This is a genomic window from Streptococcus sp. DD13 (genome assembly GCF_001578875.1).
Lineage (GTDB): Bacteria > Bacillota > Bacilli > Lactobacillales > Streptococcaceae > Streptococcus.
This window is the reverse complement of the sequence record NZ_KQ969506.1, coordinates 754,502-802,044: the sequence shown is the minus strand read 5'-3', so window position 1 is coordinate 802,044 and position 47,543 is coordinate 754,502. Positions and strand designations below refer to the sequence as shown.

The following is a 47,543-nucleotide window of genomic DNA, read 5'->3' as shown; positions in this document are numbered from 1 at the left end:
CTGGATAAGTCCTATCTAGATGTATCACGCCTTGATTTTGACAATGTTTCTGATATGAAGCGCTACACCGAAAATTATACCGGTGGCCTTGCAGACTCATGTTGGGCTTACGCAGTTGGGTCAGTGAGTCCAGAAGTCCAACAGCTTATGAAAGTGACCAAAGAGTGTTTGTACAAGGGGATTGAACAAGCAGTTGTGGGCAATCGCATCGGAGACATCGGAGCAGCGATCCAAGAACATGCGGAAAGCTATGGATATGGGGTTGTGAAAGATTTAGTGGGTCACGGGGTTGGTCCAACCATGCATGAGGAGCCGATGGTTCCCCACTATGGTCGTGCTGGCCGTGGGCTACGTTTGCGAGAAGGAATGGTCCTCACTATTGAGCCGATGATTAACACAGGAACCTGGGAGATCGATACCGATCTAAAAACTGGTTGGGCCCATAAGACCTTGGACGGTGGCCTATCTTGTCAATATGAACATCAATTTGTCATCACTAAAGATGGACCGGTCATCTTAACCAGCCAAGGCGAAGAAGGAACCTATTAATCGTTTCAACTGTCTCTGGTACCATTGGAGAAAGGAGGAGGATATGAAAAAACGTTGGAATCAGATTCGTTCCAGTCGTCCTGTCTCCTCTTTTTTGTACTTTTTAGGCTCTGCCGAACTGGATATCACACCCGTCGCGGTCGCCTATTATTTACTGATTTCAGTTTTTCCTATCTTGATGGTGATTACGAGTCTTTTGCCATATTGGCGAATCGATATCAATCAGTTGATGGTCTTTCTAAAGACCATCTTTCCAGCTAGACTCTATCCAACAGTTCAAGAATTACTGGTCCCTGTCTTTACCCAAGCCTCCACACCTTGGTTAGGGGTTTCGATTTTTTCGGTCCTGTATACCTTTACAAGAGCGATGAATGCTCTTCAAAAAGCCTTTAATAAGGCGTACGGAGTTGCAAAACATCGAGGGGTCTTCTTGAGTCATGTGATCGGCATTTTGATCGGATTGGCTCTCCAAGTCATCTTGATTTTTAGTGTAACGGTTTTTACTGCAGGAGACAGGATTCTTCATTTTCTTAGTCAGCGTGGCTGGATCAACCAGCATTGGACGAATTTATTGGAATATCGAACCTTACCGGTCGTCTTTCTCGCTATGACCCTGGCCCTCATTTTGCTTTATCTTTTATTGCCCAATGTCAAAATTCGCAAGTTTCGCTATGTGCTACCTGGGACTATCTTTGTCATCTTAGTGATGACATCGGTCGGTCGCATCTTTCGCTTTTATATGGAACGGTATGCCAACCGCCTCTTAGATTTTCGGCTTGTAACAGCTGTGGTTATGCTGATCCTGGTTCTTTGGTTTATGTTTATCGCAACCGTCCTCATCATCGGGGCAGCCTTGAATGCGACCTTTCAAAGCCTGGAAATGGATTGTTGGGAGACTCGAAAAGGAGAGCAAGTTCCGATACGAAAACGAATTGAAGTGTATTTAAGACGGAATTCCTCGTCTATCAAGGACTCCTAACCTAACTCATCAAGGAGAGCTTTTCATAACGGCAGGATTCGAACCCTCCTTTTATGGAAAGATTGGATAGGGAGCCATTATCGTGACAAAAATAGACCTGCAACCTAAGATGCGGGTCTTTCTCTTTTGTCTTTAAAAACGAACAATTTGCTCAAGAGATAATTGAGAATAATAATAAGGACCTGTGCGATGACCGTTTCGATGAGATTGACCAGCTGTAGATTTTGGTCCACAAATTGACCGATGATTCCTGGGAATTGATCCACAAAGAGATAAGCTAATAGAGAGTCGAGAGCCAGTGTCACCAGACGAGCACCGATAAAGTTGATCAGACGCTTGGGCCAGCCTTTTGGGGTCTGTTTAAAGACCCAGCGGTCATTTGTTACAAAGGCAAAAAGAATCCCAACGATGTTGCCAATAATACTAGCCCACAAGGCTTGAGAGAGGTAGGCGTAGACCAGTGTCCGTGTCAAGAGGGAGACGACGGATGTCAGAACTCCAAAGACCAGATAAAGAAAAGCTTCGCTTCTTATGAGTTGTTTCCATATTTTCATACCCTCAGTTTATCATTTTTTGACGGACTTTCCTACCGTTAGGGGAATTTAATTGAAAAATATCTTGAGGATTCTAGCGTTTTCTGCTATACTTAACAACGTTGCATCTGCAACCCTTGACCCTTCCCTTCTTTGGTCAAGCATATTAGAAGCGAAACAATCGCTAAAGGAGATTTTTACATGAAACATTCCCGCTTTACAGCCCTCGATCTGGTTCAGATTGCACTTGTGGCCGCTTTATACGTCTTGTTGACAGCCCTTCCAGTGTTAAGCAATTTTTCCTACGGAGCCGTGCAGTTTCGAATTTCAGAGATGCTTAATTTTTTAGCCTTTTACAATCCCAAGTATATCCTTTCTGTCACGATTGGCTGTATGATTGCCAATTTTATCAGTCCTCAAAGTTTGGGACTCATTGATGTCGTTGTGGGAGGAGGCTCAACCTTCATCTTTGTCAGCTTAGGTGTATACCTTTTCAAGCGATTTGATCAGGTTGAAGTACTTGGAGGTCTCTTCCGATTAGACCATCTTTTCTTCTCTGTTCTTTTTTCCATCAGTATGATTACCATCGCGTGGGAGTTGAACTTTGTATTGAAGGACCCGTTCTTCTTGACTTGGTTTACAACAGCTATCGGAGAATTCACCTCCCTCCTCTTAGGTGCCTTTTTGGTCAAACGATTGGATAAGGTGATTGATTTTACCAAATAAAATAGACAATGTAAAAAAAGACAATCTCGCAGTTGGGAGAGGGATTGTCTTTTTCTATTTGTCTAAAGAGAGTGCAGATTCTGGTTTCTGTTCATTTCTTTGGAATGTCTCTTTCAACTGCGGTCATAAAGGTCGTTCAGCGTTGATGTGTCAAATTGAAAGAAGCACTGATTCCCTTGACTTTTGAAAGTAGCCAAAAGACTGATCTAGAAATGAACGATCATTGAATCCATGTGAGTGAATTCGAGGCTGGGACAAAAGTCCTAGCCTCTTTTTTGTTTTTGGATGGTCGAGCAAGACGCCGTGGTTGAGTGGGCTCTACTAGGCTGATTTTATCCGCTTTTACAGCTCGACTCAACTGTTCGGAGGTGGGACGACGAAATCGAATTCGAACGAATGACCGATTTCTGTCCCACTCTCCTTTTAATTAGAAAAAGGTTAAAAGAGGATTGTCTTGTGAAATTATTTATTTTTCCGCCTTCACCCCATTGCCCTAGAGTAAAAAATAGAGTCAAGCCAAGCAAAATGGCCTTGGATGTGAGATTTGAAAATGGAGTGCTCATTTCGGGCATATTCCTATCAGGTTATGCTCACCTATATTACGGCGTTTCCATTCTGAAAGTCAATCATTTATAGGTGAAACTTTTTCCGTCAATTTTAAAAGGAAAGCAAAAGGAGCGTAGAAGTGATAAAAGGCTTTGTGATATAATAGAGGTATGGTAAACGAAAAATATACAAAAATCTCCCAAGATTTGGGTGTGACTTTTAAACAGATTGAGACGGTCTTATCGCTAACAGCAGAAGGAAATACGATTCCTTTCATTGCTCGCTATCGAAAGGAAGCGACGGGAAACCTAGATGAGGTTGTGATTAAGAGTATTATTGATCAGGAAAAGAGCTTGACTGCTTTAGAAGATCGAAAGAAGACCGTATTAGCTAAGATTGCAGAACAAGGGAAGCTGACGACTGAGTTAGAGGCCACTATTTTAGCAGCAGAAAAACTAGCAGATGTGGAAGAATTATATCTCCCTTATAAAGAAAAACGGCGGACGAAGGCCACCATTGCCAAGGAAGCTGGTCTCTTGCCCTTGGCTCGCTTGATTATCCAGGACCACCCTGCTCTCTTACAAGAGGCAGCAAATTTTGTGACCCAAGGGTTTGACACCCCACAAGCTTGTCTAGCTGGAGCAGTAGATATCTTGGTAGAAGCTCTTTCTGAAGATAGCAAGTTACGTTCCTGGACCTACCATGAGATTCGTCACCATTCGACCCTTTGCTCCCAGCTAAAGGATGCAGAGGCAGACGACAAGCATGTCTATCAAATTTACTATGATTTTTCTGAAAAAGTTGAAAAGATGCAAGGATACCGTGTTCTCGCAATTAATCGTGGGGAAAAGCAGGGTGTTTTGAAGGTTTACTTTGAGCACCATCTCGACAAGATGCTTCGTTTTTACCAACTGCGGTTTCCAAAGCTCAATCCTTATATTGAAGAAGTCGTACAACAAGCCCTGAAAAAGAAGATTTTACCAGCCATGGAAAGACGGGTTCGCACAGAGTTGACGGAGGCTGCAGAAGAAGGAGCGATTGCCCTCTTTTCCGAAAATCTACGCCATCTCCTTTTGGTTCCTCCTTTAAAAGGGAAGACTGTATTAGGGTTTGACCCAGCCTTTCGGACAGGAGCTAAGCTAGCAGTTGTAGATTCCACTGGTAAGCTGCTAACGACTCAGGTCATTCATCCTGTCAAACCAGCGAGTCAAGCCCAGATTGCCCAAGCTAAGGAGAGCCTAAAAGCGATTCTTGGCCAATATCAAGTCGAAATCATTGCGATTGGAAACGGAACCGCAAGCCGGGAGTCTGAGGCCTTTGTAGCAGACATCCTACATGAAGTGGAAGGTGTCCGCTACGTGATCGTTAGTGAATCTGGGGCATCTGTTTATTCTGCTTCTGAGCTTGCTCGTCGTGAGTTCCCTGATTTGACAGTCGAGAAACGCTCAGCCATTTCGATCGCCCGACGCTTGCAAGACCCCTTGGCAGAGCTCGTGAAGATTGATCCAAAATCCATCGGCGTCGGCCAATACCAGCATGACGTCAATCAGAAAAAACTCTCAGAAGGCCTCGACTTTGTTGTCGATACAGTGGTCAATCAGGTGGGTGTCAATGTCAACACTGCTAGTCCAGCTCTCTTGTCTCATGTTGCGGGATTGAATAAAACCATCTCTGAAAACATTGTGCAGTATCGGGAGGAAAATGGTGCCTTACGGAGTCGGGCAGAGTTGAAGAAAGTGCCTCGTTTAGGGGAAAAGGCCTTTGAGCAGGCAGCAGGCTTCTTACGTATACCGGATGCTCCCAACTTTTTGGACAACACAGGGGTTCACCCTGAGTCTTATGCCGCAGTGGATCAGTTGCTTTCAGACTTGTCTATTCAACAATTGGATAAAGAAGCCTTGCAAAAATTAAAGAGTCTCCCTCTCCAAGAAACGGCTGAACGCTTAGGGATTGGTGTAGAGACGTTAGAGGATATCGTGTCAGATTTGATCAAGCCTGGTCGTGATTTGCGGGATAATTTTGCAGCACCCGTCCTACGTCAAGATGTGCTCGATTTCAAGGACCTTGTTGTTGGTCAGCGTCTGGAAGGAGTGGTGCGCAATATCGTTGACTTTGGAGCCTTTGTAGATATTGGAATTCACGAAGATGGCTTGATTCATATTTCGAATCTTTCTCAGCAGTTTGTCAAGCACCCTAGTCAGGTTCTTTCTGTAGGAGACTTGGTAACTGTTTGGGTCTATAAACTAGATACGGATCGTGAAAAAGTCAATCTTAGTTTGGTGGCTCCTCGTGAATCTGACTGATTACGTTCGTCAAGTTTCCCGAGAGGATTTTGGCAAGGAATTTCACCATGAGGCAGTTTGGAATAAACGGTTGCGGACGACGGGAGGCCGTTTTTTTCCACGAGATGGTCATTTGGATTTCAATCCGACGCTTTTTGAGGAATTTGGAGAAGAGGTGTTCCGAGGGATCGTGCGGCATGAACTTTGTCATTATCACCTTTTCTTTGAGCGGAAAGGCTACAAACATAGAGATCGAGACTTTCAGAACCTTTTGAAGCAGGTGGGAGGACTTCGCTATACCCCGAAGAGTTTGAAGGCACCGAGTCCTTATCTTTATCAGTGTGTGCACTGTGGACTAACCTATCAACGGAAACGAAAGATAAAGACGGATCAATACCGTTGTGGTCGTTGTCACGCTCGAATTCAGCTTCTAAGCTCACCGTCTTAAATCAGCCCTACGGCTGATTTTTTTTGATGAATTATTTGGTATACTAACATTATCCTAGATTCCTGATGATAGAGGATGAGTCGACGGTATCAGGGATTGGATTGAGGTAAGAAGATGACAGGTAGAGACGAAAGACGGATTTTAGAACTATATGAGAAAGGATTTCTTACAAAAGAAGAGGCTATTTCCTGTTACTCTAATCTAGGTAGCGAAGGCTGTCCGCTCTCAACGGAGGACGAGCAGAATTCGCGTTGGAATCGGCGTTTTCTTCCAAACTTTAAAATATTTTCATCACAAAAATGGATGGAATATTACGATCTTCCACTTTTAAGTTCCTTCTTTCTGACCATAAGGGATGGACAAGTTTATTTCAAACGAGGGGATCAAGAAGGGATCCAACTGGAAATTCTATCTTGGGATGGACAAGAGCCCCAACAACTGCCAAATGTGGAGGTTGATGAGAACCAACTACGGGTCCACTTGTTTGGAAAAAGTCAGGTGACGGTCTATCTACCAGAATGTTGGTTATCGATTTTGGAGCTGAAGGTAGGACAGGCCAGTGTGAACTTAGAATACGCGCCTTTTGAGGACATTACGATTGAGAGTTCGTCCGATAAAAACAACAGGATATCGTGATACGGACTTTTGGGAATCACCCTCAACATGTGTATCTTCAGCTGAAAAAGGCCGATCTTTTTCTAAAAATGGCCGAAGAGCAGGGAATAAAGGCCCACATTGAAGGGGGAGCTTCCCAGATTAGTTACAATTTCCGAAAAATAAGGCTTCCTTATCGATTTGAAAAGGAGGGGAAGGCCCCTGTGAGACTTCAAATTCGGACACTAGAGAGTCGGATACGGATTAAAGAGGTGAGAGATGCAAAAATTATATAGATCAAGAAAAGACCAGTGGTTTCGAGGAGTTTTGTCAGGCATTGCCTCTTCATGGAATTGGAACCTCAACGTAATGAGGACTGTTTTTCTAGAGAGTGGGACAGAAATCGGCATTCGTTAGAATTCGATTTCGTCGTCCCACCTCCGCACAGTTGAGTAGGGCTGTAAAAGCTGATGAAATCAGCGTAGTAGAGCCCACTCAACCACTGCGTCTTGCTCGACAATCCAAAAACAATTGAGAGGCTAGGACTTTTGTTCCAGCCTCTTTTCGCTTTACCCTTGTTGTCCTTTATCTGGCACTTTCCTGGTTCCTTCCCTACAAAGAAGATGACGTACGGGTTTATCATAACGGCCCTCGCAAGCGCAAGGATGCAGAGCCACTTTAACAGAAAGAGACCTCAGATAGTGGGACAGAAATCGGGAATTCCTTAGAATTCGATTTCGTCGTCCCACCTCCGCACAGTTGAGTCGAGCTGGAAAAGCTGATGAAATCAGCCTAGTAGAGCCCACTCCACCACTAGGTCTTGCTCGACAATCCAAAAACAATTGAGAGGCTAGGACTTTTGTCCCAGCCTCTTTTTTCACTTATGAAACGACCTTTTTCTTGTATGGACTTTCTTTATTTGAAACTTTCAAAGAAAGGGCTTTGTGGTATAATGGGAGATAGAATAGTAGAAAAAGGAGTGACGCATGGCTGTACTTGTCAAGGACTTGGTCGAGAAGATTCGATTAGAGCCCATTTATTCTTCAGATGCTCTTTTACTAAAAGAGATTACAACATCTGATATCTCGAGACCCGGGCTTGAAATGACGGGTTATTTTGATTATTACTCTCCAGAACGGATCCAGCTAATAGGGATGAAGGAATGGAGCTACATGCAAGCGATGACGAGTCACAATCGTTATCAGGTTTTATTGGGGATTTTCCAGGATTCGACTCCAATCGTCATTGTGGCACGAGGGCTTGAAGTTCCAGAAGAAATGATCCGAGCAGCGAAAGCCAATCATGTTCCTGTCTATCAGAGTGGAACAGCGACGAGTCGCTTATCTGGGGAGATTTCCTCCTTTCTGGATACCCAGCTGGCTACGCGGACCAGTGTTCATGGTGTCTTGATGGATATTTATGGGATGGGGGTTCTCATTCAAGGAGATTCCGGTATCGGAAAAAGCGAGACCGGTTTGGAGCTGGTAAAACGGGGTCATCGTTTGGTGGCCGATGACCGGGTCGATGTTTTTGCCAAGGATGATGTCACTCTATGGGGGGAGCCTGCTGAAATCCTCCGTCACCTGATTGAGATTCGAGGAGTTGGAATTATCGATGTGATGAGTCTCTACGGTGCGAGTGCGGTCAAAGGATCTTCAGAAGTGCAACTCGCCGTTTATCTGGAAAACTATGAGACCGGTAAAGTCTTTGACCGATTGGGAAATGGGGGAGATGTGATTGAAATTGCAGGAATTACGATTCCCCAAATTCGTATACCGGTAAAAACAGGTCGGAATATTTCTGTAGTGATTGAAGCAGCTGCCATGAATTATCGCTCCAAACTAATGGGATTTGATGCGACTAAGACATTCGAGGAACGTCTGTCTAAGCTGATTGAAACCAATAAGGAGGAAAATGAATGAGTCCAATTGCCATCCATTTAGGACCACTTGAAATTCGCTGGTATGCGATTTGTATCGTAGCGGGCACTGTGTTAGCGGTCTATCTCGCAATGAAAGAAGCACCGAGGAAGAAGATTAAAGCAGACGACATCTTGGACTTCATTCTCATCGCCTTTCCATTGTCCATTATCGGTGCGCGCCTCTATTATGTCATTTTTGAATGGGGTCAATACCGGAATAATCTAGCCAGTATTTTTGCCATCTGGAATGGGGGTCTTGCCATCTATGGAGGGCTGATTACCGGGTTTATCATTCTCTTGTGGTTTTGTTATAACCGCATCATCAATACTTGGGATTTTTTGGATATTGCCGCACCGTCTGTCATGATTGCACAAAGTATCGGTCGTTGGGGGAACTTTTTCAACCAAGAAGCCTATGGGGCTAAGGTAGACCAGTTAAACTACCTACCTGGCTTTATTCGAGACCAAATGTATATTGATGGGGCCTATCGACAACCGACTTTCCTTTATGAATCGTTGTGGAATTTACTCGGTTTTCTGCTCATCATTTTTTTAAGAAGACGAAAGAACCTGCTCAAGCGTGGAGAAATCACCTTCTTTTACTTGATTTGGTATGGAATCGGTCGCTTCTTTATCGAAGGCATGCGAACCGATAGTCTTTGGTTCCTTGGATTACGGGTATCGCAGTGGCTGTCTGCTGTGCTTGCCATCCTTGGTCTAGTCCTTTTAGTGTATCGTCGTCGTAAGGATACAATCCCTTATTATCTATAATGAAAGGAGAAACAGATGATTCTTGAAATTGCTGTTTTGATTATTGCCCTAGCGTTTGCTCTGATTGCTGTGTATATTGCTCTTGTGTTGAAAAAGGTTGCAGGTATCGCTGAGGAGGCTGAAAAGTCCCTTAAAACGTTAACCAGTGATGTGAATGTCACACTTTATCAAACCAATGAGCTCTTGGCAAAGACAAATGTCTTGGTAGAAGATGTTAATGGAAAAGTCGCTACCCTTGATCCTCTCTTTGTAGCTGTGGCGGATCTATCAGAGTCTGTGTCTGATATGAACACGGCTGCGCGTGATTGGACGATCAAAGCTAAATCAGCAGGAAAAAATACGGTTCGTGCGAGCGGTGTTTTAGCATCGGTACGATTGTTATCCTCTTTATTTGGTAAAAAAGGAGAAAAGTAATGGCTAAATCAATGAAACTATTGAAAACAGCAGTCCTTAGTGCAACGGCTGCTGCTGCACTCACAGCTTTTCTACGATCAGACGCTGGAAAAAAAGCTCGAAAATCTGTTGTGAAATTTTCCAAAGAATACCGTGAAGATCCTCAAGCAAAGCATGAAGAATTCCTGAAAAAAGCTCAAGAGTATAGTGCTCAGACTTATGAAAAATGGGCAAACTTGAAGGAGCAGTTTCAGACGGGAGAAGTGACGGTCACGGATGTAGTAGAAGCAGGAAAAGCCAAAGCAGATTACCTACGTGGTCAGTCTGTAGATGCCTTTGATAAAGTGAAGGAAAAAATAGCCAGTCAAAATCTGTCTACTAAAGATTTACTGGCTTCGATCAAAGAAAAACGAAAGTCTTAACTGGCCAACCGGACTCCCTTTCTCCTTTCGACCAGGGGACCTTGGAAGAATTAGAAGAATCCGAAGAAATTACGATCGATTTTCCGGACCTAGGGGACAAGGTGGAGGACTCCTCGACAGGAGACCAAGATTCTTCTTTAAAAGAAGAAAATGAAGAAGCTTAAACGGAAAAAAACCTTTTTACAAAAAAACAAGAGTTGAATTATTCAACTCTTGCTTTTTTTTGTTGAAGCCGAAACTCCCATTTTTTTCCGTTTTAATCGTTTATATTGGTGTCTGATCAATAGTTGAGTGGCTTTTAGTCCAAAAAGGCCAGAAATCATCCCAGCAACAAAGGCCAACAAGGTATGTAGACCAAGAGAAAGGAAGATATAGGTCGCCAAGACAGATAGAATCGAAAAGATGGTAATATTTAAGAAAAATAGGACATCTTTTAGTCGATTGCTTGCTGAAGATGGGACTTGGTAGCGTTGGTATGTAACGCGTGACTCTTTCGGGTGTGACTCTTCATAGTGATCAGGCTGATAGTGTCTTAAAGCCATGCAGCCTCCTTTATTGACAAATAGCAAAATGGTTGCTACTTGGTCTACTCCTTTTAGGAATCCTATCAAGAAGTAATAACTACATTAGTATACCATAGGTAATACGATTCTTCAAGCTATTTTATAAAAAAACCTATAGAAAGGGAGTTTTCGTTCCTTCCCCTTAACTCTTTCAGCAGTCGGGGAATGGATGAAATGGTGTCTTTCTATCCGAAATCGGCAAATCTTGATAGATTGTATTTGAATGACTTGTAAAAATAGAAGGATAAGAAATTTTTATCGAGAAGAGAAAGAACGAAAACGCTTGCATAAACGATAAGAATTGTGTATACTACAATCGTAAAATGTTCAATTAGAAAGGAATACCTAACGGTTATGAAAAAAGAACAGCATCCTCTATTGGAATCGTAAATAGACGTCAAATTTTCGGTATTCGAAAGTTAAAAGTCGGGGTGGCTTCTGTCACACTTGCAGTCGCTTTCTTTTTGTCATGCGGAAATGGAAGCGTTTTAGCAGATCAAATGGAAGTCCCTGCAGCCCCTATTGAGCTGCAAAAGGATGGTACCGAGGGAGCTTCTGCAGATGAGTTAGCAGCTACAGGAGACGAGGATAGAACGGTCGATAAGGATCCAGTGTCTGCGACGACCGACACGGAAGAACCTGTCTCTACGACATCTACAAGGTTGATAGAGGCAGCTACTTCTAGCCATCTGGAAGAGGGTCAAGAGGAGCCTTCTCCTCAAGAAGCCAAAGGTGTCCTACAAAATGATTCTGCTGAAACAAGCGCCAAGACTCCTGTGGTGCGGCAATTGGCAGAAACCCCAACATCCAAAGAAGATCCGATCGCAGAGCAGACTGTTCGGATGCATTTTAAAGGGCTCAATGAGCAAGAAATAGATCAGTACGGGCTCTGGCTTTGGGGGGCTGTTGCGAATCCTTCTGATGGAGCTAAATGGCCAACAGCGGCCCAGCCTTTCAGTGCCCGGCAAAAGGATGATTATGGCTACTATATTGATGTTAAAAAGGGGGCAGAGACTGGAGATATTGGCTTTCTCCTTTTGAAAAACGGGGAAAAGGTCACCCCAACGGATCAATCTCTTTCCTTGATCTCACCCAGTGTCCAACAGGTTTGGATTGATCAAGATTTTCAGTTGTATTACTATCGGCCACAAGAACCAGGGACGCTTCGCATCAATTACTACCGAGCAGACGGTCAGTACAAGAAGAAATCACTCTGGCTTTGGGGAAGTGCTGACAAGTCAATCACTAGTCAACTAGGTTCATGGCCAGATGGTGTCGATTTTCAACAGATAGGGCCTTACGGTGCATATATGGATATCCCTCTATCTAGTACTGAGGAACTAGGATTTTTGCTTCTGGATGAAAATAAGTCAGGAGATGAGGTGAAAATTCAACCGAATGATTATAAGTTTAACGATCTAAAACACCATAGCCAAATTTTTCTAAGAGAGGACGATGCGACGATTTATACCAATCCTTATTTTATTTCTGAGACAAGACTGACCAGTGCGCAACAAACCAGTCCAACCACTATTGTCGTGGGTGTGACTTCGCTTGAACAGATCCATCAGGAATCCCTATTAAAAGACCTTGTGTTGACAAATGTACATCAGCAACGAATCACGATCGAAGGAGTTCATATGGATCAGGCTTCCAATAAGATCATTCTAACAGGTGATTTTAAGGCTGAGGAGGGCCCTTATACCCTCGTCTACAAAGGAAATGAGTGGACAGTAAAGACGAACTGGCAATATAAAGATGCCCTTTACGCCTATGATGGTGAGTTAGGTGCCCGGGTTCACAAGGAGGGAAGGATTGTAGACCTGACCGTGTGGTCGCCAAGTGCGGACCATGTCTCTCTCGTCTTGTATGATAAAAATAATCAAGAAAAGGTAGTGGCCAAACTAGCTATGAAGCAGGGGAATAAGGGAGAATGGTCCCTTCAACTGACTGAAAAAACGCTAGCCAACATCGAAGATTACCGCGGTTATTTTTATCATTATGAAATTAGCCGGAATGGTCAGTCTAAGTTGGTATTGGATCCTTATGCCAAGTCTCTTGCTTCTTGGAATAGTCAGTTAGCAGATACAGATCCATCCTACAAAGTCGCAAAAGCAGCGATTGTCGATGTGGAGAATATCGGTGAGAAAAATCGAAGTTTTGCGAATATTCCTGGATTTACCAGTCGGGAAAAGGCAGTCATTTACGAAGCGCATGTGCGTGATTTTACTTCAGATCCTGCTCTTGAGGGAACATTAAGACGCCAATTTGGCACTTTTGCATCCTTTGTCGAAAAATTGGACTATCTCCAACAATTGGGAGTGACCCATATCCAGCTCTTACCAATCATGAGTTATTATTTCGTTGACGAATCGAAAAATGGAGAGCGTTTACTGGCCTATGCATCAAAAGATAGCAACTACAACTGGGGTTATGACCCACAATCTTACTTTGCTCTGACGGGGATGTACTCTTCTGATCCATCGGATCCTGGCAAACGAATAGCGGAATTTAAGAACTTGGTGGATGAAATCCATAAGAGAGGAATGGGGGTCATCTTAGATGTGGTTTATAATCACACAGCTAAGGTCGAACTTTTTGAAGACTTAGAACCCAATTATTACCACTTTATGGATGCGAATGGGCAAGCCAAGACCAGCTTTGGAGGTGGTCGTTTAGGAACGACCCATTATATGACCCGTCGTTTATTGGTGGACTCCATTCGTTATTTGACGAATGAGTACAAGGTAGATGGTTTTCGTTTTGATATGATGGGCGATCATGATGCTGCAGCGATTGAGGCTGCATTTGAGGCCGCTAAGGCCCTTAATCCAAATATCCTGATGTTGGGTGAAGGATGGGTGACCTTTGTAGGAGATGACAACATGCCTGAACAGCCTGCTGACCAAAGCTGGATGTCCCAAACGGATACCGTTGCATCCTTCTCAGATGACTTTCGAAATAACCTGAAGTCTGGTTATCCAAACGAAGGGGCTCCTGCCTTCCTAACGGGTGGTGCGAAGAATATCTGGACGATTTTCCAAAATATAAAGGCTCAGCCGACGAACTTTCTAGCCGATGATCCAGGAGATGTCATCCAATACATCGCTGCTCATGACAATCTCACCTTGTTTGATATCATCGCTCAGTCTATTCATAAAGATCCAGCGGATGCTCAAAACCTCCGTGAGATTCATCGCCGGTTACGCTTGGGCAACACGCTCGTACTGACTTCTCAAGGAACACCATTCCTTCATTCGGGGCAAGAGTATGGTCGAACGAAGCAATTCAAGGATGAAAACTATCGCTATCCAGTATCAGATGAGCGGGTTCCAAACAAGTCTCATTTGTTGACGAAGGAAGATGGGACTCCATTTGATTATCCTTACTTTATCCATGATTCCTATGACTCGTCGGATGCGGTCAATCACTTTGATTGGGCAAAAGCGACCGATGTCGAACGCTATCCAGAACACACCCGTAGTAAAGCCTACACACAAGGCTTGATCGCCCTTCGCCGGTCGACGGATGCTTTTTCTCTGACTAGTAAAGAAGAGATAGAGGCGCGCGTGAAGCTGTTGGTGCAACCTGGTCAAGATGGTGTGAAGACAGAAGATACGGTCATTGCTTATGAGACGAGAGCGAGCAATGGCGATCGCTATGCTGTCTTCGTCAATGCAGATCATCGTGCGCGAACCTTTAGTCTCAAAGGAGATGCGAAGGAATGGTTACGGGCAGATGTGGTGGTAGATGGTCTTCGTGCTGGCACGATTTCTTTAAAAGATCCTTCTGGAGTGACATTTGGAACAGAGGGACTGACTTTAGATCCATTGACTGCACTTGTCTTGCGCTTGTCTACGGAATCATCTGATGAGACAGAGCGTCGATTGCAAGATTTAGCGACTAAGGTAACTCTTGTCTTAGCCAAGAAGGAAGACCAGCAGATTACCTCCCTTACGGTCAAAGAAGTGGTTGGAGAAGACTTGTCCAAACTGGATGTTCTCAGTGGACAAGATGTCGATTTGTATGATATCGAATTGGTAGATCAGTATGGACAAAAGCTCTCTAATCGTGAACCAGTTCAAGTCTATCTTCCGATTGAGGATGGGAAGGTTGTAGCTGGTGTCTTCTATCTGGCAGAAGATGGGCGTCTTCAGGAACTGGAATTTGAGGAAGTGATACAAGCGGTGGATGGGAAGAATCAGCGATTTGTCCACTTCACTGCTGAGCACTTTAGCCGATATGGTGTTCGCTACTTCATGGATAAGCGAAGGACCGAAGATATCCATGAAACCGAAGAAAGGAGGGACAAAGGCGTCATCTGGTCTCCTTCTGCGGACAAGGACAAAGAGAGGCCAGTGGTAGCAGACTCAGCTAAAACGACAGAGCAACTTCCTCAGACTGGTGATACCAGACAGGTTTGGTTGAGTCTGGTGGGACTACTCGGGCTAGGTAGCTTTGCTCTTCTAAAACGAAAACAGGAGAAAGAAAGCGATGCCGAAAAGAATTGAAACTTCTCTGTTCTGAAAAGCAACTATGATTGACTCCCAAGTCGGCGCTCAAGGGGGTAACATCTTACAAGCCATCACCGACCGAGAATTACAAGGAATCGCTGATTTCTTTGGTGTGACTCCCTATACAGCCTTCCTAGACGCATAACAAAAGACGAGTTTGGTTTTGAAGCCAGCTCGTTTTTTCTGTCGAAAGCTTTCCTCCACAAAACGGAGGAATATTCGGAAATTGTTCAAAAATGAAAAACTTTTTTGTGATTCTACTGAAATGGTCTATACAAATGAAAAAGAAAGCGATATGATTTAAGTAGTTGATTGGAACGTAGGAAAGAGTCTTTCTGATTTTTTAGGTTTAAAGCCAAGAAAGGAACGTTAGACATTTCGTCCTTTCGAATACCTAGATGATGTGAGGACTCCTACGTGAAAAATATGATCTTAAGGAGATGACTGATGAGCATACAACCACATATTCGTTGTAGCGAAGAGCATGGAGCTGTCTATGCTATTCTGCCTGGAGATCCGATGAGGGTCGACCGTGTGGCGGAGTTCTTAGATGACGTCGAATGGATTGCCTTTAACCGAGAACATAAAAGTATCCGTGGGACCTACAAAGGAATCCCGGTTTTATCCGTTTCGACTGGGATGGGTGGGGCATCGACTGGAATTGCGGTCGAAGAGCTAAAGGCCATTGGAGTTCAGTATATGATCCGGATCGGATCTTGTGGCGCCCTGCAGTCTCATCTTCAGATGGGAGATTTGGTCTTTTACAACGGAGCAGTTCGGGATGATGGAGCCTCCAAGGCCTATGTTCGCTCCATTTTTCCTGCTATCCCAGATACGGACGTCCTGTCAGCTCTCATCACTGCTGCCAAGCAATTAACTGTCCCTTATCATGTAGGGATTGGCCGGAGTTCGGATAGTTTTTATACGGATAATGAGGAAGAAATCCGTCGCTACTGGGCTCAGAAAGGAGTCTTAGCGAGCGATATGGAAGCGGCAGCCCTATTTACGATAGGTAGTCTACGAGGCATCAAAACGGGGGCTGTGCTAAATACGGTTGCTCTGTATGGTGGCGATATCAAAGAAGAAATTAACCATTATGTAGATGGGGCAGAGCAGGTCGCAAGAGGTGAACGAGATGAAATCCGAACAGCCTTAGAAGCCATCTACCTATTAGCGCAACAAGCAAAGGAGAGCAGAGATGATGAAAAGCAATAATCCATTTCGTTACCATCTGACTACCGCAACGCTGGTCCTAATTCCTGCTGGAGTTGCCATCAACTATATCGGGAAATTATTTGTGAGCGTTTTAAAACTCCCTTTGTGGCTAGACTCTATTGGCACCTGTTTATCTGCTTGTCTAGCAGGACCTGTCGTAGGCGCTATTGTAGGAGTCATGAACAACTTCCTTTATGGGATGACGGTGGATCCGATCTCAACGATTTATGCCCTGACCAATGCTGCCTTAGGGATTACAGTTGGGCTCATGGCTTATTATGGACGGATGCAAAAGGTAGGAGGGGCAATCGTGACAGGGCTTTTGGCAGGATTGGCAGCAGTCTGTGTATCAACGCCCTTAAACCTTATTTTCTGGGGAGGAACCACTGGAAATCTCTGGGGAGATCTTGTTTTTGCTTGGTCTCTCGCACAAGGATCCCCACTTTGGTTTGCCTCATTTCTAGATGAATTGGTCGTAGACTTGCCTGATAAATTAGTCGTCGTCCTCCTTGTCCTAAGCCTTTACAAGCACCTTCCCAGAACCTTATTATCTCTGTACCAAAGTAATAGGGTCATCGAAAGCTTAGATTGAGGAGGAAAATATGGCATCACTCAGTTTATATGAAAACAAACAGTCCTTTTTAAACAGTCTCTCCCCCATCAGTAAGATGGTCTATGTGCTGGCGATCATTGTGATTCCGCTATTAGTGGATCAACTAGCCTTGTTTGGCGTTACAATTTTGCTGAGCGCTTCTTTATTAGCCCATTCTCGTGTCTTGCGAAAAGCACTACCGATGCTGGGAATTTCTGGTTTTATTATTTTTACCGTAGCGATTGTCCAAGGGATTTTTAATCCCAACAATGCGAGGGCCCTTTTTTCCCTTGGAGGTATTACGTTTTATCAAGAAGGCTTGTTATTTGCTTTAGGCGTCACTCTAAACGTTTGCAATATTATCTTGGCTTTTTGTGTATTGGTCCTCACTACCAAGTCATCAGATATGATTGAAGACTTAGTGAGAATGGGCTTTTCACCACGGTTTGGCTATGTTTTTGTCTCCTTGTTTCAGTTGATTCCGCAAATGACTAGTCGGATCTCAACGATTACCGATGCACAACGAAGCAGGGGGATGGAGACGGAGGGCTCTCTTTTCGTTCGGATGAAAGCCTTTCTGCCACTCATTTCTCCTGTGATTATGAGTTCTTTTATCGATACCAAGGAACGTGCTCTAGCACTGGAAGTTCGTGGCTTTAATGCTCGAAATCCCAAAACATTTCTGAATGCACCCATTCGTTCCAAACATGATGGCTGGATTCAACTTCTGTGTGTGCTGGGCTTACTTGGAGCGCTTATTTGGAGGTTTATCTAATGACTACATTGATAGTTGAGCAGTTAAAATACAAATACCATATAGAAGATGAAAGCCTCGCGCTAGATAACATTTCCTGTGAAATCAAACCAGGTGAATTTATCGGAGTCATTGGACGTAATGGCGCTGGAAAGAGTACATTTTGCCAGGCACTGACAGCCCTCGTTCCCAATTTCTATCGTGGAGCATATGGTGGTCATGTATGGATTGATGGTGTCGATGTCAAAACAGTGACGACCGATGAGCTCTGTCGTACAGTAGGCAGCGTCTTTCAAAATCCTTTTAACCAAGTGACAGGTTCTAAATCGACTGTCTATGAGGAAGTAGCTTTTGGCTTAGAAAATCTAGGGATCCCTCAGATTGAAATGAAAGAGCGGATCGAAGAAAGCTTGCGCCTCTTAGGACTTTGGGAATACCGAGATCAGGCGCCTTTTGATTTGTCAGGTGGACAGATGCAACGGATGGCGATTGCAAGTGTGATTGCGATGCAACCGGAGATTCTCATCTTAGACGAGCCAACCTCCCAGTTAGATCCTCAAGGGAGTGAAGCTGTTTTTCAAGCTATTCAAGCTCTTAGCCAGAAAGGGATTACAGTGATTCTGGTTGAGCACAAGATGGAAAAAATCGCAGCCTACAGTGATCGCGTCATGCTATTGGATCAGGGCAAATTGATTGATTTTGATACGCCCCAGCGTATTTTCTCGCGAGAAGATTTGGAAGATTATGGAGTCGTTAGACCTATCTTTACCCAAATCTGTCGCTCTTTGGGGCTTCGTCTAGCTGATACGGGTCAATACCCCGTAACTCTGGAGGAAGCAAGGTCAGTACTTGCGAAGGATAGGGGAGAAAAAAATGAAACAGATTGAGGTTCGGGATGTCCACTTTGAGTATCAGACAGAGCAGGAAATTTTAAAAGGGCTCTCCTTTACGATAGACCAGCGTCCGACAGCTATCATCGGGCAAAATGGAGCTGGGAAATCAACCCTCGTTAAATTGATAAAAGGTTTGATTCGACCAACAAAAGGAAAAATTCTGATCAACCAAGAAGACATCGCTCAAAAAACGGTTGCCCAAATCGCCAAACAGGTTGGCCTCGTCTTTCAAAATCCGGACGACCAAATTTTTAAACATACGGTATTAGACGAAGTCTTGTTTGGACCCTTACAAATAGGATTGCAAAAAAAAGAAGCAAAGACAGCTGCAAGAGAAGCCCTAGAGTTATTGGGATTAGAAGGACTTGAAAAGGTCAATCCCTATGATTTAGGACTGTCCGAACGCAAGCTGGTATCCATCGCAGCCATTATCGCTATGGATACAGACATCGTGATCTTCGATGAGCCAACCATTGCCCAGGATGCCATGGGAAAACAAAGGATTCAGCATCTTATTCGACGCCTGAGGGAGCAGGGAAAGCTCGTTATTTCGATTTTACACGATATGGATTTTGTGGCAGAAACCTTTGAGCGAGTTCTGGTCTTTGGAAATGGGGAAGTCTTGCTAGACGGTTCAACAAAAGAAGTCTTTTCTCACAAGGATATCATTGAAGAGGCAGCTCTTACTCTCCCAACAACAGCCCAACTTTGCTACTCCTTAGGTTGTAACGAACTATTTCTAACACCTCAAGATTTTATTGATGACCAGAAAGCCCAATCGTAAATCAAATGGAGGTTCTTTCAGAATAATCAAGGGATAATTCTTCTAAAACCAACGAGTTAGCCATGAGGGCAACTCGTTTTTTATGAGTTCTTGGTGCTGATTCTAGTCTAGCCTTTCTTGAAATCGCTGAAAGAATGATTTTGCCATCGTCTCAGTGTTGAAATGGTTTATCAGGTCCAGTCGTCGAGAGCGAATTTGGTATGTTCCAAGAATGTTTGTAAAAGTTTTAAATGATACGAGGGGATACATACCATAGCGAAATTATGGTATACTTTAAGTAAGCGGTTACAATCCGAGGTCTAATAGCGATCGTAAGGAAAATCGTAAGAAATGATGGGAAAGATCTGGTTGTCGCATTGCCATCATCCCTTCCACGACAAGGTGGAGGGGATTGACCGTGAATCAGAATTCCATAGGATAAGTGTAGACTGAATCCTTTATGTTTTGATGAAAGTTTTTATAGAAAGAAAATGAACAATGAAAAAATTAACTAAATTTTTTGTGATCGGGATGATTCTGATAGCCGGAGGAACCTATCTGTACAACAAAATTACAAAACCTAATCTTGGTCCTAAAACAACCCAACTCTATCAGCATGGCTTTCGTTTGCTAGAAGAGCAAATCGGAACATACATTAAAGAACACTATACTGGGATTGAGAAGATTGAATTTTCACCCATTTATGTAACTGGAGATGACGGTTCTTCAATGTTAAACGCTTATGTTCGTCCAACTATTTATGATCAGCATGGAAATAAGGCTACTTTGGGGGAACCGGTAAATAAATTTATTCCATTAAGTTATGGTTTGTATTCTTATATTATTCTAGATTTTGATGGAGGTGGCGATGAAGTTATTGAATTAATGGATTCAAAAGACAGACTAATAGACGTTTCCAAAGAAGCTTATTTACCTAAGAAAGCTAAACTCACTGAGGCAAGAAGTACAGATGAGAATATTTCCTTACTAGTTCAAGAAGGTCAATTAGAAAATGTTATTAAGCATGAAAACGGCAGTCCAGAAGCTCAAATTATCTATAATGTTGAACTAAAGAAGGGGGAGTAGTGATATGATTCCCCTCAAGCGTTATGTTTTTCTATAAGAAAGCGTGTTATCAAAGTGATATTTTATAGAATTGGATAATGGAGGTTAATTTATGAAGAAACAAATAAGGTTTATTCTAATATCGGTCGGAATTCTTTTATCCATTGTCGGAGGTGGCATTTATACATACAACAAAATCACAAAGCCTAATCTTGGTCCTAAAACGACCCAACTCTATCAACATGGATTTCAACTTCTTGAAGAACAAATCGGAACCTACATCAAAGAACACTATGCTGGGATTGAGAAGATTGAATTTTCACCCATTTATGTGACGGGGGACGATGGTTATTCTATGTTGAATGCGGAAGTTGTTCCAATAGTTTATGATTCTCACGGAAATAAAGCGATATTTGGAGGATCATATAAAAATTTTCAACATCCTGCTTATGGAATTATAGGGTCATTGCGTTTAGATTTTGACTATGATTTGAAAGAATCTATTGAATTAAAAACAGACTCAGGAGAATTTGTAAGTGTTGTTTTTGGTAAACCCCTCCCTCGTCAAGCTCTTCGTACATTTATAGATTCAATAGATGAAAATTTTCAAACTTTGATCGAAGAAGGAAAGCTAAAAGGTGTTGAAAAATCAGATCTGGGAAGTCCAAGTGCAGAAGTGATTTATAATTTGGAATTGAAAAAAGGGGTGCTTCTGAGTGACACTGAATAATCCGGAACTCCATAAAGGAGGAGCAGAATGAAGAAGAAAATGCTAATTGTCAGCGCAGTTCTTGTATCTTTACTTTTTGCTGGTGTGTTCTACGTATCTCAATATAACTTCTCAATAGGTTTGGAGCATAAAGAAGAAAAAATTATTCAGCATGGTTTCCGTTTGTTGGAAGAACAGATTGGCACCTATATCAAGGAGAATTATTCAGGTATCTCTAAAATAGAATTTTCACCTATTTTCATCCAAGGTGGCAAGGATAATCCGCCATTTACAGCGGATGTCCTTCCGGTAATCTATGACGAAGAGGGAAATAGAGCTGTTTTAGGAGGACAAATTGGGAAAACAGGTTATCCATCATATGGAACAACTGGGGACTTATTTCTTGACTTTGATCAACAGGGGAATGAAAGTATTTTTCTAGAAGTTTCTCCAATTCTGGATAAACAAATCGATGTAAGCATTGCGGATCAGTTACCAGAGGAGGCAAAATTAACACCTCCAATTAAAGGGACAGATGATAACATTGATGCACTGGTAAATGATGGTCAGCTGAGAAATGTTAAAAAAAGCGATTCTGGTAGTCCAAATGCTAAAATTAGCTACAATACGGAAATTAGGCGTGGGAGTTATTCAGAATGGAAACCATGATTTGAAAGCTGATTTAAATAAGTAAAGGTAGAAGAAAATGAAGAAAAGAATTTTAACGGGACTAGCTCTCATTCTTGTCTTGCTATTAGCTGGCTTCTTTGTCTATCAAAAACTAACGAAACCTGACCTAGGTCCTAAAACGACCCAACTCTACCAACATGGCTTTCGTTTACTAGAAGAACAAATTGGGATTTATATCAAGGAACATTTTTCAGGAATTGAAAAGATTGAATTTTCTCCAATCTATGTTACCGAGGAAGGGTCAACATTCTCAAATGTCTATATCCGTCCAACTATTTATGATAAGTATGGAAATAAAGCTATTCTAGGAACTCCAATTAATAACTATAATCCAAGCAGTTTTGGCATCGTTTCTCATGTTATTCTCAATTTTGATGGAGGCGGGAATGAAGCTATAGATTTAAAGGACTCCAATGGAAATAATATCGATGTTTCTAAAGCACAGCACTTGCCTGATGAAGCAAAACTCACGAAGGCTAGAAGTACAGATGAAAATATTTCTTTATTGGTTCAAGACAATCAGCTAAAGGATGTTGTTAAGGATGAAAAAGGAAGTCCGGAGGCAGAAATGGTTTATAACACAGAACTCCATAAAGGAGGAGCGGAATGAAGAAAAAAGTGTTTGCTATCGGTGTAGTTTTTATAATTATAATTTTGGGAGGAATATCTTATATGACTAAATTTAACATCTCATTAGGTTTGGAGCGGAAAGAAGAAAAAATTATTCAGCATGGTTTTCGTTTATTAGAAGAACAGATTGGAATCTATATTAAGGAGAATTATTCAGGTATCTCTAAAATAGAATTTTCACCTATTTTCATCCAAGGTGGCAAGGATAATCCGCCATTTACAGCGGATGTCCTTCCGGTAATCTATGACGAAGAGGGAAATAGAGCTGTTTTAGGAGGACAAATTGGGAAAACAGGTTATCCTTCTTATGGATTGCTTTCAGATCTTAGTTTAGATTTCGATCATAATGATAATGAAATTATTTATTTAGAAGACTCTGCAAACGGATTAGGTGTTGATATAGATGTTAGTGATGCACAAACCTTACCAGAAGAAGCTAAGATAAAAAATGAACTAGGTGGAACGGACGAAAATATAAGAGCGCTAGTAGATACTAAAAAATTAAAAAATGTCAAAAAGGACAAGACAGGTAGCCCTAAAGCCAAGATAGACTATAACTTGGAAATCAAAAGAGGAGAATATTGGAAATGGGATTAACGCATCAGGATATTCAAAGGCTACACAAAGTAGTTCGAGAGTGGAAAGATTTTGAGCCTGGCTCTATAAGAAGTATAGAAAAAGGTAGTACAAAATACGAAATTGTCAATTCAATAGACTCTACAACAGAAGCTATTGCTGTAGCTCCTATTGTAGACGGAAAAACAGATTATTCCAAAACAATTGTTTTAACTGCTGGTACCCAAACAACTTTTACTTCTGGGGCAAATGCTGCAATACAAGCATATGTTTCTGGTTTGAGCCCTCAATATGATGAAATGGACGAATTTTTCTCAGAAACTCAGAAGAGACTCGAGGAGAAAGGAGTAGATGGAGGGCAAATTTATTATTCATCCGCTCATAGTCAGGCTGGGGTACCAAATGCAAAGCTCTCAGCCAAATATAGGGTAAAAGAAATTGTTAATTTCTATGATTGGGGTGCTAAAAAAGCTGTCGATAGCGGTGTTTTTTCATCATCAGAAATGAAATATTTAAAAAAACATGCGATTATTTACTCTGATTTTGGTAAAGGTATTACAAGATTTGATGGAAACGGAGGAGCCATTCCTTACGGTCAAGTCCGAGTTTACGAAGGAAAAAGCCATGATATCCAAACTCCATTTTTAAAAGGGAATCATTATAATTTTGATAGGTATATCAAAGAAAATAAATTTGTCTCTGGCATGACGGAAAAACAGGTCCGAAAGATTGCAGAATATAAAGCGAAGAATTTTAAAGCAAATTTAGGAATTGTTAATTATGGGTTAGAAGATAATTTTGATAGGCCGGAGCATTATATGAAAGAGTATTTAGATAATTACGGTCCTTTCGCTCCGGAGCCAACTAAACAAGATCTCATTTCTTTAAATATCAAGGAAATCCAAGCCTTACAGGCTTCGTTAAAAACTAGTTCGGGAAGTCGGAAAATTAGTTTACGAGAAGACTTGGTCCGCATCACAGCTCAAAACATGAAAGCTCAAGCGGAAGTCTACGAAGAAGAAGTCCGCCAAAAGCTAACCTCCGTCAAGGACAAGACCGAGCACATGATTTCGTCTTTGAGATCCGCTGCCTATGGACTGGCCCAGTATCTGTCTACGGACGAGGTAGAGAGTCTCCTGTCTGAGCTTTCGTTGAACCGTGTCTGGGATGCAGGAAAAGAAGCAGAGACCTTAAATGCCGCTCGTCACTATCAGGACCAGATGACCCAGCTATCCAATCAGCTACAGAAAGTAGCAGATCGAATCATTGAGAGTGACCAAATGGGAGCCAAAGTGTTTGAAACAAATAGGAGATAGGATGATAGAAGTAACAATAGAAGATCGAATGGAAGCAGAACGAATCAAAATAGAATACCTAAAAACTCAAGAGCGTTTGGCTATTCAGGCGCTCCTATCTTCGACACGCTCTGCTTTGATGCTTGAGGGAACTCTCTGTCGGTCCTGGCTTGACACGCAAGCTCTCAAGATGAAGGACTTTTCCTCAAAGCAAGTGCCTGCTGACTTGGAGGGAGGGCTAACGGGTGGTGCGGCAGATGCGATGAAGCAACTGCTGGTAGAATGGCCAAAGCCTGTTTTGATCAGCCCGATCCTGCTATAGGAGGACTTTATGAATCTACAAGAAAGAAAAGAACAAGTAGAAAGAGATCACGCATCCTTTAGAAGGAAAGTCTCTGAATACGAATGGGATTATCAGGATATGAAGCGAGATGCGATAAAAACAGTAGAGGATTTGGCAGATCATCTGTACTCTTTTTGTCAAGCCCATCAGTACGATGTGCCCACTCTGGAATTACGTCGTTTAGAAGAAAATCTAGATCAGTTCCAACAAAAGATTGTACGATTTGAAAGGCGATTAAGTCAAGCCTATCAAGAGGAAAATCACCAGTACCAAAAGCGCATGGAAGCTCTTGAAAAAGAAACAAAAAAAGGATAGTTGGAAGGAGGGAGCTGGAATATCCGAGAGGAGGTCGGAACGAATGGATATCCCCACAAGCTAGACTGATAGGATACTTGTTGGGTGTAGATGACTAAATAAGACGAGAATGAGAAGATGAGGCCGTTTGTTGGAACAGTCTCTTTTTTTGTACGACTAGACATTTCCTTTAAAAACTTCTATAAAAAAGATACAAAAACGTTTACAAAATGCATTGTGATTTTTTGAACAAGGTAGTAAAATGAAGGCACCAAAACAAACAGGAGGACATCTTTATGTCAACATTTTACGTACCTTCTACCAACCTCATCGGACGTGGCGTCATCAACGAATTTGGAGCCCATGTGGCAGAGCTAGGCTACCAAAAAGCCCTTGTTGTCACAGATCACTATATCGCGACGAGCGAGATCCTGCCAAACGTGCTCCAACCGCTGAAAGAAGCAGGAATCGACTATGTTGTCTTTTCAGATGTAGACCCAAATCCATCTACCAAGAATGTCTACGATGGACTAGCGGTCTTGGAGGATGAAGACTGCGATGTGATCGTTTCAGTCGGAGGAGGCTCTCCACAGGATGCCGCTAGCTGTATCTCTATCATGGCAACCAATGACAAAACCCCACAGGAGCTGGAAGGTTTACACAAATCCGAAAATAAAGGGCTACCCGTCGTTGCAGTGAACACGACAGCTGGAACTTCTGCTGAGATCACCATTAACTATGTCATCACCGACGAAGAACGGAAGGTCAAGATGGTCATGGTGGATAAAAATAGTCTCGCCATCATGTCGGTCAATGATCCTGAGCTCATGCTTTCCAAACCTGCCTCCTTGACTGCTGCAACAGGAATGGATGCCCTGACCCACGCTATTGAAGCGCTTGTGACGCCAGGAGCCTATGATGTGACCAAGAAACTCTCCATTGGAGCAATCGAGTTGATCAAAGAATATCTTCCTCGTGCAGTGGAAAATGGTCAGGATATTGAAGCCCGTGAAGCGATGGTCAACGCTATTTTTCTAGGCGGGATGTCCTTTAACAATGCCGGACTCGGCTATGTTCACTCCATGGCTCACCAGCTGGGAGCGGTTTATCATCTTCCACATGGAGTTTGCTGTGCGATGTTGCTTCCGATCATTGAGCGGGAAAATGCCAAACGTGTTCCAGCAGCCTTTCGGAATGTAGCAAAAGCCCTGGGTCTTCAAATCAAGGGCAAGTCAGATGCTGAATGTGCAGCCTATGCTGTCTCTGAAATCGAAAAACTTTCTGAAACTGTCGGAATTCCGAAGAAGTTGACTGAGTTGGACATTAAAGAAGCAGACTTTGATTTCGAATACCTGTCCAAAAACGCCCTGATTGATGCCTGTGCACCAGGAAATCCATTTATGCCAACATTAGAAGAGACTATTTCTTACTATAAAGAGCTTTTTTAAGCATAGGAATCTGTATAGGCTACACGACATCACACGAAATCGTTTTTCGTGTGATGTTTGTTTTTTGAGCAAGGTCCAACAGCCTCTTGCATCTGCTGTCTAGAAAGAAAAAGAGTCTCTATTTGTAAGTAAAGGGAGTTTCTCAATTTTCATTGTGTGAGCTGTTGAGACTTAGGAGAGGGGAGAATTTCCATAAACATTTGACTTCAACTCCGTTCCGCGATAAAATAAACTGTTATGAAAAAAATTACTATTACAGCGACTGCAGAGAGTGTTGAGCAGGTGAAAGCGCTCCTTGAAGCAGGTGTGGATCGCATTTATGTGGGCGAAGAAGACTATGCTCTTCGGATTCCACATTGTTTTACCTATGAGGAATTAAGAGAGATTGCAGAGCTGGTGCATGCTGCAGGGAAACAGTTGGCGGTAGCAGCTAACGCCTTGCTTCACCAGGAGATGATGGACCATGTCCGTCCTTATCTAGACTTTCTTCAGGAAATTAAGGCTGATTATCTGGTGGTCGGAGATACTGGGCTTATCTATGTAAACAAGCAAGATGGTTATCATTTTCCATTGATTTACGATACATCCGTCTTTGTGACCTCTAGCCGGCAGATTAATTTCTGGAAGGATCATGGTTGCGTAGAGGCCGTTTTGGCCCGTGAGATACCACGCGAGGAGTTGATTGATATTTCGACGAATTTGGAGATTCCGGCAGAGATTTTAGTCTATGGAGCTTCTGTCATTCACCACTCTAAACGTTCCCTTCTGCAAAATTACTACAATTTTACCAAGGCAGATGAAACGGATTTGTCGAAAGAGCGCGGGCTTTTCCTAGCAGAGCCGAGTGATCCAGACAGTCACTATTCGATCTTTGAAGACAAGCATGGGACGCACATCTTTATCAACAATGATATCGACATGATGACCAAGTTAACGGAACTCGTGGACTATCACTACTGTAACTGGAAGTTGGATGGAATTTTCTGTCCAGGGGAAAATTTTGTTGAAATTGCGAAACTCTTTATCAAGGCGCGCGATTTGATTCAAGCAAGGCAGTTCACTGCGGATCAGGCTTTCTTAATGGATGAGCAGATTCGTCGTCTTCATCCCAAAGAACGAGGCCTGGACACTGGATTTTATGAATTTGACCGCAATAAGGTCAAATAAGAAAGGATAGATACAGATCAGACCTCGTCTTAGGATCTGTATCCTTTCGTCTACTTACCTTTAACTATCTTGCAAATAGGAGAAGAAAGATGTCAGAATATAAAAAACGTCCAGAGGTGCTATCACCTGCTGGAACATTGGAAAAATTAAAAGTAGCCATTGATTATGGGGCAGATGCTGTCTTTGTAGGTGGTCAACAATATGGACTTCGTAGTCGCGCAGGGAATTTCTCGATGGAAGACATGAAAGAGGGGATCGACTATGCTCACGCTCGTGGAGCTAAGGTTTATGTCGCAGCCAATATGGTGACTCATGAGGGAAATGAAACAGGTGCAGGAGCTTGGTTCCGAGAATTACGGGATATGGGACTGGATGCGGTAATTGTGTCAGACCCTGCCTTGATCACCATCTGTGCAACGGAAGCACCAGGACTCGATATTCATTTGTCCACTCAGGCTTCTTCGACCAACTATGAGACTTTTGAATTTTGGAAGGAACTGGGCTTGACTCGGGTCGTCTTGGCACGTGAAGTCACGATGGAAGAGCTTGCAGAGATTCGTCGTCGCACGAGTGTAGAGATCGAGGCTTTTGTCCATGGAGCTATGTGTATCTCTTACTCAGGACGCTGTGTCCTATCCAACCACATGAGCAATCGGGATGCCAATCGTGGCGGATGTTCCCAGTCTTGTCGCTGGAAATACAATTTGTATGATCTGCCATTTGGAGAAGAGCGCCGGTCAATCAAAGGACAGGTGGCAGAAGAATTCTCCATGTCCGCTGTAGATATGTGTATGATTGACCATATCCCAGATATGGTTGAAAATGGCGTAGATAGCCTGAAGATTGAGGGCCGGATGAAGTCCGTTCACTACGTCTCAACGGTGACCAACTGTTACAAAGCAGCAGTGGATGCCTACTTAGAAAGCCCTGAAAAGTTTGAAGCCATCAAGCAAGATCTGATCGACGAGATGTGGAAGGTAGCCCAACGGGAGCTAGCGACAGGCTTTTACTACCATGCACCGACAGAAAATGAACAACTCTTTGGTGCCCGCAGGAAGATTCCAGAGTACAAGTTTGTGGCGGAAGTGGTCTCCTTTGACCCGGCAACCATGACAGCTACGATTCGTCAACGAAATGTCATCAATGAAGGTGATGAAGTAGAATTTTACGGACCTGGTTTCCGACACTTCACCACCCATATTCAGGATTTACGCGATTCAGAAGGAGAGTTGATCGATCGTGCAGCGCGACCAATGGAGCTTTTAACCATTAGTTTGGACCGCGAAGTTAAACCAGGAGATATGGTGCGAGCTTGCAAGTCTGGTTTGATCAATCTCTACAAAGAAGATGGCCGAGCGATGACCGTTCGTGCCTAACCCAGGAAATACAAACTCTCATTTCCTTCCAACAAACTAGAAAAGACCAAAAGGAGAACCGTTCCTTTTGGTTTTTTTGTGAATGGGATGACTTTTTCGAAAACGCTTGCATTTCCTGTCAATAAGCGTACAATAAAAGAAAAGAGGAAAAGGAGGCGGCCATGGAACAACACTGGTGGCATAAGGCAACAATCTATCAAATTTATCCTAAGTCATTTCTGGATTCAAACGGAGATGGGATGGGGGATTTGCAGGGAATTATCCGCAAGTTGGATTACTTACAAAAGTTGGGGGTGACCGCGATTTGGCTTTCCCCAGTCTACGATAGTCCCATGGATGACAATGGTTATGATATTGCCAATTATGAGGATATCGCAGCTATCTTTGGCACGATGGAAGATATGGATCAGCTCATCCAAGAAGCTCGTGCTCGCGATATTCGGATCATTATGGACTTAGTGGTCAATCATACTTCTGATGAGCATGCTTGGTTTATCGAAGCAAGAGAGCATCCGACTAGCCCTAAGCGTGATTTTTATATCTGGCGAGATGAACCCAACGATCTCACCTCGGCCTTTAGTGGTTCGGCTTGGCAATATGATGAAACATCCGGCCAATACTATCTTCATTTCTTTAGCAAGAAACAGCCGGATCTCAACTGGGAAAACCCTGTCCTTCGCCAAACAATCTATGACATGATGAATTTCTGGATTGACAAAGGGATCGGTGGATTTCGGATGGATGTGATCGATATGATTGGAAAAATTCCGGACCAAAAAATCGTTAACAACGGTCCGATGCTCCATCCTTACCTCAAGGAGATGAATCAAGCCACCTTTGGCCAGAAAGATCTTCTGACTGTCGGGGAGACCTGGGGGGCGAGCCCAGACAGCGCCAAACTTTATTCCAACCCAGACGGCAGTGAACTCTCCATGGTCTTTCAGTTTGAGCATATCGGCCTTCAATATCAAGAAGGTAAACCGAAATGGCAGTATCAAAAGGAACTTGATGTCCCTCGTTTAAAAGAAATTTTCAAGAAATGGCAGACTGAACTGGGTGTCAAGGAAGGATGGAACTCCCTTTTTTGGAACAATCATGATCTCCCGCGTGTCCTTTCCATCTGGGGGGATACTGGAGCATATCGAGAAAAGTCTGCCAAGGCCTTTGCCATTCTCCTTCATCTCCTACGGGGAACTCCTTATATTTACCAAGGAGAAGAGATTGGAATGACCAACTATCCCTTTACAGACATGAGCCAGATCCAAGATATTGAAAGTCAAAACTATGTCGCAGAGGCTCTAGAGCAAGGGCAAGATCTGGAGGAGCTCTTGTCTCAAGTTCGCATGGTGGGACGGGACAATGCACGGACACCTATGCAGTGGGATGGGACAAAACAGGCCGGATTTACACAGAGTGACCATCCTTGGCTTGCGGTAAACCCTAATTATAAAGAGATCAATGTGGAAGCCGCTTTGGCAAATCCTGATTCGATCTTTTATACCTATCAAAAGCTGGTCGAATTGCGTAAAAAAGAAGATTGGTTGATAGAAGCCGATTTCGAATTGCTGGAGACGGCTGATAAGGTCGTTGCCTACAAACGCAAAACCTATCAAGCTACTTACTTGATTCTTGTCAATCTCTCGGATCAAAAGCAAGTGGTGGATTTGGACTTGGGAAGGGCTCAAGTCATCATTTCCAATACTGATGTGACATCGCTTGTTCCCTTGCATCATTTAGACGCATGGGATGCTGTTTGTGTCCGACTCTAAAAATCAAAAGAAAACTCCACGAAGAAGCGTGTCAATGTCTTCGTGGAGTTTTTTGATGCTAGGATTTCCACTTGTTGCAGAAGCAAAAACTAGGAGCGACAACTATCACGAATCGTCAACTGGGTTCCTAGTGTCGTGAGAGTCGGAATTTTCGAGGGGGATAGGACTTGCTTATTCAGGATGTCCATGGCTGTTCGTCCCATTTCTTCGGTGTAGACTGTGATGGCGGATAGCTTGGGATAGACCTCTCGAGTGATGCTAGTATCATTAAAGGAAATCAAGCTGACCTGATCTGGGATAGATAAGCCCTTTTCTTGTAAGGCACGGAGGGCTCCTACAGCTAGCCGATCATTTGCGATAAAAAAGGCCTCAGGAAGATCCTCACCCAAGATACGGATCGCTTCCAGCATCAACTCATGTCCACTTGTCGTTGAAAAGTCGCCCGTAAAGACAAGACTTGGATCATAGAGTTGTTTTTCCATCAAATAGCTGGTATAGGTACTGACCCGTGGATCTTGGAGGACGACCTGCTTATCAGTTGTTGTTTCCTGTCCAGCAATCATACCGATTCGTTGATGCCCATGCTCGATAAAATAGTCCAAAACCTTGTGAACAGAGTTGGTGAAGTCGGCCATGACACAAGGATAGCCCTGGTTCAAGGTATCACTATCTACGAAGACGAGAGGGCAGTTGAGTCTTTCAAAGTCCGCTATTTGACGAGGACTAAACTTTCCAATCCCGATTGCCCCGATAACTTCTTCCCCTAAGCGAAAAGGCAAATCATTAAAGTAGCGTAAGATGCCATAATCCAACTCTTGAGCTCGCTTTTCTAACCCCATACGAATGTGGTAATAGTAGGAGTCGTCCAGCTCCTCTTTTTCTGCCACCCATTGGATGATGGCAATACTTTGTTTTATTTTTTTGAAATTCCCACTCTTTTGATGCCGTTGATACCCAAGTTCATCTGCGATGGTCAGGATTTTATGTCTGGTTTCTTCTGTCACTGCTAAGCTGTCATCCTTGTTGAGGACGCGGGAAATTGTCGCTAGGGAGTAGCCGGATAATTTTGAAATGTCTTTTAAAGTGGCCATATTTTTTCCTTTCTCCGATCAGTAAAATATATTTAATAAAATTTTAGTAAAATTATTGCAAATTGTCAAAAAGGAGAGTACACTGATAAGTAGAAAAGCAAGACATGGAGGATATCGATATGAAGATCAACGAATTAAGAAAAGAGTTTCGGCAAACTTTTGGGGTAGAGGCTGATCATACCTACTTTTCTCCCGGTCGGATCAATCTCATCGGAGAGCATACCGACTACAATGGAGGACATGTCTTTCCAGCAGCTATTACCCTAGGAACCTACGGTGCCGCCCGCAAACGTTCCGATAAAGTGATTCGATTTTTCTCTGGGAATTTTAAAGAAGAGGGAATCATCGAACTTTCAGTAGACCAGTTGGGATACGATGAAAGCCATAAATGGGCTAATTACCCCAAGGGGGTTCTTTATTTCTTACAACAAGCCGGCCATCCGATTGATTGTGGTATGGATATCTATATCTTTGGAACGATTCCAAACGGAGCAGGCTTATCGTCCTCCTCTTCTTTGGAGTTGCTTATGGGGGTCATTGCCCAAGACTTATTTGAACTCCCATTGGAGCGCTTAGACTTGGTCCAAATCGGAAAGCAGACGGAGAATGACTTTATTGGTGTTCAATCAGGCATCATGGACCAATTTGCAATCGGAATGGGGGCAGAGAATAGAGCCATTTACTTGGATACCAATCGCTTGGAGTACGATTTGGTCCCTCTGGATCTCAAAGATGCCGTCATTGTCATTATGAATACCAATAAGCGACGGGAGCTGGCTGATTCCAAGTACAATGAACGACGTTCAGAGTGTGAGGCAGCTCTTCGAGATTTACAGGCTGCTCTAGAAATCACTAGTCTGGGAGAGTTAGATCTGTGGACCTTTGACCAGTATAGTTATCTGATCCAAGAGCCTACCCACCTCAAACGCGCTCGTCACGCAGTGCTCGAAAATCAACGGACACTGGAAGCTCGAAAGGCTTTAGAAGCTGGGGATTTAGAGCGGTTTGGTCGGTTGATGAATGCTTCTCATGTCTCGCTGGAGCAGGATTACGAAGTGACCGGACAGGAGTTGGATGCCTTGGTCCATACGGCATGGAAACAAGAAGGAGTCCTAGGAGCGCGTATGACAGGTGCTGGTTTTGGAGGATGCGCCATTGCTCTTGTCCGTAAGGATGCCGTAGATGCTTTTCAAGATGCTGTGAATCAAGCTTACACAGCGAGCATCGGCTATGCTCCAAGCTTCTACATTGCAGAAGTATCTGGCGGAACGCACCGTTTAGATTGAGGGGGGCAATATGGAGAAGAATCTCGTACAAGCATTTGTCACCGCAGTGATTGAAAACAGTGACTTTGAAGAGCTGGATCGCGTCTACCTCACCAACCAGATTTATCGCCTCTTGGGAGAGGAAGTGGCGCAGGCTCAGACGACAGCAAGTGATCTGATCGACCTCAAGGACCAGTTGATCGAAGTAGCCTATCAGAAAAAAAACATCGGATCTAGTTTTGAAGAAAGGGAAATTGTGGGAAGCCAGCTTATGGATTTGGTGACCCCCCGACCAAGTCTGGTCAATCAGACATTTTGGCAGACTTATGAGAAAGATCCGGACCAGGCCATTGCTGATTTTTATGCCCTGAGTAAGCGCAATGACTATATCAAGCTCAAGGCAATCGCACAAAACATCATCTATCAGGCTCCAACCCAGTATGGAGAGTTGGAGATTACCATCAACTTGTCCAAGCCTGAAAAGGACCCTAAAGCCATCGCTGCTGCTAAGGAACTACCAGCTTCAGACTACCCCAAGTGCCAACTTTGTATGGAAAATGAAGGCTATCTAGGACGACTCAATCATCCTGCCAGGTCCAATCACCGTGTGATTCGCTTCCATATGGAGGACCAGGAATGGGGCTTTCAGTATTCACCCTATGCCTACTTTAACGAGCATGCCATTTTCTTTTATGGAAAACATGAGCCGATGCAGATTAGTCCCTTGACCTTTGAACGCCTTCTCTCCATCGTGGAAACATTTCCAGGATATTTCGCAGGGTCCAACGCAGACTTGCCGATCGTAGGAGGGTCCATCTTGTCTCATGAGCACTATCAAGGAGGACGCCATACTTTTCCAATGGAAGTTGCCGGCATCGAAGAGTATTTTGCGATTGCTGGATTTGAAGATATCGAGGCAGGAATCGTTCAATGGCCGATGTCGGTGATTCGATTGAAAAGTCAGAACAAAACTTCTCTCGTTCAGGCAGCGAGCAAGGTTCTAGCATGCTGGAAGGACTATTCAGATCCAGAGGCCCAGATTTTAGCGTCTTCCAACGGAGTTTCGCACCACACGATCACACCGATTGCGCGTCAAAAGAATGGACAGTTTGAATTAGACTTAGTCCTTCGGGATAACCAAACGTCAGGAGAATATCCGGACGGAATCTATCATCCGCATCCTGATGTCCAGCACATTAAGAAAGAAAATATTGGATTGATTGAAGTGATGGGCTTGGCTATTTTACCTCCTAGATTGAAAGCAGAATTAAAAGAAGTCGAAGAATACCTGCTAGGCCAACGTGATCAGGTAGCAGAGCTTCACCAAGACTGGGCCCGTTCGCTCAAGGAACACCATCCACAGGTGACACCAGATACGGTTCAATCCCTTGTACGCCAGTCTGTGGCGGAAATTTTTGCCCGTGTTTTGGAAGATGCAGGAGTCTACAAGACGGACGTAGCCGGTAGACAAGCCTTCAGACGCTTCCTAGACCAGCTTGCCTTGCCACAAGAATGATGCTAAAATAGAAAAACAAGACGGACAGTGCTTTGTTGTTGAAGCGGAGCTGATAAACCGACCTTGAGGATGGTCGTTAAATGGAAAAGGAAAGGAAGAAAGATGGGAATTTTAGTATTGGGAGGAGCTGGTTATATCGGCTCTCATATGGTGGATCGCCTCATTGAAAAAGGGCAAGAACGTGTCGTTGTCGTGGATAACCTTGTGACAGGACACCGAGCTGCGATCCATCCCCAAGCCAGCTTTTATGAAGGAGATCTAGCAGATCAAGACTTTATGCGACGCGTTTTTCAGGAAAATCCTGACATAGATGCGGTGATCCACTTTGCAGCCTATTCATTGGTTGCGGAGTCGATGGAACAGCCACTCAAGTATTTTGATAACAACACCGCTGGGATGGTCAAGCTCCTAGAAGTAATGAACGAATGTGGTGTCAAAAAGATTGTCTTTTCATCGACAGCGGCGACTTATGGCATTCCAGAGCAAATTCCGATCTTAGAAACGACACCTCAAAAGCCTATTAATCCTTATGGTGAAAGCAAATTGATGATGGAAACCATCATGAAGTGGTCTGACCAGGCTTATGGGATTCAATATGTTCCTCTTCGTTATTTCAATGTAGCTGGGGCGAAACCAGATGGATCGATCGGTGAAGACCATGGCCCAGAAACGCACCTTCTCCCTATTATCCTTCAAGTAGCCCAAGGAAAACGAGATAAGATCATGATTTTTGGGGATGACTACCAGACACCAGATGGGACCAATGTCCGCGACTACGTCCACCCATTTGATTTGGCAGACGCCCACCTACTAGCTGTAGAATATCTCCGAAAAGGTCATCCATCCACAGCCTTTAACCTGGGTTCCTCTACTGGATTTTCCAATCTTCAAATTCTTGAAGCAGCACGCAAGGTGACGGGAAAAGACATTCCAGCCGAAAAAGCGGACCGTCGTCCAGGAGACCCAGATACTCTGATCGCCTCTTCAGAGAAGGCCCGGCAGGTTTTAGGCTGGCAGCCACAATTTGATAACATCGAAAAAATCATTGCCACAGCCTGGGAATGGCATCGTCTTCATCCAGATGGCTATGCAGATAGGGAGTAAAGAGAGTGGGACAGAAATCGGTCATTCGGTAGAATTCGATTTCGTCCTCCCACCTCCGCACAGTGGAGTAGGGCTGTAAAAGCGGATGAAATCAGCCTAGTAGAGCCCACTCAACCACTGCATCTTGCTGGACCATCCAAAAATAATGGAGAGGCTAGGACTTTTGTCCCAGCCTCTTTTTTGACCAAACGGATTGAAAGGTGTGTGTCTCAGTCTGATGAGGGGGAAAATGTTCAGTGATGAAAAGAGCTATAGCAAAAACATATAACTTCATCAAAGAAATAGGATTAGCGCAATGTCGCTTTCTCCTTGTGAACACTAGATTCACATAGTATAATGAAAATATTCATCTTATAGAAGAAAACTAGAAAGAAATAGAGGACACTTTATGACACAGACCCATGCCCCACACAGAGTAGACCATGTTGGATCCTTCCTTCGTCCACAAGAGCTGATTCAAGCGCGTGAAGAGTTTAATGCAGGAAAGATTGATCAAGCAGCTTTGACAGAAGTGGAAGATCAAGCCATTCGCGACTTGGTCAAAAAAGAGATCCAGGCAGGACTCAAATCCGTGACAGACGGGGAATTCCGCAGGGCTTATTGGCATCTAGACTTCTTCTGGGGATTCGGAGGGATTGATCACGTTCAAGCAGAAGTAGGTTACCAATTTCATGACGAAACGACTAAAGCAGACTCAGCCTTGATCGTGGCACCGATTACAGGTGAGAACCATCCTTTCGTTAAGCACTTCACTTTCTTGCGTGACTTGGTCGCTGATGTAGATGGAGTAGAAGCTAAGTACACCATTCCAGCACCTTCTCAGTTTTACTTTGAGTTGATCCGTGATGCCGAACACGTTGCCCAACTCAATCGGATTTATCCTGATTTCGCGGATGTTCGTCAGGCGATTCAGAAAGCATATTTGCAAGTCATCCAAGATTTGTATGAAGCTGGATTGCGGACCCTTCAAATCGATGATTGTACTTGGGGCGTCCTTGTCGACGACAACTTCTTGACAGCATGGGGAGCCCCTCAATCTAAGAGCAAAGATCAAGTACGTCAAGAGTTAGCAGACCTCTTCTTGACCTTAAACAATGATGTCTACGAAAACATTCCTCAAGGCTTAACCTTGACCACCCATGTTTGTCGTGGGAATTTCCATTCTACCTGGGCTTCATCTGGAGGATATGCACCGATTGCAGAAGAATTACTGAACAAAGAAAAAGTAGATGCCTATTTCTTGGAGTTCGATACAGATCGTGCGGGTGGCTTTGAGCCCCTTGAAAAGGTTACTCCAGGAAAAGGAGTTGTTCTAGGTCTTTTAACCTCAAAAAGTGGCCAACTGGAAGATAAGGCAGAGGTGATTGCCCGTATCAAAGAAGCCAGTCAATATGTTCCCCTAGAAAACCTCTATCTTTCTACCCAATGTGGCTTTGCCTCAACAGAGGAAGGAAATATCCTAACTGAAGAAGATCAATGGAAGAAGATCGCCCTCATCCAAGAAATCGTGGATGAAGTTTGGGGATAAAATGAGTTAAAATCCCAAAAAGGTAGCTCGAAGGAGCTCCTTTTTTGTGACTAAAAACCCCTTCTCTTGAGTGAGAAGGGGAATCGCCTTATAGCAGGAAGAAATCAAATTTTCTTGGTTTGTGAGATTTTAATCGCATCAGGTACAGGGCGAACCCGCTTGATATCCGGCAGCAGGATGATACTGGTTCGAGAGCGAGAAAAATCCTTAAGAACCACTTGATGGGAGTCAAGTCGAGCAATGTCACCCGTAAAACTCTTTTGTCCGTAAATGACGTGGACAGCCTTGCCTGCCTTCTGAGCTTGTTCCAGCTGGTGTAAGGTTTCCTCTGTCTCGATGGTGTCATCCCCCGGAATATCCTCTTCAGGGTCGACCATTCCTTCTAAAAAATTGTGTAGCCGTTCCAAAAGTGGCTGAAAAAACTTTTTCATAGAAAAAACCTCTCTTCCTTGATAAAATAATAATATAGAAATTTTAAAAAAATAACAAGCCTTTACGAATAAATAAATAGGAGGAAAAGATGGCTACATTTACATTTGAGATTGAAGAAAAACTGTTGGTCTTATCCGAAAATGACAAGGGATGGACGAAAGAACTAAATCGTGTATCGTTTAATGGTGCACCAGCTAAATATGATATTCGCACCTGGAGTCCTGACCATGAAAAGATGGGGAAAGGAATTACCTTATCCAATGAAGAGTTTCAAGTGCTGGTAGATGCTTTTTCCAATCACAAATAAAAGAAGAGGCTGGGACAAAAGTCCCAGCCTCTCAATTGTTTTTGGATTGTCGAGCAAGACGCAGTGGTTGAGTGGGCACTACTAGGCTGATTTCATCCGCTTTTACAGCTCGACTCAACTGTGCGGAGGTGGGACGACGAAATCGAATTCTAACGAATGACCGATTGCTGTCCCACTCTCTTATTTTTGTTCCCTCCAATAAGGTTCTTTTTCAAGAATGGGACGTAGTAAGACAGTGAAGCAGACGGTCGCAAAAATCTTGAGGATTCCTGTCCAGATGAAGGGCAGGACGGTGACCGCTAGAGCTTGTTGTAAAGGGATTTTTGTGACCAAAGTATAAAACCAGGCCCCCCCCTGCCAGGGTAATGGCGACACCGAGCACATTGACTAAAAAAATCCAAATGGGATGGCTCTTGAGCGTGACCAAGGAGGAGGTTAAAGCAGCGTAAATCAAGAAGGCCCAAAGAAAACCACCAGTTGGTCCAATCAAGACCTGAAAGCCCCCATGAAAGCCCGCAAAGACGGGGAGCCCAATCGCACCTAATAGCAAGTAGAGGGAGACACTTGCAATCGCCTCTCTTGGGGCAAATAAGGTTGCAAGGAGGCCGATTGCCAAGGTTTGGAGGGTAAAAGGAACAGGGCCAAGAGGCACTGCAATCTGTGATAAGGCTGCGATTAATGCAGCACCGATGGCACTGTAGACCAATGAACGAATCGGATTTGTTTTCATAATTGTTACCTTTCTTAAATAAACAGGGTAACATAACTATACCATGGACAGACGCGTCTGTCAAGCGGTTCAAGAACCAAGATTCGTAACACTGGTCAGTATATCCGAGTGAAGACATGGAAAAACCACTTGAACAATTAGAGAATCTTGGAAAGCCAGTATTGTGATAGCGATCATGGATTCTATAGGAGTTCAAGTGGCTTTTGATTAGGAGCGACCGTTTCGTTTCTGGTATTCTCGGAATCGACGGGCACTATGTAAAAACTCGTTTAGCAAAGCAAGGAGTGTCAGCGTCACTAAAATCCGTTCCAATGGACCGCTGATCCATTGAAAGAGGATATTTGCAAAGGTGAAGAGGATGAGCCCAAGGGAAAAGATGGTCAGGTAACGATTTTGAATCATAGTGGTCTCCTTTAACGCATGGTTACAAATTCTTCTGAGCCGGTTGGGTGGATGGCAACCGTTGCATCGAAGTCTGCCTTGGTGGCCCCCATCTTGATCGCAACTGCAAAGCCTTGAATCATTTCATCGACACCATACCCTAGTCCGTGAAGACCCACGACCTTCTCTTCTGGTCCCACGGTGACCAGCATGAGTCGTACTTCTTGCCGGTGTTGGGTGACAGCTGTATACATGGAAGAAAAAGTAGACGTGTAGACCTTGACCTGGTCTGCTCCATACTGTTTGATCGCATCCTTTTCTGTTAGTCCAACGGTTCCAAGGGCTGGGTGGGAGAAGATGACAGTTGGAATGGTCGAATAATCCATTTTTGCATCGTGTTGACCATTGAATAGACGTTCTGCCAAAGTCCGTCCAGCTTTAATGGCAACGGGTGTCAGCTCACGCTCTCCAGAGACATCTCCTAGTGCATAAATACCGGGAGTTGATGTGTTTTGGAAAGCATCCACCTTGATAAAGCCGCGATCGGTTAGTTCGACATTGGCCGCCTGAAGATTGAGCTGGTCTACATTCGCCTCGCGACCAATGGCCCAGAGGACCACCTTATTTTGGTGGGTCGTCCCATCTTCAAAGTGCAAAAGAAGGTCATCCCCGTTAGCTTCTAGTTTAGACGGAATCTTGTGTGTATGGAGTTGGATGCCAGAATCTTTCATCTCTGTGACTAGACCATCTAAAAGGTAGGCATCAAAGTAGCGTAATGGAGATTCTTTCCGGACAAAAAGGTCGACTTTGACACCCAGGTTATTTAGGACCCCAGCCATTTCGACAGCGATATAACCAGCCCCAACGATGGCGATGGATTCAGGAAGTTCTTCCCAATTAAAAATGTCATCCGAAAAAATACCCAGTTCTTGTCCAGGAATGCCTGGAAGACTCGGTCTAGCTCCCGTTGCGATCAAAATATGTTTGGCACGAATGAGTTCACCTGCGACTTCTACTGTATGGGCATCGACAAACTTAGCATAGCCTTCGATGAGGGTGACTCCGTTGCGCTCAAATTGATTGCCATACGATTGGCGGGAGCGTTGGACATAGGCATCTCGATTTTTTTTCAAAGTTTGGAAGTCAAAATCGAGCTTGTCCGCAGAAAAGCCATAATCGGGTCCATATTTGGCAAAGGTCTCTGCTACATTGGCCCCATACCACATGATTTTCTTGGGTACACAGCCAATATTGACACAGGTACCGCCCAGGAGGCCTCCTTCAATCACTGCAGCCTTAGCCCCATGCATGGCTGCTCGGTTCATAGCGGCGCTTCCTCCGGAACCACCACCGATTGAAATAATATCAAATTCTCTCATATTTTCTTCTCCTGATTGATAATGATCTGACCTCATTGTACTCTTTTTAGGAAGAATTTGCTCAGATTTGATATGGGAAAAGCTAGTCGAAGCGAGGAAGGGGACAGTGGAGAGAGACAAAATCAGTCTGAAGACGGATGTTCTTGATAGAAAGATCGGATATACTATAGTCATCCTAAATATTTTCATAATCTCCTAAAAACTACCTGGGAATCTATTTCCAGGTAGTTTTTTGTGTTAGAAAAGTGTTGTAAAAATGAGTTGGAGGTTGAGAATGGTTAACAAAATGGCAATCCCATAGGCTAGGAAGGTATTCCATTTTGCATTGACAAATTCTCCCAGGATTTCTTTTTTTGATGTGAAGTAAACCAACGGAAAAATAGAAAAAGGTAGGGCGATGGAGAGAAAAACCTGAGAGTAGACGAGAAGATTATCTAGGACACTTTCCTTGTCACCAAATAAAAAGGCTACTATGATAACCGGTAACAAGGCCAGGAACCGTGTCAAGAGACGTACGACCCACTGTGGTAAACGAAAGCGAAGGAAGCCTTCCATAACAATCTGCCCAGTCAAGGTTCCGGTGATGGTCGAGTTTTGACCGCTCGCTAAAAGGGCCACCGCAAATAGGGTCGAGAGAAAAGGACTAGCGATTGCACCTGCGATTTGATTGTTTTGTAGGGCATCATACATGCTAGAAAAAGCACCGATTTCAGAAGCATGTCCAAAGAAGAGGGCAGCACCTAAAATCAGAAGCAAGGAATTGACAACAAAAGCCAAGCTCAGTTCGATATTGGAGTCCCAGGTCATAAAGCGCACGGCTCTTCGGATATCCTTTGGATCGTCATAGTCCACTTTACGCGTCTGTGAGATGGAAGAGTGGAGATAGAGGTTGTGAGGCATGACGGTCGCACCAATAATCCCCAAGGCCAAAGTCAGGGCTTGCCCACCATTTGATAGGCCGATGCCCAATACTTCCTTTTGAGGGAGATATCCTTGCGCAATTCCCGCCCAGTCTGGTCGTGATAGAAGGACTAGATAGACAAAGATAGCCAAGATGGTGAGGATTAAGGTGGAGACGATGGCTTCGATCTTTCGAAATCCTAATCGCATCAGTCCAAGCAATAAAAAGACATCAAAAATCGTAATCAAAATCGAAAACAGCAGGGGCCAGCCAAAGAGCAGATGGAGGGCAATCCCTGATCCAATGACTTCTGCCAAATCAGTGGCCATCAGGGCTAACTCGATGACGACCCACAAAAGGTAGCGTAACCAAGTGGGCAAGTGTGTCGCGGTCGTTTGCGCTAGATCTTTCCGATGGACGATCCCTAATTTGCCAGCCATTTGTTGTAGCTGCATGGCGATCAAGGACGAAAATAGAATAACAGATAGTAGTAAGTAGCGAAAGTTTGCTCCTCCTACAACACTTGTAATCCAATTTCCTGGATCCATATAGCCGACTGCGACCAGACTTCCAGGTCCGGAAAAAAGAAAGAGATTCTTCCAAAAGGAAGCTTTTTTAGGGACAGCGATAGATTGGTTAATTTCCTGTAGAGACTTTTTTTCAGTATCGTTGCTCGACATAGAGACCTGCTTTCAAAAGATAGAATAAAGAGATTATACCACAATTAACCAGGGGAGAATACAGTGGATTCCAATGAAGCACCGGATCCTCATCGCAAAGGTGACACAGTAGCTGAAGATCAATTCACCGTCCTCACCATAGAAGACAATACCCAAAACGGCAGGCAGGTCATGATTAAGAAAGCGCATACATTGCTTTGCTTTTATGCTATACTATAAGGGGATTAACCTTCATTTCTTTAGAAAATACCATAAGGAGAGCGATATGAAATCAAGGAGCAAATGGTTTTTTGTCAGTCTATTCATTTTAAGTTTAGGGGGAATCGGGATGGTCATCTTGTATCAACAAAGAGCGCAGGAAGAAACAGAACTGACTCGTCATGAGCAGGAGCGGATGGCACTGTACTTAGTGAACCATTATGAAGGTGTTGAAGAGATAGAGTTTCAAGACTTTTATACTGATCAAAAAACCGGCTATGTGAGTAGTCAAGCTAGAGTAAATAATGAGTCAACTGTAACGATATTCTCAGCGGGAATAGATGGGAATATATCTGTTGATTATCATACTAATTTTAAATTAAAAAGAAGCGAGAACAAATTAGATATTACGTTAGATACGATTAAACTAAAATATAATAGGGATTGATATGATAGGAAGCGATAAAGATTATAATGAACTTGCCGGTAGAGTATACCATGTAGATACAAATAAGTCTGATCGAAAACCGATTTCTGAAGATATGAAAATATTAAACGGCAAATACCAAGTCCTCGCCACCGAAGACAACACCCAAAACGGCATGCGGGTCATGGCGACAGCAGCTATCATTGCTAGAAACGGATACAAATCAAGATAAGGAGGGAGATATGAAATTAAGGAAAAAATGGCTTTTTATCAGTCTATTCATTTTAATGTTAGGGGGAATTGGGATGGTGATCTTGTATCAACAAAGAGCGCAGGAAGAAACAGAACTGATTCGTCATGAGCAGGAGCGGATGGCACTGTACTTAGTGAACTATTATGAAGGTGTAGAAGAGATAGAGTTTACTAGTTTCAGACAGAATTCAGCAACTGGAACTTGGTCGGCTAATGCAACTGTCAATGGTGATATTCATATTACTCTTTCAGTCATAAACTTGAACTCTGAAGGTGAAATAGGGATTGGCAATCATATAAAGCAGAGCAACAATAAGAAATTAATAAAAAAACGAATTTGGGGAATCTTACAGATATATCCACGGTAACAGATATAAATATAAATTACTGGAGAGGTTAGAATGATTACAGAGCAAAGCTATCATTATTTAGCGGATCAAGATAAGGAAGGAGATATGAAACCAAGGAGCAAATGGCTTTTTATCAGTCTATTCATTTTAATGTTAGGGGGAATCGGGATGGTGATCTTGTATCAACAACGGGCAAAGGAAGAAGCAGAACTGATTCGCCACGAGCAGGAGCGGATGGCACTGTATTTAGTGAACCATTATGAGGGTGTAGAAGAGATAGAGTTTGAAAAAATTGAAAATAATAAGACGACAGGTTCTATGACAGCTCTGTTATTTATCAATAAAAATATTGAAATGGAAATAACGTTTTTTCAATTTAATGATTCAGTTGACAAGTATGTGGTCAGTTGGAGTCAAAAGAATAATTTAAAAGCAAAGGATGAAACAGCTCATCAGCAAAATTTAGAAAATATTAAAATAAAATATTGGAGTAATAGATGGTGATAACAGATGAAAATTATAATGAAATCGCAGACGGCGTTTATAGAGTTGATTCTGGGAAAACAACACATTCTTGGAAAAAAGGAAAAACCTTTGAATCCGGCGGGCACACCTTCCAAGTAATCACCACCGAAGACAACCCTCAAAACGTCATGCAGGCCACGGTTAAGAAAGCGCATACATTGATTTGCTTTTATGCTATACTATAAGGGGATTAACCTTCATTTCTTTATAACATACCATAAGGAGAGCGACATGAAACAAAAGAAAAAATGGCTTTTTGTAAGTCTATTCATTTTAATGTTAGGCGGTATCGGGATGGTGATTTTGAACGCTGTACGGCACAAATCCGAACAGGAGCAACAAAGGAATCTGGAGACTAGTATCGCAAAAATGCTGGTTAATGATTATGAAGGAATTGATCAAATCGAGTTTAATGGATGGAGCCAATCTCCTGAAACTGGGACTTGGCACACTACAATAATCTTAAATCGTGAGAACAGAATCAGTATAAATTTTAGAAGTTTATCTGGTTTAAACGAAATTAGTGGAGGAAGGTATAATTCGGGGACCTTTCATTTGACGAAGAAGGTAGAGGCGGATGAGTTTTCTCCAGTAGGGAAACGAATAGATGAAATAGAAAATATATCATTAGATGGTATCAATATTATCTATTCAAGTGAGAAAGGGAAGTAAAATGCCAATCCCTGATAGTTCCTATAAAGAATTTGCAGATATAGTTTATAATGTAGAATCGCTCAAAGCTCAAGCGAATGACACGGACCCAGTTGTTGTGAACGATATAATTTTTGATACTACAACACAAAAGCAATTCCAAGTCCTCGCCACCGAAGACAATACCCAAAACGCATGCAGGCCATGGCGACAGCAGCTGTCATTGCTAGAAACGGATACAAATCAAGATAAGGAGGGAGATATGAAATCAAGGAGCAAATGGCTTTTTATCAGTCTCTTCATTTTAATTTTAGGAGGTGTCGGGATGGTGATTTTGTATCAACAGCGGGCAAAGGAAGAAGCAGAACTGATTCGCCACGAGCAGGAGCGGATGGCTTTGTATGCTTACAATAACTTTGAAGGCGTTGAAAAGGTGGAGTTTACAAGTTTTGAGGAAAATATTATGACTGGAACATGGGACAGTGAAGTCGTTATAAACGGAGAGTATCATGTTATTTTAACATTATGGGGATTTGGAGGAGATATCACAGTCAGTAAAGGAAGAAATGACAAGGGAGACTATCTACGACCTAAAAATCCAGAATCGAATGTTTCTTCATTAAAATCGGTAAACATTATATACTGGAAGGGAAATTAAATGATTAGCGATAGAGATTACAATACTCTAGCGAATGACGTTTATAAAGTTGATTCAGGAAAAGCACCCGATATTCATCGCAAAGGTGACACAGTAGCGGAAGATCAATTCCACGTCCTCGGCACCGAAGACAACAGCCAAAACGGCATGCAAGCCATGGCGACAGTAGCTGTCATTGCTAGAAACGGATACAAATCAAGATAAGGAGGGTGATATGAAATTAAGGAGCAAATGGCTTTTTATCAGTCTATTTATTTTAATGTTAGGGGGAATCGGGATGGTGATTTTGTATCAACAAAGGGCAAAGGAAGAAGCAGAACTGATTCGCCACGAGCAGGAGCGGATGGTATTGTATGTTGCTTCAAATTATGAGGGAGTGATGAAGGTACAATTCACGAAGCATTTTTACAATAGTTCAACAGGAACATATGAATTTTATGCTACAGTAAATGATAAAACTAAAGTGAATTTTACATTATGGGGCTTAGATGGTGAAATTGGTATGAGTCAACTTTTATCTCAAAATTCTGGAGCTGAGTTGATTCGTCTAGAAAATAGAAAGGAATTCAACATATCAGACATTGAAGTTATATATTTAGGAGATTAGGATGATTACAGATAGAGACTATAATAATATAGCGAATGACGTTTATAAAGTTGATTCCGGAAAAACACCGGATCCTCATCGCAAAGGTGACACAGTAGCTGAAGATCAATTCACTGTCTTCACCATAGAAAACAATACCCCAAAACGGCATGCAGGTCATGATTAAGAAAGCGCATACATTGCTTTGCTTTTATGCTATACTATAAGGAAATTAGCCTTAATTTCTTTATAACATACCATAAGGAGAGCGACATGAAACAAAAGAAAAAATGGCTTTTTATCAGTCTATTCATTTTAATGTTAGGGGCAATCGGGATGGTGATCTTGTATCAACAAAGGGCAAAGGAAGAAGCAGAACTGATCCGTCACGAGCAGGAGCGGATGGCCTTGTATGCTTACAATAACTATGAAGGGGTCGAAAAGGTTGAATTTACAAGCTTCGAGTACAATATGAAGACAGGTTCTTGGAGTAGCGGTGTTCGAATCAATGATAAATATACTGGAACTTTTAAGTTATGGGGATTTGGTGGAGAGATTTACTTGAACGGTGGACAAGCTGAAGATGGCACGGACCTGATGTTAAAAGATAAAAAAACTGCATACACAATTCTAACTGATGTTGAAATTATATTTTATGAAAGATGGTCAGCATGATTACAGAAATGGATTATAAAGAAATTGCAGAAGCTGTATATGATATTGATATCTTAAATGGTAATCACACCCCCCGACAAGGGGAACAGATAATTAGAAAAAAATACCAACTCCTCGCCACCGAAGACAACACTCAAAACGGTATGCAGGCCATGGCGGTAGCGCCGGTCGTGGATAGGAAGGTCGATACATCGGAGATTGTCATTGCCTACGCAGGGACCAATGCTTCAGACTCTAAAGACCTTGGGACAGACCTGGAAGTAGTCGTTTCCGGAAGGAAAGATCACAAGACTTGGAAAGCAAGGAAAGATAGTGTACCGGATGCTGACATAGGTTACGCGCAAGATGTGTATTTCCCACCGGCTTTACCGAGGGAAGAAGAACCGTTCGACTACGTCGAAGTCCCTACCCATCTTGGAAGTGCCTATGAATTCGCAGATGCTATCCATGCCCGCTATCCCAATTCCTATATCAGCTATACAGGTCATTCCTTAGGCGGTTTTTTAGCCTTGATCATCGCCATTAAGCATCAGAGCCCAGCGACTGTCTACAATGCACCGAGTCCACTGGACCATTTGACCGAAGAAAATCTTAACTTTTTAAAGAAAAACAAGGACTTGTATGCTCGATTTCAAGTTGATTATGATTTGATTGGGAATTTTGGGACCTATGATCCAACCCTCGTTTTACAAATGAATCAAAAGAGAGAAGACCCCCTAGGTATCACTTATAGAGTGCCAGGGAGAGCGTTTTCTCCATGGGGTTTCGTCTTTGATATAGGGGAAACCACGAATAATGTGATGGCTAACCACCAGTTGGACAACTTTTCATTCAATGAATGGGGGCAGGTTATCGGAGCAAGTGGACAGCCATTGCGCTTGGTCAGCGCAGAGGATATCAAAAGAAAATGGCGATTCCAACAGCTGCGCGAGGGAGAACGGGCACGCTTTCTGTCGCTCGGGCAACTCGCCACACGACTAAAAGGAGAAGGTGGTGGACTATCTCAATCAGAGCGCATCTATCTAGATAGTGAGCAAGCAAAGGCCTTAGCGTGGAGCCTCCGAAAGGAAATAGAAGAGATGGAAGG

Annotated in this window: 54 protein-coding genes, 2 pseudogenes and 1 riboswitch; of the genes and pseudogenes, 48 read left to right on the top strand and 8 right to left on the bottom strand. The window is 43.2% G+C overall.

The window, feature by feature from the left end:
* The coding region (gene map / locus STRDD13_RS03695) for a type I methionyl aminopeptidase (RefSeq protein ID WP_082781172.1) at positions 1-549 on the top strand (549 nt) is incomplete at its 5' end.
* A gap of 43 nt (positions 550-592) precedes the next feature.
* The gene (locus tag STRDD13_RS03690; protein WP_067102029.1) at positions 593-1,528 is read left to right on the top strand and encodes a YihY/virulence factor BrkB family protein; all 936 of its coding nucleotides are present in this window, start codon (positions 593-595) and stop codon (positions 1,526-1,528) included.
* A gap of 104 nt (positions 1,529-1,632) precedes the next feature.
* On the opposite strand, the gene STRDD13_RS03685 is transcribed toward STRDD13_RS03690, so the two are convergent.
* Positions 1,633-2,082, bottom strand: coding sequence for a GtrA family protein (locus STRDD13_RS03685; protein WP_067102027.1), 450 nt, complete (start codon positions 2,080-2,082; stop codon positions 1,633-1,635).
* Between the two features lie 82 nt (positions 2,083-2,164).
* A riboswitch (PreQ1 riboswitch) is annotated at positions 2,165-2,265 on the top strand.
* On the opposite strand from STRDD13_RS03685, the gene STRDD13_RS03680 reads away from it, so the two are divergent.
* The 10 genes and pseudogenes from STRDD13_RS03680 (at position 2,263) to STRDD13_RS08840 (ending at position 10,328) form a co-directional block, all read left to right on the top strand.
* Positions 2,263-2,787, top strand: coding sequence for a QueT transporter family protein (locus STRDD13_RS03680; protein WP_067102023.1), 525 nt, complete (start codon positions 2,263-2,265; stop codon positions 2,785-2,787). (Overlaps the previous riboswitch by 3 nt.)
* 716 nt (positions 2,788-3,503) lie before the next feature.
* Complete coding sequence (locus tag STRDD13_RS03675) at positions 3,504-5,636, top strand: Tex family protein (RefSeq protein ID WP_067102020.1); 2,133 nt, start codon at positions 3,504-3,506, stop codon at positions 5,634-5,636.
* Positions 5,623-6,063 carry a SprT family protein gene (locus tag STRDD13_RS03670; RefSeq protein WP_067102018.1) on the top strand — a complete coding sequence of 147 codons (441 nt, stop codon included), beginning with the start codon at positions 5,623-5,625 and terminating at the stop codon, positions 6,061-6,063. Before STRDD13_RS03675 ends, STRDD13_RS03670 begins: the two co-directional genes overlap by 14 nt.
* Positions 6,064-6,366: 303 nt before the next feature.
* Positions 6,367-6,699 carry a hypothetical protein gene (locus STRDD13_RS08445; protein ID WP_156471243.1) on the top strand — a complete coding sequence of 111 codons (333 nt, stop codon included), beginning with the start codon at positions 6,367-6,369 and terminating at the stop codon, positions 6,697-6,699.
* 237 nt (positions 6,700-6,936) lie between these two features.
* Positions 6,937-6,996: pseudogene (locus tag STRDD13_RS08960) on the top strand (hypothetical protein); the annotation flags it as partial.
* Between the two features lie 647 nt (positions 6,997-7,643).
* Positions 7,644-8,579 carry an HPr(Ser) kinase/phosphatase gene (gene hprK, locus STRDD13_RS03655; protein ID WP_067102010.1) on the top strand — a complete coding sequence of 312 codons (936 nt, stop codon included), beginning with the start codon at positions 7,644-7,646 and terminating at the stop codon, positions 8,577-8,579.
* Positions 8,576-9,349 (top strand): prolipoprotein diacylglyceryl transferase, encoded by a 774-nt coding sequence (lgt, locus tag STRDD13_RS03650; RefSeq protein WP_067102007.1) that lies wholly within the window; start codon positions 8,576-8,578, stop codon positions 9,347-9,349. The genes hprK and lgt overlap by 4 nt, the downstream gene beginning before the upstream one ends.
* A 15-nt stretch (positions 9,350-9,364) precedes the next feature.
* A complete protein-coding gene (locus tag STRDD13_RS03645) occupies positions 9,365-9,763 on the top strand; it encodes a DUF948 domain-containing protein (protein ID WP_067102005.1) in 399 nt (132 codons plus the stop codon).
* Positions 9,763-10,164 carry a hypothetical protein gene (locus tag STRDD13_RS03640; protein ID WP_067102002.1) on the top strand — a complete coding sequence of 134 codons (402 nt, stop codon included), beginning with the start codon at positions 9,763-9,765 and terminating at the stop codon, positions 10,162-10,164. The genes STRDD13_RS03645 and STRDD13_RS03640 overlap by 1 nt, the downstream gene beginning before the upstream one ends.
* Positions 10,165-10,205: 41 nt before the next feature.
* Positions 10,206-10,328, top strand: a complete 123-nt coding sequence (locus STRDD13_RS08840) for a hypothetical protein (RefSeq protein ID WP_269450097.1) — start codon at positions 10,206-10,208, stop codon at positions 10,326-10,328.
* Between the two features lie 42 nt (positions 10,329-10,370).
* On the opposite strand, the gene STRDD13_RS03635 is transcribed toward STRDD13_RS08840, so the two are convergent.
* The gene (locus STRDD13_RS03635; RefSeq protein ID WP_067101999.1) at positions 10,371-10,706 is read right to left on the bottom strand and encodes a DUF3270 family protein; all 336 of its coding nucleotides are present in this window, start codon (positions 10,704-10,706) and stop codon (positions 10,371-10,373) included.
* A 362-nt stretch (positions 10,707-11,068) separates the two neighbouring features.
* Between STRDD13_RS03635 and STRDD13_RS03630 the strand changes: the two genes are divergently transcribed.
* The 19 genes from STRDD13_RS03630 to STRDD13_RS03545 all read left to right on the top strand — a co-directional run bounded on the left by STRDD13_RS03630 (position 11,069) and on the right by STRDD13_RS03545 (position 30,820).
* Complete coding sequence (locus STRDD13_RS03630) at positions 11,069-15,238, top strand: pullulanase (RefSeq protein ID WP_331708493.1); 4,170 nt, start codon at positions 11,069-11,071, stop codon at positions 15,236-15,238.
* A gap of 25 nt (positions 15,239-15,263) precedes the next feature.
* Positions 15,264-15,386 (top strand): hypothetical protein, encoded by a 123-nt coding sequence (locus tag STRDD13_RS08830; protein WP_269450096.1) that lies wholly within the window; start codon positions 15,264-15,266, stop codon positions 15,384-15,386.
* 302 nt (positions 15,387-15,688) lie between these two features.
* Positions 15,689-16,456 (top strand): nucleoside phosphorylase, encoded by a 768-nt coding sequence (locus STRDD13_RS03625; protein WP_082781168.1) that lies wholly within the window; start codon positions 15,689-15,691, stop codon positions 16,454-16,456.
* The gene (locus STRDD13_RS03620; protein WP_156471242.1) at positions 16,440-17,048 is read left to right on the top strand and encodes an ECF transporter S component; all 609 of its coding nucleotides are present in this window, start codon (positions 16,440-16,442) and stop codon (positions 17,046-17,048) included. Before STRDD13_RS03625 ends, STRDD13_RS03620 begins: the two co-directional genes overlap by 17 nt.
* 10 nt (positions 17,049-17,058) lie before the next feature.
* Positions 17,059-17,823: an energy-coupling factor transporter transmembrane component T family protein gene (locus STRDD13_RS03615; RefSeq protein ID WP_067101991.1), complete on the top strand. Its 765-nt coding sequence runs from the start codon at positions 17,059-17,061 to the stop codon at positions 17,821-17,823.
* Entirely contained in the window at positions 17,823-18,689 is an 867-nt protein-coding gene (locus STRDD13_RS03610; RefSeq protein ID WP_067101988.1) for an energy-coupling factor ABC transporter ATP-binding protein, read from the top strand. The genes STRDD13_RS03615 and STRDD13_RS03610 overlap by 1 nt, the downstream gene beginning before the upstream one ends.
* Positions 18,676-19,479: an energy-coupling factor ABC transporter ATP-binding protein gene (locus STRDD13_RS03605; RefSeq protein ID WP_067101986.1), complete on the top strand. Its 804-nt coding sequence runs from the start codon at positions 18,676-18,678 to the stop codon at positions 19,477-19,479. The genes STRDD13_RS03610 and STRDD13_RS03605 overlap by 14 nt, the downstream gene beginning before the upstream one ends.
* Before the next feature lie 477 nt (positions 19,480-19,956).
* Positions 19,957-20,544 carry a hypothetical protein gene (locus STRDD13_RS03600; RefSeq protein WP_067101982.1) on the top strand — a complete coding sequence of 196 codons (588 nt, stop codon included), beginning with the start codon at positions 19,957-19,959 and terminating at the stop codon, positions 20,542-20,544.
* 91 nt (positions 20,545-20,635) lie between these two features.
* Entirely contained in the window at positions 20,636-21,253 is a 618-nt protein-coding gene (locus STRDD13_RS03595; protein WP_067101979.1) for a hypothetical protein, read from the top strand.
* 27 nt (positions 21,254-21,280) lie between these two features.
* Positions 21,281-21,901 (top strand): hypothetical protein, encoded by a 621-nt coding sequence (locus STRDD13_RS03590; protein WP_067101977.1) that lies wholly within the window; start codon positions 21,281-21,283, stop codon positions 21,899-21,901.
* A 37-nt stretch (positions 21,902-21,938) separates the two neighbouring features.
* A complete protein-coding gene (locus tag STRDD13_RS03585) occupies positions 21,939-22,532 on the top strand; it encodes a hypothetical protein (protein WP_067101974.1) in 594 nt (197 codons plus the stop codon).
* The gene (locus STRDD13_RS03580; RefSeq protein ID WP_067101971.1) at positions 22,529-23,149 is read left to right on the top strand and encodes a hypothetical protein; all 621 of its coding nucleotides are present in this window, start codon (positions 22,529-22,531) and stop codon (positions 23,147-23,149) included. Before STRDD13_RS03585 ends, STRDD13_RS03580 begins: the two co-directional genes overlap by 4 nt.
* Entirely contained in the window at positions 23,140-24,444 is a 1,305-nt protein-coding gene (locus tag STRDD13_RS03575; RefSeq protein ID WP_067101968.1) for a hypothetical protein, read from the top strand. Before STRDD13_RS03580 ends, STRDD13_RS03575 begins: the two co-directional genes overlap by 10 nt.
* A 1-nt stretch (position 24,445) precedes the next feature.
* Positions 24,446-24,745, top strand: a complete 300-nt coding sequence (locus tag STRDD13_RS03570) for a hypothetical protein (protein ID WP_067101966.1) — start codon at positions 24,446-24,448, stop codon at positions 24,743-24,745.
* 9 nt (positions 24,746-24,754) lie between these two features.
* Positions 24,755-25,081 (top strand): hypothetical protein, encoded by a 327-nt coding sequence (locus STRDD13_RS03565; protein ID WP_067101963.1) that lies wholly within the window; start codon positions 24,755-24,757, stop codon positions 25,079-25,081.
* 275 nt (positions 25,082-25,356) lie between these two features.
* Positions 25,357-26,508, top strand: a complete 1,152-nt coding sequence (locus STRDD13_RS03560; protein WP_067101960.1) for an iron-containing alcohol dehydrogenase — start codon at positions 25,357-25,359, stop codon at positions 26,506-26,508.
* Between the two features lie 237 nt (positions 26,509-26,745).
* Positions 26,746-27,675, top strand: coding sequence for a peptidase U32 family protein (locus tag STRDD13_RS03555; protein ID WP_067101957.1), 930 nt, complete (start codon positions 26,746-26,748; stop codon positions 27,673-27,675).
* A gap of 89 nt (positions 27,676-27,764) precedes the next feature.
* Entirely contained in the window at positions 27,765-29,051 is a 1,287-nt protein-coding gene (locus STRDD13_RS03550; RefSeq protein WP_067101954.1) for a peptidase U32 family protein, read from the top strand.
* Between the two features lie 161 nt (positions 29,052-29,212).
* Complete coding sequence (locus STRDD13_RS03545; RefSeq protein WP_067101952.1) at positions 29,213-30,820, top strand: glycoside hydrolase family 13 protein; 1,608 nt, start codon at positions 29,213-29,215, stop codon at positions 30,818-30,820.
* A gap of 89 nt (positions 30,821-30,909) precedes the next feature.
* Here STRDD13_RS03545 and STRDD13_RS03540 read toward each other — a convergent pair whose 3' ends face one another.
* Positions 30,910-31,911 carry a LacI family DNA-binding transcriptional regulator gene (locus tag STRDD13_RS03540; protein ID WP_067101949.1) on the bottom strand — a complete coding sequence of 334 codons (1,002 nt, stop codon included), beginning with the start codon at positions 31,909-31,911 and terminating at the stop codon, positions 30,910-30,912.
* Between the two features lie 119 nt (positions 31,912-32,030).
* Here STRDD13_RS03540 and STRDD13_RS03535 point away from each other — a divergent pair, with 119 nt between their 5' ends.
* From STRDD13_RS03535 to STRDD13_RS03520, 4 genes are all read left to right on the top strand, one after another.
* On the top strand, positions 32,031-33,197 hold the full coding sequence (locus tag STRDD13_RS03535; RefSeq protein ID WP_082781204.1) for a galactokinase: 1,167 nt from the start codon (positions 32,031-32,033) through the stop codon (positions 33,195-33,197).
* A gap of 10 nt (positions 33,198-33,207) precedes the next feature.
* Positions 33,208-34,692, top strand: a complete 1,485-nt coding sequence (gene galT / locus STRDD13_RS03530; protein ID WP_067101944.1) for a UDP-glucose--hexose-1-phosphate uridylyltransferase — start codon at positions 33,208-33,210, stop codon at positions 34,690-34,692.
* 102 nt (positions 34,693-34,794) lie between these two features.
* Positions 34,795-35,796 (top strand): UDP-glucose 4-epimerase GalE, encoded by a 1,002-nt coding sequence (gene galE, locus STRDD13_RS03525; RefSeq protein WP_067101941.1) that lies wholly within the window; start codon positions 34,795-34,797, stop codon positions 35,794-35,796.
* Positions 35,797-36,184: 388 nt separating this feature from the next.
* The gene (locus STRDD13_RS03520; protein ID WP_067101938.1) at positions 36,185-37,324 is read left to right on the top strand and encodes a 5-methyltetrahydropteroyltriglutamate--homocysteine S-methyltransferase; all 1,140 of its coding nucleotides are present in this window, start codon (positions 36,185-36,187) and stop codon (positions 37,322-37,324) included.
* Positions 37,325-37,428: 104 nt separating this feature from the next.
* Here STRDD13_RS03520 and STRDD13_RS03515 read toward each other — a convergent pair whose 3' ends face one another.
* Positions 37,429-37,755: a hypothetical protein gene (locus tag STRDD13_RS03515; protein ID WP_067101936.1), complete on the bottom strand. Its 327-nt coding sequence runs from the start codon at positions 37,753-37,755 to the stop codon at positions 37,429-37,431.
* 89 nt (positions 37,756-37,844) lie between these two features.
* On the opposite strand from STRDD13_RS03515, the gene STRDD13_RS03510 reads away from it, so the two are divergent.
* Positions 37,845-38,063: a YdbC family protein gene (locus STRDD13_RS03510; RefSeq protein WP_067101933.1), complete on the top strand. Its 219-nt coding sequence runs from the start codon at positions 37,845-37,847 to the stop codon at positions 38,061-38,063.
* A 180-nt stretch (positions 38,064-38,243) separates the two neighbouring features.
* On the opposite strand, the pseudogene STRDD13_RS03505 reads toward STRDD13_RS03510, so the two are convergent.
* The 4 genes and pseudogenes from STRDD13_RS03505 to STRDD13_RS03490 all read right to left on the bottom strand — a co-directional run bounded on the left by STRDD13_RS03505 (position 38,244) and on the right by STRDD13_RS03490 (position 42,134).
* Positions 38,244-38,793: pseudogene (locus tag STRDD13_RS03505) on the bottom strand (biotin transporter BioY).
* Positions 38,794-39,000: 207 nt separating this feature from the next.
* Complete coding sequence (locus STRDD13_RS03500) at positions 39,001-39,195, bottom strand: hypothetical protein (protein ID WP_067101929.1); 195 nt, start codon at positions 39,193-39,195, stop codon at positions 39,001-39,003.
* 11 nt (positions 39,196-39,206) lie between these two features.
* Complete coding sequence (gene gorA, locus STRDD13_RS03495) at positions 39,207-40,553, bottom strand: glutathione-disulfide reductase (protein ID WP_067103181.1); 1,347 nt, start codon at positions 40,551-40,553, stop codon at positions 39,207-39,209.
* Positions 40,554-40,790: 237 nt separating this feature from the next.
* Positions 40,791-42,134, bottom strand: coding sequence for an Nramp family divalent metal transporter (locus STRDD13_RS03490; protein WP_067101926.1), 1,344 nt, complete (start codon positions 42,132-42,134; stop codon positions 40,791-40,793).
* 265 nt (positions 42,135-42,399) lie between these two features.
* Here STRDD13_RS03490 and STRDD13_RS03485 point away from each other — a divergent pair, with 265 nt between their 5' ends.
* The 12 genes from STRDD13_RS03485 to STRDD13_RS08590 all read left to right on the top strand — a co-directional run.
* Positions 42,400-42,780, top strand: coding sequence for a hypothetical protein (locus STRDD13_RS03485; protein ID WP_067101923.1), 381 nt, complete (start codon positions 42,400-42,402; stop codon positions 42,778-42,780).
* 1 nt (position 42,781) lies between these two features.
* Entirely contained in the window at positions 42,782-42,991 is a 210-nt protein-coding gene (locus STRDD13_RS03480; RefSeq protein ID WP_067101920.1) for a hypothetical protein, read from the top strand.
* Positions 42,992-43,001: 10 nt separating this feature from the next.
* Positions 43,002-43,379, top strand: a complete 378-nt coding sequence (locus STRDD13_RS03475; protein ID WP_231852554.1) for a hypothetical protein — start codon at positions 43,002-43,004, stop codon at positions 43,377-43,379.
* A 33-nt stretch (positions 43,380-43,412) separates the two neighbouring features.
* The gene (locus tag STRDD13_RS03470; protein WP_231852553.1) at positions 43,413-43,865 is read left to right on the top strand and encodes a hypothetical protein; all 453 of its coding nucleotides are present in this window, start codon (positions 43,413-43,415) and stop codon (positions 43,863-43,865) included.
* A complete protein-coding gene (locus STRDD13_RS03465; RefSeq protein WP_067101917.1) occupies positions 43,859-44,071 on the top strand; it encodes a hypothetical protein in 213 nt (70 codons plus the stop codon). Before STRDD13_RS03470 ends, STRDD13_RS03465 begins: the two co-directional genes overlap by 7 nt.
* A 46-nt stretch (positions 44,072-44,117) precedes the next feature.
* Positions 44,118-44,558, top strand: coding sequence for a hypothetical protein (locus STRDD13_RS03460; protein WP_067101915.1), 441 nt, complete (start codon positions 44,118-44,120; stop codon positions 44,556-44,558).
* 1 nt (position 44,559) lies between these two features.
* Positions 44,560-45,195, top strand: a complete 636-nt coding sequence (locus tag STRDD13_RS08705) for a hypothetical protein (protein WP_067101912.1) — start codon at positions 44,560-44,562, stop codon at positions 45,193-45,195.
* Positions 45,196-45,399, top strand: coding sequence for a hypothetical protein (locus tag STRDD13_RS03450; protein WP_082781167.1), 204 nt, complete (start codon positions 45,196-45,198; stop codon positions 45,397-45,399).
* 10 nt (positions 45,400-45,409) lie between these two features.
* A complete protein-coding gene (locus STRDD13_RS03445; protein WP_067101908.1) occupies positions 45,410-45,802 on the top strand; it encodes a hypothetical protein in 393 nt (130 codons plus the stop codon).
* Position 45,803: 1 nt separating this feature from the next.
* A complete protein-coding gene (locus STRDD13_RS08435) occupies positions 45,804-45,968 on the top strand; it encodes a hypothetical protein (RefSeq protein WP_156471240.1) in 165 nt (54 codons plus the stop codon).
* An 86-nt stretch (positions 45,969-46,054) separates the two neighbouring features.
* Positions 46,055-46,456, top strand: a complete 402-nt coding sequence (locus tag STRDD13_RS03440) for a hypothetical protein (RefSeq protein ID WP_231852552.1) — start codon at positions 46,055-46,057, stop codon at positions 46,454-46,456.
* On the top strand, positions 46,453-47,543 hold a 1,091-nt coding region (locus tag STRDD13_RS08590; RefSeq protein ID WP_067101905.1), incomplete at its 3' end, for a hypothetical protein. The genes STRDD13_RS03440 and STRDD13_RS08590, both read left to right, overlap by 4 nt.

What these genes read in the sequence shown, in the direction of transcription:
- STRDD13_RS03690 (WP_067102029.1), top strand. Translation starts at nt 593, where the DNA reads ATGAAAAAACGTTGGAATCAGATTCGTTCCAGTCGTCCTGTCTCCTCT.
- STRDD13_RS03685 (WP_067102027.1), bottom strand. Translation starts at nt 2,082, where the DNA reads ATGAAAATATGGAAACAACTCATAAGAAGCGAAGCTTTTCTTTATCTG.
- STRDD13_RS03680 (WP_067102023.1), top strand. Translation starts at nt 2,263, where the DNA reads ATGAAACATTCCCGCTTTACAGCCCTCGATCTGGTTCAGATTGCACTT.
- STRDD13_RS03675 (WP_067102020.1), top strand. Translation starts at nt 3,504, where the DNA reads ATGGTAAACGAAAAATATACAAAAATCTCCCAAGATTTGGGTGTGACT.
- STRDD13_RS08445 (WP_156471243.1), top strand. Translation starts at nt 6,367, where the DNA reads ATGGAATATTACGATCTTCCACTTTTAAGTTCCTTCTTTCTGACCATA.
- hprK (WP_067102010.1), top strand. Translation starts at nt 7,644, where the DNA reads ATGGCTGTACTTGTCAAGGACTTGGTCGAGAAGATTCGATTAGAGCCC.
- lgt (WP_067102007.1), top strand. Translation starts at nt 8,576, where the DNA reads ATGAGTCCAATTGCCATCCATTTAGGACCACTTGAAATTCGCTGGTAT.
- STRDD13_RS03645 (WP_067102005.1), top strand. Translation starts at nt 9,365, where the DNA reads ATGATTCTTGAAATTGCTGTTTTGATTATTGCCCTAGCGTTTGCTCTG.
- STRDD13_RS03640 (WP_067102002.1), top strand. Translation starts at nt 9,763, where the DNA reads ATGGCTAAATCAATGAAACTATTGAAAACAGCAGTCCTTAGTGCAACG.
- STRDD13_RS03635 (WP_067101999.1), bottom strand. Translation starts at nt 10,706, where the DNA reads ATGGCTTTAAGACACTATCAGCCTGATCACTATGAAGAGTCACACCCG.
- STRDD13_RS08830 (WP_269450096.1), top strand. Translation starts at nt 15,264, where the DNA reads ATGATTGACTCCCAAGTCGGCGCTCAAGGGGGTAACATCTTACAAGCC.
- STRDD13_RS03625 (WP_082781168.1), top strand. Translation starts at nt 15,689, where the DNA reads ATGAGCATACAACCACATATTCGTTGTAGCGAAGAGCATGGAGCTGTC.
- STRDD13_RS03620 (WP_156471242.1), top strand. Translation starts at nt 16,440, where the DNA reads ATGATGAAAAGCAATAATCCATTTCGTTACCATCTGACTACCGCAACG.
- STRDD13_RS03615 (WP_067101991.1), top strand. Translation starts at nt 17,059, where the DNA reads ATGGCATCACTCAGTTTATATGAAAACAAACAGTCCTTTTTAAACAGT.
- STRDD13_RS03610 (WP_067101988.1), top strand. Translation starts at nt 17,823, where the DNA reads ATGACTACATTGATAGTTGAGCAGTTAAAATACAAATACCATATAGAA.
- STRDD13_RS03605 (WP_067101986.1), top strand. Translation starts at nt 18,676, where the DNA reads ATGAAACAGATTGAGGTTCGGGATGTCCACTTTGAGTATCAGACAGAG.
- STRDD13_RS03600 (WP_067101982.1), top strand. Translation starts at nt 19,957, where the DNA reads ATGAAAAAATTAACTAAATTTTTTGTGATCGGGATGATTCTGATAGCC.
- STRDD13_RS03595 (WP_067101979.1), top strand. Translation starts at nt 20,636, where the DNA reads ATGAAGAAACAAATAAGGTTTATTCTAATATCGGTCGGAATTCTTTTA.
- STRDD13_RS03590 (WP_067101977.1), top strand. Translation starts at nt 21,281, where the DNA reads ATGAAGAAGAAAATGCTAATTGTCAGCGCAGTTCTTGTATCTTTACTT.
- STRDD13_RS03585 (WP_067101974.1), top strand. Translation starts at nt 21,939, where the DNA reads ATGAAGAAAAGAATTTTAACGGGACTAGCTCTCATTCTTGTCTTGCTA.
- STRDD13_RS03580 (WP_067101971.1), top strand. Translation starts at nt 22,529, where the DNA reads ATGAAGAAAAAAGTGTTTGCTATCGGTGTAGTTTTTATAATTATAATT.
- STRDD13_RS03575 (WP_067101968.1), top strand. Translation starts at nt 23,140, where the DNA reads ATGGGATTAACGCATCAGGATATTCAAAGGCTACACAAAGTAGTTCGA.
- STRDD13_RS03570 (WP_067101966.1), top strand. Translation starts at nt 24,446, where the DNA reads ATGATAGAAGTAACAATAGAAGATCGAATGGAAGCAGAACGAATCAAA.
- STRDD13_RS03565 (WP_067101963.1), top strand. Translation starts at nt 24,755, where the DNA reads ATGAATCTACAAGAAAGAAAAGAACAAGTAGAAAGAGATCACGCATCC.
- STRDD13_RS03560 (WP_067101960.1), top strand. Translation starts at nt 25,357, where the DNA reads ATGTCAACATTTTACGTACCTTCTACCAACCTCATCGGACGTGGCGTC.
- STRDD13_RS03555 (WP_067101957.1), top strand. Translation starts at nt 26,746, where the DNA reads ATGAAAAAAATTACTATTACAGCGACTGCAGAGAGTGTTGAGCAGGTG.
- STRDD13_RS03550 (WP_067101954.1), top strand. Translation starts at nt 27,765, where the DNA reads ATGTCAGAATATAAAAAACGTCCAGAGGTGCTATCACCTGCTGGAACA.
- STRDD13_RS03545 (WP_067101952.1), top strand. Translation starts at nt 29,213, where the DNA reads ATGGAACAACACTGGTGGCATAAGGCAACAATCTATCAAATTTATCCT.
- STRDD13_RS03540 (WP_067101949.1), bottom strand. Translation starts at nt 31,911, where the DNA reads ATGGCCACTTTAAAAGACATTTCAAAATTATCCGGCTACTCCCTAGCG.
- STRDD13_RS03535 (WP_082781204.1), top strand. Translation starts at nt 32,031, where the DNA reads ATGAAGATCAACGAATTAAGAAAAGAGTTTCGGCAAACTTTTGGGGTA.
- galT (WP_067101944.1), top strand. Translation starts at nt 33,208, where the DNA reads ATGGAGAAGAATCTCGTACAAGCATTTGTCACCGCAGTGATTGAAAAC.
- galE (WP_067101941.1), top strand. Translation starts at nt 34,795, where the DNA reads ATGGGAATTTTAGTATTGGGAGGAGCTGGTTATATCGGCTCTCATATG.
- STRDD13_RS03520 (WP_067101938.1), top strand. Translation starts at nt 36,185, where the DNA reads ATGACACAGACCCATGCCCCACACAGAGTAGACCATGTTGGATCCTTC.
- STRDD13_RS03515 (WP_067101936.1), bottom strand. Translation starts at nt 37,755, where the DNA reads ATGAAAAAGTTTTTTCAGCCACTTTTGGAACGGCTACACAATTTTTTA.
- STRDD13_RS03510 (WP_067101933.1), top strand. Translation starts at nt 37,845, where the DNA reads ATGGCTACATTTACATTTGAGATTGAAGAAAAACTGTTGGTCTTATCC.
- STRDD13_RS03500 (WP_067101929.1), bottom strand. Translation starts at nt 39,195, where the DNA reads ATGATTCAAAATCGTTACCTGACCATCTTTTCCCTTGGGCTCATCCTC.
- gorA (WP_067103181.1), bottom strand. Translation starts at nt 40,553, where the DNA reads ATGAGAGAATTTGATATTATTTCAATCGGTGGTGGTTCCGGAGGAAGC.
- STRDD13_RS03490 (WP_067101926.1), bottom strand. Translation starts at nt 42,134, where the DNA reads ATGTCGAGCAACGATACTGAAAAAAAGTCTCTACAGGAAATTAACCAA.
- STRDD13_RS03485 (WP_067101923.1), top strand. Translation starts at nt 42,400, where the DNA reads ATGAAATCAAGGAGCAAATGGTTTTTTGTCAGTCTATTCATTTTAAGT.
- STRDD13_RS03480 (WP_067101920.1), top strand. Translation starts at nt 42,782, where the DNA reads ATGATAGGAAGCGATAAAGATTATAATGAACTTGCCGGTAGAGTATAC.
- STRDD13_RS03475 (WP_231852554.1), top strand. Translation starts at nt 43,002, where the DNA reads ATGAAATTAAGGAAAAAATGGCTTTTTATCAGTCTATTCATTTTAATG.
- STRDD13_RS03470 (WP_231852553.1), top strand. Translation starts at nt 43,413, where the DNA reads ATGATTACAGAGCAAAGCTATCATTATTTAGCGGATCAAGATAAGGAA.
- STRDD13_RS03465 (WP_067101917.1), top strand. Translation starts at nt 43,859, where the DNA reads ATGGTGATAACAGATGAAAATTATAATGAAATCGCAGACGGCGTTTAT.
- STRDD13_RS03460 (WP_067101915.1), top strand. Translation starts at nt 44,118, where the DNA reads ATGAAACAAAAGAAAAAATGGCTTTTTGTAAGTCTATTCATTTTAATG.
- STRDD13_RS08705 (WP_067101912.1), top strand. Translation starts at nt 44,560, where the DNA reads ATGCCAATCCCTGATAGTTCCTATAAAGAATTTGCAGATATAGTTTAT.
- STRDD13_RS03450 (WP_082781167.1), top strand. Translation starts at nt 45,196, where the DNA reads ATGATTAGCGATAGAGATTACAATACTCTAGCGAATGACGTTTATAAA.
- STRDD13_RS03445 (WP_067101908.1), top strand. Translation starts at nt 45,410, where the DNA reads ATGAAATTAAGGAGCAAATGGCTTTTTATCAGTCTATTTATTTTAATG.
- STRDD13_RS08435 (WP_156471240.1), top strand. Translation starts at nt 45,804, where the DNA reads ATGATTACAGATAGAGACTATAATAATATAGCGAATGACGTTTATAAA.
- STRDD13_RS03440 (WP_231852552.1), top strand. Translation starts at nt 46,055, where the DNA reads ATGAAACAAAAGAAAAAATGGCTTTTTATCAGTCTATTCATTTTAATG.